Source organism: Chryseobacterium panacisoli, from assembly GCF_008274625.1.
Lineage (GTDB): Bacteria > Bacteroidota > Bacteroidia > Flavobacteriales > Weeksellaceae > Chryseobacterium > Chryseobacterium panacisoli.
The window spans coordinates 403,698-461,368 of record NZ_VTRU01000002.1; the positions used below are offsets into that span (position 1 = coordinate 403,698).

General features: G+C 36.6%; 45 protein-coding genes, 4 tRNA genes and 2 riboswitches (2 of these 51 cut by a window edge). Of the genes, 27 read left to right on the top strand and 22 right to left on the bottom strand.

From position 1 onward, the window contains the following. A protein-coding gene (locus FW781_RS12295) for a type II 3-dehydroquinate dehydratase (protein WP_149387703.1) crosses the window boundary here: on the bottom strand, positions 1–188 show its 5' portion. Its footprint begins 220 nt before the window's first position; the window shows 188 of its 408 coding nt (coding positions 1–188); it begins with the start codon at positions 186–188; its stop codon lies off the left edge, out of view. A gap of 245 nt (positions 189–433) precedes the next feature. Then, positions 434–532: riboswitch (SAM riboswitch) on the top strand. Between the two features lie 83 nt (positions 533–615). Here FW781_RS12295 and FW781_RS12300 point away from each other — a divergent pair. Beyond that, on the top strand, positions 616–3,549 hold the full coding sequence (locus FW781_RS12300) for a SusC/RagA family TonB-linked outer membrane protein (protein WP_149387704.1): 2,934 nt from the start codon (positions 616–618) through the stop codon (positions 3,547–3,549). 17 nt (positions 3,550–3,566) lie between these two features. Then, positions 3,567–5,060, top strand: coding sequence for a RagB/SusD family nutrient uptake outer membrane protein (locus FW781_RS12305; protein ID WP_149387705.1), 1,494 nt, complete (start codon positions 3,567–3,569; stop codon positions 5,058–5,060). 958 nt (positions 5,061–6,018) lie between these two features. Here the strand turns inward: FW781_RS12305 and FW781_RS12310 are convergent. From FW781_RS12310 to FW781_RS12330, 5 genes are read right to left on the bottom strand one after another with little or no spacing between them, the layout of a single operon-like run. Continuing rightward, entirely contained in the window at positions 6,019–6,339 is a 321-nt protein-coding gene (locus FW781_RS12310; RefSeq protein ID WP_149387706.1) for a hypothetical protein, read from the bottom strand. Between the two features lie 13 nt (positions 6,340–6,352). Further along, on the bottom strand, positions 6,353–6,691 hold the full coding sequence (locus FW781_RS12315) for a DUF1493 family protein (protein ID WP_149387707.1): 339 nt from the start codon (positions 6,689–6,691) through the stop codon (positions 6,353–6,355). Next, positions 6,691–13,386 carry an RHS repeat-associated core domain-containing protein gene (locus FW781_RS12320; RefSeq protein WP_149387708.1) on the bottom strand — a complete coding sequence of 2,232 codons (6,696 nt, stop codon included), beginning with the start codon at positions 13,384–13,386 and terminating at the stop codon, positions 6,691–6,693. Before FW781_RS12320 ends, FW781_RS12315 begins: the two co-directional genes overlap by 1 nt. A gap of 5 nt (positions 13,387–13,391) precedes the next feature. Then, positions 13,392–13,859, bottom strand: a complete 468-nt coding sequence (locus FW781_RS12325) for a hypothetical protein (RefSeq protein ID WP_172625717.1) — start codon at positions 13,857–13,859, stop codon at positions 13,392–13,394. 6 nt (positions 13,860–13,865) lie between these two features. Next, on the bottom strand, positions 13,866–14,720 hold the full coding sequence (locus tag FW781_RS12330; protein ID WP_149387709.1) for a cell wall anchor protein: 855 nt from the start codon (positions 14,718–14,720) through the stop codon (positions 13,866–13,868). A gap of 336 nt (positions 14,721–15,056) precedes the next feature. On the opposite strand from FW781_RS12330, the gene FW781_RS12335 reads away from it, so the two are divergent. From FW781_RS12335 to FW781_RS12425, 19 genes are all read left to right on the top strand, one after another. After that, a complete protein-coding gene (locus tag FW781_RS12335) occupies positions 15,057–15,380 on the top strand; it encodes a DUF6660 family protein (protein WP_149387710.1) in 324 nt (107 codons plus the stop codon). Between the two features lie 145 nt (positions 15,381–15,525). After that, positions 15,526–19,887, top strand: a complete 4,362-nt coding sequence (locus FW781_RS12340) for a CusA/CzcA family heavy metal efflux RND transporter (protein WP_149387711.1) — start codon at positions 15,526–15,528, stop codon at positions 19,885–19,887. Between the two features lie 82 nt (positions 19,888–19,969). Further along, positions 19,970–21,199, top strand: a complete 1,230-nt coding sequence (locus tag FW781_RS12345; protein ID WP_149387826.1) for an efflux RND transporter periplasmic adaptor subunit — start codon at positions 19,970–19,972, stop codon at positions 21,197–21,199. A gap of 135 nt (positions 21,200–21,334) precedes the next feature. Further along, positions 21,335–22,216: a bestrophin family protein gene (locus FW781_RS12350; RefSeq protein WP_149387712.1), complete on the top strand. Its 882-nt coding sequence runs from the start codon at positions 21,335–21,337 to the stop codon at positions 22,214–22,216. A gap of 16 nt (positions 22,217–22,232) precedes the next feature. Continuing rightward, a complete protein-coding gene (locus FW781_RS12355; protein WP_149387713.1) occupies positions 22,233–23,129 on the top strand; it encodes a cation diffusion facilitator family transporter in 897 nt (298 codons plus the stop codon). 17 nt (positions 23,130–23,146) lie between these two features. Next, complete coding sequence (locus FW781_RS12360; RefSeq protein ID WP_077413546.1) at positions 23,147–23,566, top strand: Fur family transcriptional regulator; 420 nt, start codon at positions 23,147–23,149, stop codon at positions 23,564–23,566. Between the two features lie 378 nt (positions 23,567–23,944). Beyond that, positions 23,945–25,594, top strand: coding sequence for a heavy metal translocating P-type ATPase (locus tag FW781_RS12365; protein ID WP_394349728.1), 1,650 nt, complete (start codon positions 23,945–23,947; stop codon positions 25,592–25,594). A 592-nt stretch (positions 25,595–26,186) separates the two neighbouring features. After that, positions 26,187–26,549: a hypothetical protein gene (locus FW781_RS12370; RefSeq protein WP_149387715.1), complete on the top strand. Its 363-nt coding sequence runs from the start codon at positions 26,187–26,189 to the stop codon at positions 26,547–26,549. A gap of 175 nt (positions 26,550–26,724) precedes the next feature. Next, complete coding sequence (locus FW781_RS22440; RefSeq protein WP_172625718.1) at positions 26,725–27,000, top strand: YHS domain-containing protein; 276 nt, start codon at positions 26,725–26,727, stop codon at positions 26,998–27,000. Continuing rightward, positions 26,987–27,664 (top strand): SCO family protein, encoded by a 678-nt coding sequence (locus tag FW781_RS12380; protein ID WP_149387716.1) that lies wholly within the window; start codon positions 26,987–26,989, stop codon positions 27,662–27,664. Before FW781_RS22440 ends, FW781_RS12380 begins: the two co-directional genes overlap by 14 nt. Positions 27,665–27,845: 181 nt before the next feature. After that, positions 27,846–28,520 carry a superoxide dismutase gene (locus FW781_RS12385; protein ID WP_149387717.1) on the top strand — a complete coding sequence of 225 codons (675 nt, stop codon included), beginning with the start codon at positions 27,846–27,848 and terminating at the stop codon, positions 28,518–28,520. A 4-nt stretch (positions 28,521–28,524) separates the two neighbouring features. Further along, entirely contained in the window at positions 28,525–28,893 is a 369-nt protein-coding gene (locus FW781_RS12390) for a hypothetical protein (RefSeq protein WP_228720193.1), read from the top strand. A gap of 200 nt (positions 28,894–29,093) precedes the next feature. Next, entirely contained in the window at positions 29,094–29,924 is an 831-nt protein-coding gene (locus tag FW781_RS12395) for an MbnP family protein (RefSeq protein WP_149387718.1), read from the top strand. Continuing rightward, on the top strand, positions 29,917–30,966 hold the full coding sequence (locus tag FW781_RS12400; protein WP_149387719.1) for a cytochrome-c peroxidase: 1,050 nt from the start codon (positions 29,917–29,919) through the stop codon (positions 30,964–30,966). The genes FW781_RS12395 and FW781_RS12400 overlap by 8 nt, the downstream gene beginning before the upstream one ends. 12 nt (positions 30,967–30,978) lie before the next feature. Beyond that, positions 30,979–31,926, top strand: a complete 948-nt coding sequence (locus FW781_RS12405) for a transporter (RefSeq protein WP_149387720.1) — start codon at positions 30,979–30,981, stop codon at positions 31,924–31,926. A gap of 91 nt (positions 31,927–32,017) precedes the next feature. After that, positions 32,018–32,203, top strand: a riboswitch (cobalamin riboswitch). Positions 32,204–32,312: 109 nt separating this feature from the next. Beyond that, positions 32,313–34,346 (top strand): TonB-dependent receptor plug domain-containing protein, encoded by a 2,034-nt coding sequence (locus FW781_RS12410; protein WP_149387721.1) that lies wholly within the window; start codon positions 32,313–32,315, stop codon positions 34,344–34,346. Further along, the gene (locus FW781_RS12415; protein ID WP_149387722.1) at positions 34,343–35,476 is read left to right on the top strand and encodes a YncE family protein; all 1,134 of its coding nucleotides are present in this window, start codon (positions 34,343–34,345) and stop codon (positions 35,474–35,476) included. The genes FW781_RS12410 and FW781_RS12415 overlap by 4 nt, the downstream gene beginning before the upstream one ends. Positions 35,477–35,490: 14 nt before the next feature. Continuing rightward, positions 35,491–36,684 carry a cell surface protein gene (locus tag FW781_RS12420; protein ID WP_149387723.1) on the top strand — a complete coding sequence of 398 codons (1,194 nt, stop codon included), beginning with the start codon at positions 35,491–35,493 and terminating at the stop codon, positions 36,682–36,684. A gap of 28 nt (positions 36,685–36,712) precedes the next feature. Then, on the top strand, positions 36,713–38,971 hold the full coding sequence (locus tag FW781_RS12425; RefSeq protein WP_149387724.1) for a DUF5074 domain-containing protein: 2,259 nt from the start codon (positions 36,713–36,715) through the stop codon (positions 38,969–38,971). Between the two features lie 165 nt (positions 38,972–39,136). Here the strand turns inward: FW781_RS12425 and FW781_RS12430 are convergent, their stop codons facing one another. The 9 genes from FW781_RS12430 to FW781_RS12470 form a co-directional block, all read right to left on the bottom strand. Further along, the gene (locus FW781_RS12430) at positions 39,137–39,925 is read right to left on the bottom strand and encodes a T9SS type A sorting domain-containing protein (RefSeq protein WP_149387725.1); all 789 of its coding nucleotides are present in this window, start codon (positions 39,923–39,925) and stop codon (positions 39,137–39,139) included. Positions 39,926–40,139: 214 nt separating this feature from the next. Next, a complete protein-coding gene (locus tag FW781_RS12435; protein ID WP_149387726.1) occupies positions 40,140–40,913 on the bottom strand; it encodes a T9SS type A sorting domain-containing protein in 774 nt (257 codons plus the stop codon). Between the two features lie 345 nt (positions 40,914–41,258). Beyond that, positions 41,259–41,330: transfer RNA gene (locus FW781_RS12440), tRNA-Glu, on the bottom strand. A gap of 65 nt (positions 41,331–41,395) precedes the next feature. Continuing rightward, positions 41,396–41,467 (bottom strand) — tRNA-Glu (locus FW781_RS12445). Between the two features lie 81 nt (positions 41,468–41,548). Next, positions 41,549–41,620: transfer RNA gene (locus FW781_RS12450), tRNA-Glu, on the bottom strand. Positions 41,621–41,630: 10 nt separating this feature from the next. Further along, positions 41,631–41,885, bottom strand: a complete 255-nt coding sequence (gene rpsT, locus FW781_RS12455) for a 30S ribosomal protein S20 (RefSeq protein ID WP_002983073.1) — start codon at positions 41,883–41,885, stop codon at positions 41,631–41,633. A 66-nt stretch (positions 41,886–41,951) separates the two neighbouring features. Beyond that, positions 41,952–42,272 carry a hypothetical protein gene (locus tag FW781_RS12460; RefSeq protein WP_047380487.1) on the bottom strand — a complete coding sequence of 107 codons (321 nt, stop codon included), beginning with the start codon at positions 42,270–42,272 and terminating at the stop codon, positions 41,952–41,954. Positions 42,273–42,633: 361 nt separating this feature from the next. After that, a tRNA-Glu gene (locus tag FW781_RS12465) sits at positions 42,634–42,705 on the bottom strand. A 59-nt stretch (positions 42,706–42,764) separates the two neighbouring features. Then, entirely contained in the window at positions 42,765–44,051 is a 1,287-nt protein-coding gene (locus tag FW781_RS12470; protein ID WP_149387727.1) for an N-acetylmuramoyl-L-alanine amidase family protein, read from the bottom strand. A gap of 53 nt (positions 44,052–44,104) precedes the next feature. Between FW781_RS12470 and FW781_RS12475 the strand changes: the two genes are divergently transcribed. From FW781_RS12475 to FW781_RS12485, 3 genes are all read left to right on the top strand, one after another. Next, on the top strand, positions 44,105–46,690 hold the full coding sequence (locus FW781_RS12475) for a putative LPS assembly protein LptD (protein WP_149387728.1): 2,586 nt from the start codon (positions 44,105–44,107) through the stop codon (positions 46,688–46,690). Between the two features lie 130 nt (positions 46,691–46,820). Beyond that, the gene (locus tag FW781_RS12480) at positions 46,821–47,201 is read left to right on the top strand and encodes a RidA family protein (protein WP_027380362.1); all 381 of its coding nucleotides are present in this window, start codon (positions 46,821–46,823) and stop codon (positions 47,199–47,201) included. After that, positions 47,201–47,656 carry a hypothetical protein gene (locus tag FW781_RS12485; protein WP_149387729.1) on the top strand — a complete coding sequence of 152 codons (456 nt, stop codon included), beginning with the start codon at positions 47,201–47,203 and terminating at the stop codon, positions 47,654–47,656. Before FW781_RS12480 ends, FW781_RS12485 begins: the two co-directional genes overlap by 1 nt. 68 nt (positions 47,657–47,724) lie before the next feature. On the opposite strand, the gene FW781_RS12490 is transcribed toward FW781_RS12485, so the two are convergent. Continuing rightward, on the bottom strand, positions 47,725–49,260 hold the full coding sequence (locus FW781_RS12490; protein ID WP_149387730.1) for a trypsin-like peptidase domain-containing protein: 1,536 nt from the start codon (positions 49,258–49,260) through the stop codon (positions 47,725–47,727). Between the two features lie 362 nt (positions 49,261–49,622). On the opposite strand from FW781_RS12490, the gene trhO reads away from it, so the two are divergent. Together trhO and FW781_RS12500 are read left to right on the top strand one after the other, a co-directional pair. Beyond that, complete coding sequence (trhO, locus tag FW781_RS12495; RefSeq protein ID WP_149387731.1) at positions 49,623–50,984, top strand: oxygen-dependent tRNA uridine(34) hydroxylase TrhO; 1,362 nt, start codon at positions 49,623–49,625, stop codon at positions 50,982–50,984. A gap of 71 nt (positions 50,985–51,055) precedes the next feature. After that, the gene (locus FW781_RS12500; RefSeq protein ID WP_149387732.1) at positions 51,056–51,631 is read left to right on the top strand and encodes a 5-formyltetrahydrofolate cyclo-ligase; all 576 of its coding nucleotides are present in this window, start codon (positions 51,056–51,058) and stop codon (positions 51,629–51,631) included. Here the strand turns inward: FW781_RS12500 and FW781_RS12505 are convergent. Then, complete coding sequence (locus FW781_RS12505) at positions 51,580–52,161, bottom strand: hypothetical protein (protein ID WP_149387733.1); 582 nt, start codon at positions 52,159–52,161, stop codon at positions 51,580–51,582. The genes FW781_RS12500 and FW781_RS12505 overlap by 52 nt on opposite strands. Further along, the gene (locus tag FW781_RS12510) at positions 52,145–53,326 is read right to left on the bottom strand and encodes a hypothetical protein (protein WP_149387734.1); all 1,182 of its coding nucleotides are present in this window, start codon (positions 53,324–53,326) and stop codon (positions 52,145–52,147) included. The genes FW781_RS12505 and FW781_RS12510 overlap by 17 nt, the downstream gene beginning before the upstream one ends. Before the next feature lie 183 nt (positions 53,327–53,509). On the opposite strand from FW781_RS12510, the gene FW781_RS12515 reads away from it, so the two are divergent. Then, positions 53,510–53,851 carry a hypothetical protein gene (locus FW781_RS12515; RefSeq protein WP_047380511.1) on the top strand — a complete coding sequence of 114 codons (342 nt, stop codon included), beginning with the start codon at positions 53,510–53,512 and terminating at the stop codon, positions 53,849–53,851. A 128-nt stretch (positions 53,852–53,979) separates the two neighbouring features. On the opposite strand, the gene FW781_RS12520 is transcribed toward FW781_RS12515, so the two are convergent. From FW781_RS12520 to rmuC, 4 genes are all read right to left on the bottom strand, one after another. Continuing rightward, the gene (locus tag FW781_RS12520) at positions 53,980–54,747 is read right to left on the bottom strand and encodes a TrmH family RNA methyltransferase (protein WP_149387735.1); all 768 of its coding nucleotides are present in this window, start codon (positions 54,745–54,747) and stop codon (positions 53,980–53,982) included. A 20-nt stretch (positions 54,748–54,767) separates the two neighbouring features. Continuing rightward, entirely contained in the window at positions 54,768–55,559 is a 792-nt protein-coding gene (locus FW781_RS12525; RefSeq protein ID WP_149387736.1) for a CPBP family intramembrane glutamic endopeptidase, read from the bottom strand. 91 nt (positions 55,560–55,650) lie between these two features. Further along, positions 55,651–56,490, bottom strand: a complete 840-nt coding sequence (locus tag FW781_RS12530; protein WP_149387737.1) for a LytTR family DNA-binding domain-containing protein — start codon at positions 56,488–56,490, stop codon at positions 55,651–55,653. A 5-nt stretch (positions 56,491–56,495) separates the two neighbouring features. Then, on the bottom strand, positions 56,496–57,671 hold the 3' portion of the coding sequence (gene rmuC, locus FW781_RS12535) for a DNA recombination protein RmuC (RefSeq protein ID WP_149387738.1). It continues 330 nt past the right edge of the window; 1,176 of the gene's 1,506 nt are visible here — the last part of the coding sequence; the start codon falls outside the window, past its right edge; its stop codon occupies positions 56,496–56,498.

The following is a 57,671-nucleotide window of genomic DNA, read 5'->3' on the forward strand; positions in this document are numbered from 1 at the left end:
AAATCATCTTCCTGAAGCCTGTTGATAAGTTCTCCCTCAATATTTGACTGATAATATTTTAATTCATGAGACTCAAACTCGGATTTTAAAATTTCCAAGTAGCTTTCCATAGAAACATTTCCATAGATTTCCGGTTCTCTGGTGCCTAACAGGTTGAGGTTAGGGCCGTTTATTATCAAAACTTTCATACTATAAAATTAAAAACTTTTTTTAATTAAATGATCAAAAATTCACGCACAAATTATCATCTGCTCAAATTGTATTATTATTAATGATATTTATCATGTTTGATAAAATGGTAATGATTATAATCCCTTGCAGTAATGGGTTTTATTAAAATCTTATGTTAATTTTTGAAAATTTATCATGAAAAACAACAAGTCTACTTGTTTTGTAGACTAAAAGTTTTTAGCTTTGCATCCATATTTCGATCGGCTTATAAAGAAAGATGGAGGGAACTGACCCTATGAAATCTTAACAACCTACCTGACGGGCAAGGTGTTACGTTCAGCCTTTTAAGGAAAAATAAGCATTGGGTTTATCGTATTTATCGATGCCCTTTGCTGACTTTTCTGCAAAGGGCAAAATTTTAATATATGATAAATGAAATTGATTATGATTAGTAAAAATTTATTTACTTCTAAGGCTTGGATACCTCCGGTTGCAGCATTTTTTCTAGGCGTGACCAGTGTGAGTGCACAGAATTCCAAGCCGAAAAAAGACAGCCTTCATGAAAAAGAGATTGATGAAGTTGTAGTCGTAGCCTATGGAAAAGCTAAAAGAAACAGTTATACAGGTTCCGTTGCTACAATTTCCAGCGATAAGATTAATAACAGGCCTGTAACGAATATTACAAAGGCATTGGAAGGACAGGTTGCAGGGATTCAAACGACGAGTGCATCAGGACAGCCAGGAGCGGTTTCTACCATTCGGATCAGAGGGATTGGTTCTATAAGTGCTTCCAGTGATCCTTTATACGTAGTAGACGGAATCCCTTTTGACGGAAACCTAAATTCTATCAGTCCAAGTGATATTGAATCTATCAGTGTTTTGAAAGATGCTACGGCCAGTGCGTTGTATGGATCAAGAGGAGCAAACGGGATTATCATCATTACTACAAAATCAGGTAAGAAAGGAGAAGCAAAAGTTAACTTTAATATCAGTCAGGGATTCTCCGGAAGAGCCGTAAAAGATTACGAACAGGTCAATACAGACCAATATTTTCAATTATATTGGGAAGCATTAAGAAACGGATATCAGTCCGGGAAAGTGTCTTCTCAGCAGGCTGCGCAGATGGCAACAGATAATCTTGTTTCTACACTTGGAATCAATCCCTATGGAACAGCTTATCCAAAACCGGTAGGAACCGATGGAAAACTATTACCCGGAGCATCGCCACTTTGGAATGACGACTGGAGAGATATTTTGCAGAGAGTTGCTTCAAGAAATCAAGTAGATCTTGATATCAGCGGCGGAAGCGAAAAAAGTAATTATTTCTTCTCATTGGGTTATCTGGATGATAAGGGAATGGCTATTGAATCAGGATATAAAAGATACAATACCAGATTAAAGATCAATTCTGAAGTAAAAAAGTGGCTGAATGTCGGGGTAAACTTAAGCTATACAAACAGTATTCAGCAGGCACCCACTTCTTCAGATTCCAATTCAAGTAATATCATCAATGCGGCAAGATTCATTCCTTCATTCTATCCTTATTATGAAAGAAATGATGACGGAACTTACATTTTGGGTGCTGATGGAAATCCGATTTATGATTTTGGAAAATACAGACCAACAAGTGCGCTTCAGAATCAGAATGCCGCAGCGACACTGCCATTAGACAAAAACGAAAATAAAGAAGATAACTTTTCAGGGAAAGGATTTATGGAATTTACTTTCTTACCGGAGTTGAAATTCAAGACAAGTTTTTCTGTTGATTTGGTGAATTATAATGGACATTATTACTCAAATCCACTACTTGGACAAGGCGCTGAGATTGGAGGTTCAGTAACGAAAACCAATACCAGAACACTTTCTTATACTACCAGTAATATTTTGACATACGATAAGAAGTTTGGGAAGCACCATGTAAATGCCCTGGCGGGACATGAATTCTATAAATACGATTATCAAACTATTTCAGGAACAAGAAGCCAGTTTTCTCTACCTTATTACTATGAGCCGGATGCGGCTTCTCTACTGGGAAGTTTCAGTGGGAACAGTAATAAATTAAGCTTATTGAGTTTCCTTGGAAAAGTAGAGTATGACTACAATAATACCTACTTCTTGTCTGCATCAGGAAGAGCAGACAGTTCTTCAAGATTTGCAAAGGATAACAGATGGGGAAGATTCTGGTCAGTTGGAGGTTCGTGGAAAATTTCCAATGAAGAATTTGTAAAAAGCCTGAATGTCTTTAATCAGTTGACATTGCGTGCCAGCTATGGAGGACAAGGAAATGATAAACTGCTTAGGCCTAACGGGCAGCCACTTTATTATGCGTATCAGGAGTTGTACAGGTTTATCAGTCTTGGTGGGGAACCGGGGACAACACTTGAAAAAACATCTACCAATAATGTGAAGTGGGAAACGAACCTTAATTTAAATGTAGGATTGGAATTCGCGATTCTGAATAACAGAGTTAAAGGAAATATTGAATACTTCAAAAGAAAAAGCCAGGATCTTCTGTTTAATATGCCGGTTGCACCGTCGTTGGGAATCAGTGATTATCCAGCGAATATCGGAACGATTCAGAATACAGGATTTGAATTTTCATTATTCACAACCCCCATTAAAAATGATAATTTCCAATGGAATGTAGATGTGAATCTGAGTACTTTAAACAATAAAGTTACCAAGTTACCTGGTGGTTCCCTTGTGGTAGGAAGTAAGTTATTAACGGTAGGAGGTTCCGTATATGACTTCTTTATTCCGGAATGGGCTGGGGTAGATCCAAGCAATGGAAAGCCTTTGTGGAAAACGGTTTCTACAGATGCCAGCGGAAATTCAGTAGAAGGAACTACGTCAGAATATTCAAAAGCCACAAAATTGCTGCAAGGTTCTGCATTACCTAAACTGACTGGAGGAATCAGCACGAGCATCAGTTATAAGAATTTTGATTTTTCAGGATTGCTGACATTTAAAATTGGTGGAAAAATTCTGGATACCGACTATACTTCCATCATGCATAACGGCAGTGCCGGCGGACGCGCATGGAGTGCTGAGATGTTGAACAGATGGACTCCGGATAATCCTAATACTGATGTTCCGGGCTTGAGTACTACAACGAATAACTGGACCTCAACGTCTTCCAGATTCTTATACTCCGGAACATATGCGAGGCTTAAAAATGTAAGTTTAGGATATACACTTCCTGAAGATTATTTTGAGAAAATAGGACTTAAAAAATTCAGAATTTATATTCAGGCAGAAAACCTTTTAACCTTCTATAAACATAAAGGAATGGATCCTGAACAGGCTTTGGATGGAACAACCTATTACAGATATCCGGCAATGAGAACGATCACTTTTGGTCTTCAGGCAACACTTTAACCTTTAAAATTGAAACAATGAAAAAATTAAAATATATATCGTTTGCTCTTATCGGATTTTTGTCGCTGACAAGCTGTGAAAGTGAGCTGGACACTGCTCCGACTGATCAGGCTAACAGCGTGGAGGTTTTCAAAACAGCTGAAAGTGCCGAAACGGTGGTGAACGGTACCTGGGCAAAATTTAACAATGACGGAACAACCTATGCTAATATTGGGTATTCCACTGTTTTACGAGCCAGTGATGCAATGGGAAGTGATGTGGCGGTACTAACTAATAAATACGGTTTTGCTTCTACCTATGCTTTTACAGAAATGGTGAACAGTACGGCAAGCAGGCCTTTATTTATCTGGACCATGTTATATTCTACCATCAATAATATGAATAATGTTATTACAAGAATTGACGGGACAGAAGGAAGTCAGGAGAAAAAGAATCAGGTGAAAGGGCAGGCAAAAGCATTACGTGCTTTCTGTTATCTGAATCTTGCCAGCTTTTATCAGTTCAGCTATCTGAAAGATAAGTCAGCATTGACAGCTCCAATTTATACTGAACCTTCTACAACAAGTACAGTAGGGAAGAAGAGAGCAAGTCTTGAAGAGATTTATACTTTAATTAAGAGTGATCTTACCGATGCAGATAACCTGTTGAAAAATTATACAAGAAATAATAAAGATAAGATCAATCGTGCCGTAGTGAATGGGCTTTTGGCCAGAACCTACTTAAATACCGGTGAATGGAGTAAAGCCGCTGCTTCTGCAAAAATAGCAAGAGAAGGTTTTTCTCTGATGGCTCCGGAAAAATATAAGGATGGCTTCAATGACATCAACAATGCAGAATGGATCTGGGGACATGGGCAGACGCAGGAACAATCTGATGCAAGTTATGCATTCCATTATCTGGATGTATCTTCATCGGGAAGCTATTATTACAGCTTTATGGCGGACCCTTATTTTAAAGATCTTTTTGACGCCAATGACATCAGATCCCAGTTGTTTTCATGGGATGGGCAGAAAGGAAGGGAAGGATTGCTGAGATATGCTAAGTTTAAATTTAAACCAACCCTTATTGCAGATATTGTCTACATGAGAGCTGCAGAAATGTATCTGATTGAAGCTGAATCTGAAGCCAGAAACGGAAATGTGCCTCAGGCAGTAGCTGTTTTGAACCAGTTGAAATCTGCCAGAAATGCCAATATTTATAGTGGTTCATTATCACAGAATGATGTGGTAGCAGCAGTTTTAATTGAAAGAAGAAAAGAATTATTTGGAGAAGGTTTCTCCCTTTCAGATATTATCAGAACGCAGGGAACGGTAGTAAGGAAACCGTTTGTAGATGCTGATGGTAAACCGATAAAAGTTCAGATTACTACACCAGAAGGAACCGTGAAAACAGTAGATGGTAGGGGACATTCTGTTCTCGATTTTCCGGATAAATCTGCTTTCACTCCAAATAGCAATTATTATTTATTCAGTATTCCACAAAGGGAATCTGAAAATAACCCAAACTTATAAGAGGACATACTTATAATTAGATTTGATTTTTAGCCACTGCTTTTGCGGTGGCTTTTTTATTAAAAAAACTGTAAGAATGACATTATTCACAATATCTAGAATAGGAATCTAAAAACTTTAATCCATCAAATTTATTGGTAATACTAATTTAAGGTATCATTTCTTTCTTTGATGATATTACAGTATAACTGCATATGAAAAACAAAATCAGAATAGGAATTTTCCTATTCTGATTTAAATATATTAAACTAATCAACCTTTTTCGGGACTAGATAATAAGCTATAACTCGTAGATTACAAATTTATAGTACATTCTATTCAACCAGTAAAAGCTTGATAAGTAAAAAAATAAACAAAGCTACAGGAAACCAGAGGATAAAACCTGTGAGCACGTAAGCTATTTTATATTCAAAGTCATTAAATTTTATGGTATCCAATCTTTTTTTTCTGATAAAGGCAAAAAAGGGTATTGTTAATATAATGAAAAAGGCATATTTCACCAACTTATTATTCATTGAAAATCCCAAAACAGTAGAAATTTTATTGATTATAATAAATACAAAATCTACACTTTGAGGGATTAAAAAAAAAGTATAGAGGGATGTATATATACAAAAAATGAGAATGCTATTCATATAAGCATCGCTATCAGTTTTATTTCGCTTTTTTAAAAACTGATAGATCATAAAAGGTATAAATAAAAAGTATTTCATTTAGTGTGCAAAATTAAACTTTTGGTTATTAATTAATGCCCTTCCCGGATAAATCTGCTTTCACGCCCAATAGCAATTATTATTTATTCAGTATTCCACAAAGAGAATCTGAAAATAACCCGAACTTATAAGAGGACATACTTATAATTAGATTTGATTTTTAGCCACTGCTTTTGCGGTGGTTTTTTAATAAAAACCCGTTGCTAAAAAAGCAACGGGTTTATTTTGAATTATTTAAGGATTACTTATATTCTGGACTTTGTAATAATCGTACTTTTCCCTAGAAATCTTAAAAGAGATGCGATTTTATATAAATCATAATCTATTATCTCTCGCTTTCCATCTAAAACTTTTTGCAAAAATTCCCAATCTTCAATTAAGCTTCCCATTGTTAATTCTTTGGGATTCTTATATGGGTCATATAATTCTTCATCAGTAATATTCCAATACAAGTCACTGTCAAACGCAAAAGAAGTTGAATCATTTAATTTATCTAACTGATTAATTAAAGCCTCAATAAGTTTTTTAATATCTGCTTTTTTTAATTCGGATTTATTATTTTCCATTGGAGCTATTATATTATTCTGGATTAAACCACTCTTTTCTCTTTGCAACTTCTATCATATGAGAAATAGTAATTGGTGGGAGCTTTTTATATTCGGGCTTAATAAATCCAATATTGTGTAAAAAAGCTTTCCATAATGATCCATTTATATATGTAGGGTGAAAGTATGAATCAATGTCTAAAAATCCTTTATTAATATCAAATTTTTTTATAAAATCTTCTAATATAAAAAATGCATCTTCTGATGTAAAATTCTCAGTATTAATAATAGTATTTTTATCAATTTGTTTTAACATTAGATTTTTTTTAAAAAATATTATTACCTCTTTACTGATAGTTTCGTTTGCTTCCATTATTTAATTTTATTATAAACTGAATGGCCTCCATGTCCAATCATTCCTGTTCCTATAATAGGAGAATTTCTTCCCAAGAAAGTACCTAATGTTTTTGCTGGTTTATATAATGTAGGCCAGCTTTTTACACTGTAATTTAACCCCGCATTTCTAAGGTGTTTAGTGAAGAAAACAGAAGATTGAAGTGTAGTGCTAGAGGCATTTCCTACTTTCATCATTCTAAACCCTGTAGTTGATAATTTAGGTACAGAAGAAATCCCCATTTTTATTAAACTATATCCTGCCTTTATCTCACCTATCGAAACTGCTGTACTAACTATGTCAAAACTTGGATCATACAAAGTTGGACTTTGCAACTGGTTGTGTGCTCTATATCCATAGCCTTCATGGTTTCCATATGGACCATAAGTGTGTTTTACTTCTGTGCTTGCTAGTATAGCATAAACATCTTCTCCTCCAAGTTGAGTTTTTCGTAGAATGTAGTCTGTCTTATCACCACCAACATTATTTATTTTCTTTCCATTTTCGTCGTAACCATTGTCAGGACTTTCTTCAATAACTGTACTTTCCTTATGCGCAAGAAAATTAAAAGCTGTAACCATAAGTCCTTGTCCGGCCCCTACCCAGAAGTTACCACCTCCTAATACAGAACCAACACCTCCACTAACAGCGCCGTTAAGTAAGGCAAAACCATCACTTTTTAAAATGCTGTTATCTCCTACATGATTTGAAGCAAAATTAAGTAAATCATTAGAAACACTTGCAAAAGCTCCGCTTAATAATCCACTCCAGAAATTTCCTCCTTGTACAAGAGATAATGTGCCCTGTGCTATTGCATGGGCCCCAGCTCTGGCGATAATAGTTCCTGTTTTTCCGAGGGCATTTGCGACTTCACCTCCCGCTTTGAAAATATCTCCAATACCATTGCTGATACCCATGGACATCATAGACATTGCGACAGATTGGAACATGCTGCCAATATTAATTGGCCTGTTTAAATAATAATCTGTAGCTACAGAAGTAAATATAGCAATTCCTATAGCAATAAGGGCATCATCCCATCCCATGATCTCTCCGGTAAAGTCATTAAACATCAATGGGTTGTTCATTACATACCCGTATTTGTTGTAGTTTTGGGTATTATAAGGATCCTGAATAAATTCATCGGCATTTAAGAATCTTCTCAATAACGGGTCGTAAAGTCTTCCATTCATGTGAATGATTCCTACTTCCATAAAATGCTCATGAGAAGTATACCCTCTTTCCAATAGCAGACCTCCATTGTTTACAATTTCTTTTATTTTGTTAATGTTAGTTTCTACTGCTCCGCTTCCTATTTGAAGATGGGTGAAATTCCCCCATGCATCAAAATGTCTTTGTTCTAATTTATTTCCGCCTTCATCACTTATTGCTAAGATGCTGCCTAAATAATCTTTGTGAAGGAACTTATAGGATCCGTTTTCCTCCGTATAGTTCTTTACGTAAATAATGTTGCTTTCATAAGGAGAACCGTCAATATAAAGGATGTGTTTCTCTTTACCTGTGGTATTATCTCTTACGATTTCATAGCTGCCATCTTCATTGTAATATTTTGTAAACTTTCCATCTTTATCCGTATCAAAATTTCCACCATAAGTTACTCTTTGTCTCATCGAGGCCAAACCATACTGGAAGGCTACATCTCCTTTCTCTCCATCAATAAAAACAGGATCATTATTTTCATTATAAGAAATGCTTTGGATAAGGTCATTCTGATAATTTTGTTCTCCGGCAGGATTCAGGGTCATCCCGGTTGCCTGATAAATTTTGTTAGAATTTTCAAATTTAATTTTTCCAATCTGATTATTTTCCAGGATTCTCCCTTTGCTGTCATAGACGTTAGAGTTTTCCTGTCCGTTTGTAGGATTTGTCCATGAGATTAATCTATTGTTGTCATCATATTTGAAAAGCTCATTGATATTGAAATCTCCTCCTGTAATTCTACTGTCAAGTTGGTTTTTTAATGCATCAAACTGATATTTGATATGTAAAAGATTAGACTTAACAGGTGACCCATGTTTGATTTCCTTTAGGACATTAGTGGTAAGATCATAATCATTAATAATTTCTGTTGTTCCCAGTTTGGATTTTAATACCTGGCCTTTTGCATTGATTTCGTTCAGCTGCCAAAGTATTTTACCGGAATTTTTATCCTTTATCTGATAAAGTTCACCACTCCAGTCGCTGTAAATATTTTCAATGTTTACTTTTGTCAGAATACCTGAAGAATACAGTTGTTTTTCATAAGAAACAACTCTTGCCTTGTCGTCATAAACAATTCCTTTCTGTATAAAATATTTACCGTTACTGCTTTCTGATGATGAAAGTAGTCTTCCTTGTGGATCATATACAATACTGGAACTGTAATTTTTCCCGTTTGAGGTACCGGACTTTGAAATAAGTCTTCCCTTGTTGTCATAACTATAAGAAATAACTTTATTAGTAGCCTGGCCGCCATCTGTAGTTGAAATTTCCTTTTGAGAGGTTAGCTGTCTTTGATTGTTATAGGTATATTCTTTTGTTCCCTTTGGACTTGTAACTTTTTTAAGTTGGCCCATCCCATGATACTCATATTTGTATAATCCGTTGGAAGGATCATTAAATTCTGATTTTCTACCCCATGTGTCATACTTGGTAGTAACAATATTCTCATTATATTTAGCTTGAATCTGTTCTCCAGCGGCATTATATGAAAATTGGATTGTTCCTCCTTTATCGGTGGTGGATATAACATTTCCTAAGGCATCGATGGTTTTGGTGGTTATCCTTTTATTTCCGTTAATTTCTTCTTCTGTTGTTGTGTTGCCGGAAACTGAAACTTTTACCTGTTTCCCATTAAATGCTGTTGTTGTTATCCTGGCTGGGAATACTGAGTCATCGAAAGAAATGGTGTTCCATTTATTAGAGCTTTGTCCTTCAAAATAAGGTTCGCTTTCAGCTGTTTTTCTTCCCAGTACATCATATACAATGTCATGAGAAATATATTGTCCCTGCTTAAACGCTTTAGAAGATTCTTTATAATCCTGTCCCCATTTGTTGGTGTATTTTTTTGAAATATTTCCACTAGGGTCATATTCTATAACAGCCGAATTATATAAGTTATCTTTTACATATTCATAGGTGGTAACTCCGGAGATATTTGTTTTGGATTTCATTAATTTACCCCATGCGTCATACTCATTTTCTAAAGTGTTCCCCAGAGGATCTGTCTTTTTAGTCACTAATCCCCAGTCATTGTAAAGGGTATTGGTTTCTAATCCCAGGTCATCTGTAGATTTAATAACAAATCTACCTTTATCATCATATTGATAATTGGTAATTTGCTTCTGAGAGTCAACACTATTTAAATTTACTTTCTGAATTACATTTCCAAAATTATCATAATTGTATATTTCAGTTAAAGCCCCTGTATTATCCCTATTACTTATTTTATAGATTTTGAGAAGATTATTGGTGTAAATGTATTCCTCTTTTGTTGATTTGGTGTCACCATAAGCCTTAACAGTTGTTGTTTTGGTCTTAGGCTTTCCTATACTATAAGTGGTTCCTGATGTTGTGTCATGAGGGAAATATTCTAATTCTGACGTAGAAACAGAAAATCCATCATTAATATTTACGGTAGATTTTTTAGGAAGATATAAATTATCATACTCTTCTACAGTATGTACCGTTTTGATGTTCTTTAAAAAGTCTTTTGATGTAGTGATGTACGGATTGATTGCAAGAACAGCCTTAGATTTTTCCGTATCGGGAATTACCGGAACTACAGCTCCGTTCAAAAGTTTATCTATTTTGTAGTCATACTGTTTAAACGATAATAATTGAGTATTGTTCAATGAAATATCTGCAGGGAATATTTTTGATTCATCCGCTGTACGTATACTCCAGTCTTTATAAGGTAATCCTTCGTTGACAGGATTGATTTCAAAGCCGTTCCAAACTTTGGTATTGACTAATGCATCACTGAAAAACGTTGATCTGGCCGTTTGTCTGAAACCAATCATTCCTTTTCCATGAAGGTTTCCAATTAAGTCCCTGTATCTGAATTCCTGTTTACGATCCCCTTGAATCAATCTTGAAACAACAAAATAACTATAGTTTTCGGTGATGTTGATGTAAGGGTATGCAATCGGATTCGTAGTATAGAATGACTGATAGATGTTTCCTGAATTTGTTAAAGAAGAATATTCTACAACGGTTTTTATTCCGGCCTGACGTATTGACTTAATTTTGGAAATTACATTAAGTTTGCTTCCCAAATCCCAGGTAATCATTTTCGTTCTATGGATAATGGCAAAATCAGTATTGAGCTGGGCTATACGAAACGACCCGAATAGAGGTCTGAATTGCTCGCCATACATAGAATAATTGCCTATTTCTCCATCCCAGTTTAATTCTACTGGAGCAAGACTGTGAGCATTATTAAATATAGGTTTACCATTACTGTCAACACCATCATTTCTCAGGAAATTAAAGCCATAACTGGAATCAGGATTGTTCCAATCGGTCCAGCCGTCTCGGTTCCACCTTTGGGATTCAAAAATTAAGAGATCACTTTTTCCATCTTTATTTAAGTCAGAGGTAGTATATGTTCTTTGAATCTGTCTGTTCTTTCTTAAACTTCCCTCCCACCAAGGTTCATATAGGAAAAGATTAGAATAATAGTGTTTTACAAACCCTGCACCTGTAGACAGATACATTCTCCAGTCTGAGGAACCATCAGCGATAGGAGCCATGATATCTGTTTTTCCGTCTCCGTTAAAATCACCCAGATAAATAACATCATTGAAGGATTCTTTTGTAGTGGAAAAGGCCTGTACAAATTTGTTCTGTGTGTTTAATTCATAGATGTAAATATTATTATCCTGAATTTTAAGCAGATTCGATTTACCTTCGCCTTTAAAGTCGGCTATTTTAAATTTTTCAAACTCATCACTGTCTTGTTTTTGCAGAACTCCGGTTCTGGTATTGTAATAGAACGTTTCTGAAAGATACAGTGAATCAAAATATTCAGACCATTCTCCAGGGCCATTTGGATACCCATATGCTACATTTTCAATGCTTAACAGAAAATCTGAAACTCCATCCCCGTCAAAATCAGCCTCTTTGATTTTGCATTTAAGATCATTGTATTCGATGATGAGGTTGTTATACAGTGTTCCTCTGATTTCTGTGAATAGCTGAGGATAGCTGCTTAGATCAATTTTTTTTGAGGATATCAACTCAGCCTTACCATCAATTACTTCATAGGTTCTTATCAAAACATTTTTTTCTTCAAATGAAGTCTGAGAAGTAAAAAATACACTTTTGTTGAGCAGGATATTGTTTTTAATTCCTGTTCCAACACCTAAAAACTTGCCTTGATAGGTTAAATTATAAAACAGCCCCGAATTCTCCAATCGGTTAATCATTAAGGTCTTGTCCTTTATGAAGTCCAGTTTTCCGTCCCCGTTAAAATCTCCGGAAATAACCTCCTGATAACGGTCATAAAGGTCATCATATCTGCTGTCTTGCCAAAGAGTATTGGTAGCAGAAGGGTCCTGCTGATACTGAATGTTTATTGGGTTAGCATTTGCCCCGGCAGAATTAGATTCAGTAATTTTACTTAAAAACTGATAGTTTGTTTTATTTTGAATGTACTCAAGTGAATATTTCTTAAACAGATTTCCGTTTGAATTTACTTTGATCTCAGATAAGATCATACTTTGAGTATATGTTAACCCTTTTATGTAGGTTTGTTCTTTTAAAATTCTGTCCGCATAGGTAAACTCAATGGAGTTAAAATGGCTTTTATTCTGCTGTTCATTACCACCCCATGCTATATTATGTATGGTAGTAACTCCTTTTCCCTGTACATAGTTGTAAGAAATATAATTTCCTTGTACATCTTTCCATTTGCTGATATTATATTCAGCTGAAGTTCTTGCATCGGCATTAAGACCATACCATGCTTTTGAACCGTCTTCAAATGTAATTTCAAAATAAAGCGGTCCATTCTGTTCAGGATTTACCCCTACAGATTTTATTTTAATATTAGAATATTTTGCAGGAACATATTCTGCTCCGTCTTTGCCGTATTCACCTGATTTCAAAACTAATCTCTCTCCATTGAAAGAATAATAATCAGTATAATCCCATTGGATTCCCTGAGGTTTCCCATCTTTTTCAATAGTTTTTCCGACTCTGGAAATTGATGTTAATCCGGATAAATTCCAACCATATCCGGCAATTCCATTTCCGGAACTGCTGGTATACACCAGATTTGTTTGGGGGGCTACGGTTTTTATCCCGGGAGGCAGCGCGATAGGTAAGGTGAATTGTAGTTGGCCGCCTCCATTTACCTCTATGTTTCCTTTCGTATCATGGAATTTGATACTATCTATTTCTACGGTTCTGGAAGGATTATTAATACCTGCCTGTGAATTTGTTGGTCCGCCACCCGGATTATCTTTGGAAGGACCTATTTTGGCTATAAATGGATTAGATGAGCTGGAAGACGCGCGAAACCCGGGTGCTAACACCACTGTTTGAGGATCTTGCACCGTTCTTGAGATACTTTCCGCCTGATATAATATGGTCTGTGAAAAGCCCAATACTGAATATAATGACAGTATAAATGATGAAAATAGTTGCATTTTCTTATCGTAAAGTTTCATGATTCTTATCGTTTGGTGATGTTTTTACTAAAAATTCTGCCGTCTTTTAGCGTAAAACGAACAACATACACGCCCCAGTCATAACCTGTCATATTGATTTTAACCTGACGGTTTAAGCCTGGAATATTCTGCTGTTGAAATTTCCAGTGAACTGTACTGTGTTGATACAATGAAACAGATTCTATTAATCCATCTATTTCCTCTGTCCAGTCTATGGTAAGGTAATCATTAACAGGAACCGGATACAGACGTATTTGTTTCAGGAATGCTTTTTCATCAATAACAGGAACTTGTCTAGTAATGGCTGCTACTTTTGATTCTTTTGAAACAATTTCTTCAGCTTTTTTACCGGCAGCATCAATTCCTCTGTATCTTTGGTTTCCGGCCTCATCATATTTGAAATAAACTTCGGTCTGGGAAAAGCCGAAGAACCCTATCATCAGAGATGATAGCGATAATAATTTTCTTTTCATTTGTGTTTATTTTTGTGTTGATAAGAGTAGTTGAACCTGTTGTTCTAACTTTTCAATTTTTACAGATTGAGTCTTTAAAATACTATTTTCATCCTTAAGATTTTTAAGCTGTTCTGCCTGTTGCTTTATTTGTTTATTTTGTTCAATCGAATAAAGAGTTAATTCTTCAATTTTCTCAAGAAGTTTGGAGTTCATTTCAGCAACGTTAATCCCATTTTTGATTACCTCCTCAGCAGTTGGGATATTAGGTAAATGTCCTTTTTCGATAATATGTTTTTCAACATCCTCTAAAGATCTCAATGTGTATTCTTTTTTAAACACATAATCAGCCCATACATTAGCTTTTACCTCAACTTCTTTAGCCTTAATTTTACCATCAAATCTGGCAATGGCATTGTTGAAAAATTTCACCCATGTCCCGTTATGAGCGTCCTGAATACCAAAATATGTGGAGCCATCATTGCCATCATTAGGCTGAGCGACAATGATGTTGTGAGAAACGTCAAGATTCCTTAATACCGTATCTCCTACGCCGCCGCCATAGCAGCCATTGCATGAAGATTTTCCAATTTGAAACCTTCCCAATGAATTAGCAATTTCAAGAAGAGTATTTTCATTACTATAAACTCTCATGGTAGTATACGGATTGATATCTGTATCATTCAATCCAACTCTTAATACTCCGGTTGGAAGTATACGAAATGAAGGGTTATTGTTAGCCTTAAGGATTAACGGTTGATTATCTGTAGTCCCAATAAAATTGTTTGATGAATTGGTACCTGAATTTCCAATGATATTCCAACTTTGTGCGAATGTAAATGATGACACTAACAGTGCAATCGAAAATAATTGTGTTTTCATAATTATTAATTAATTTTTTTTTGTAAAACTATAAATGGAATGCGACAAACGATGTCGTATTAAATATTTTTTTTGCAAATTTATTAAAAATTATGACTTAATATTGTTTTGTTTGGATTGTATTAGTATTTTTTAATAGATAATGTTTTATTTTATGCTGTTTTTAATGAATAGTTTGTTTTATTGTTGTTTTTGTTGTAATAATTGTTCAAATGGTGAATTTTATTAATATAAAGTCAATAAATCAAAAAAGATAAGACAAGAAAATATATTTTTTCCGAGTAAGTTCTAGAGTAGTAGATTTCCATTTTAGAAAAAATCTCTACCTTTGTCACAATGAACCTCTTAAGATGGATACTTGCATTTTATTTCATGGCGCTATCATTAATGCCATGTGAAGACACGTCCCATCCGCTGAATTCAGGAAATAATAAGATCTCATTAAGCATTCATGGAGTTCATTCCACAGAAAAAGGAGATATCTGTTCTCCGCTGTGTGCCTGCAGCTGCTGTCAGATGACGGTTTCAGCATTTAAAATGGATCCTTTATTGGAAATTCCTGAGCAGATTCCTGCCTACTTTTCTAAGAAGATCTTATTTCACAAAAACGACTTTGCTTACCAGATTTACGATCCTATCTGGCAGCCTCCTAAAATTTAATTTTTATTGACTTTTAGAAAGTTATGCTTTCTAATACTTAACTGTGCTTGAAACTTTGCAATACCATTGCAGAGGTTTTCAGGATATTTTTGCTGCAGTATTTTATGCGATATGCATTCATTTCAATAAAAATTAAATATAAATCGTGTTAGATAAAATAATAAAATTCAGTATTAAAAATAAAGTGATCATTGGCTTGATGACCCTGGTACTGATTATCTGGGGAACGTGGAGTGCCACCAGGTTGCCGATAGATGCTGTACCGGATATCACCAACAATCAGGTGCAGATCATTACCGTATGTCCTACATTGGCGGGACAGGAAGTGGAACAGCTGGTTACCTTTCCCATTGAACAGAGTATTGCCAATGTTCCCGATATTCAGGAAACAAGAAGTATTTCAAGATTCGGGCTCTCTGTGATTACAGTGGTGTTCAAGGAAAATGTTGATGTTTACTTTGCGAGACAGCTCATTAATGAACAGCTGAAAAATGCTGTGGAAGAAATTCCAAAAGGAGTAGGAACTCCCGAGCTGGCTCCCGTAAGTACAGGTCTTGGAGAAGTATATCAGTATATTCTTCACCCTAAAAAAGGAAGCGAAAAGAAATACAATGCCAAAGAACTCCAAACCATGCAGGACTGGATCGTCCGAAGACAACTGAACGGAACTCCCGGAGTTGCTGAGATCAACAGTTTCGGAGGTGAATTAAAACAATATGAAGTGGCTATTGATCCCAATCGTTTAAAAGCAATGGGAACAAGCATCACTGAAATATTTACAGCGCTTGAAAAAAACAACCAAAATACAGGAGGAGCTTATATTGATAAAAAACCCAATGCCTATTTCATCCGTGGAATCGGATTGGTGACCTCTCTTGAAGATATTAAAAACATAGCAGTTAAAAATGAAACAGGAAGCGTTCCAATCTTTATAAAAGATGTTGCTGATGTTCGTTTGGGAAGTGCTGTCCGTTACGGAGCATTAACATATGATGGAAAAGTTGATGCGGTAGGTGGAGTAGTCATGATGTTAAAAGGGGCCAACAGTAATGAAGTGGTCAGCAATATCAAGGCAAAAATTCCGACCATACAGAAATCTCTTCCCAATGATGTTATTATAGAACCATTCCTGGACAGAACAGACCTTGTGGACAGAGCGATTAATACCGTACAGAAAAACCTTATTGAAGGAGCGCTAATCGTTATTTTCGTGCTTGTAGTTTTCTTGGGGAATTTAAGAGCCGGACTTATCGTAGCTTCAGCCATTCCGCTTTCCTTACTGTTTGCATTGGGAATGATGAATGTTTTCGGGGTAAGTGCCAACCTGATGAGTCTTGGAGCGATAGATTTCGGATTGATTGTAGATGGTGCCGTAATTATTGTAGAAGCCACGTTACATCATTTGGGAGTAAGGAAATCTGTCCGCGCATTAACGCAGTCTGAGATGGATGAAGAGGTATTCCTTTCAGCATCAAAGATCAGAAGCAGTGCTGCTTTTGGGGAAATCATCATTCTTATTGTATACATTCCGATTCTTACACTGGCCGGAGTAGAAGGAAAAATGTTTACTCCAATGGCAAAAACAGTAGGATTTGCCATTCTGGGTGCCCTGATCTTATCTCTAACGTATATTCCAATGATGAGCGCCTTATTTTTATCTAAGAAAATATCGCATAAAGAAACGTTCTCCGATAAAATGATGAACCGTCTGCAAAAGATATATCAACCATTATTAAAAAAAGCCATTAAAATAAAATATATAATCGTTTCAGCCACGGCTGTGGTTTTTCTTATTTCTGCTTTTATTTTTAAAAATATGGGGGGCGAATTTATCCCGCAGCTGCAGGAAGGAGATTATGCATTTCATTGCATTTTACCACAGGGAAGTTCGCTCAGTCAGAGTATAGAAACATCTATGCAGGCATCAAGAATTATTAAACAGTTTGATGAGGTGAAAATGGTTGTCGGGAAAACAGGTTCCGCTGAGGTCCCTACAGATCCAATGCCGCCTGAAGCAACCGATATGATTGTGGTATTGAAACCACAAAGCGAATGGAAAACCAAAAAATCCTATGACGAACTTGCTGATGAGATCAGTGAAAAACTGGAAACAATTCCCGGAGTGTTCTTTGAGAAAAACCAGCCTATCCAGATGCGTTTCAATGAGTTGATGACAGGGATCAGACAGGATGTAGCAGTAAAGATATTTGGGGAAAATCTGGATTCTTTAGCGGTATATGCAGATAAAGTAGGGAAAATCATCCAGACAGTAGACGGAGCTACAGCCCCTCAGATTGAAAGAGTGAGTGGTCTTCCGCAGATTAATGTTCAATATGACAGAACAAGAATCGCTAATTATGGGTTGAATATCGAAGATGTCAACAACGCAGTAAGTACAGCCTTTGCAGGAAAAGCTGCCGGACAGGTTTTTGAAAATGAAAGACGTTTCGATCTCGTAGTCCGTCTGGACAGTCTTCACAGAACCGATATTTCAGATGTGAATAATCTGATGATCACTTCCGGTACCGGAGCACAGATTCCATTGTCACAGGTGGCTAATATAAGTTATAAACTTGGGCCTGCACAGATCAGCCGCGAGCAGGGAAAACGTAGGATTGTTATCGGATTTAATGTAAAAGACCGTGATGTGGAAAGCGTGGTAAAAGATATTCAGGCAAAGCTGGATAAAGTGAAACTGCCTTCCGGATATTACTTTACGTATGGCGGACAGTTTGAAAACCTGCAGGAAGCAAGCAAACGTCTGATGATCGCTGTTCCGGTATCGTTACTTCTGATTTTTATGCTGTTGTATTTTACTTTCCGCTCATTCAAACAGGCTGCATTGATTTTTACAGCGATTCCAATGAGTGCTATTGGAGGTGTATTTGCACTTTTAATAAGAGATATGCCATTCAGTATCAGTGCCGGGATCGGATTTATTGCACTTTTTGGAGTGGCAGTACTGAACGGAATTGTTTTGATCGGAACATTCAACCAGTTAGAAAAAGAGGGTGAAACAGATATTCTGAAAAGAGTATTTGAAGGAACAAAAACCAGATTGAGACCAGTATTAATGACGGCAACAGTGGCTTCATTAGGGTTTTTACCAATGGCCATTTCAACCGGAGCAGGAGCCGAAGTACAGAAACCTCTTGCCACAGTTGTGATTGGTGGTCTGGTAACGGCTACATTCCTTACGCTGTTCGTTTTACCAATGCTGTATATCATTTTTAACACAAAGATTTTGAAAAGAAAAAATAATAACATGGGAATAATAACGACTGTTCTTGTTTTAGGATTCATGATGCTGGGACAAACTTTTAAAGCACAGTCCAGACCCATTTCGGTAGAACAGGCGGTAGAACAGGCAGTCAATAATAACTTAACCTTGCAGTCAAAAGATTTAAGCATTAAATCTGCTGAAGCATTAAGGGCAACAGCGAAAGAACTTCCTAAATTAAGCTTTGAAGCCCAGCTCGGACAATACAACAGTCCAAAGTTTGACCAGTCGTTTGCTATTTCACAAAGTATTCCTTTTCCAACACTTTTTAAAGCAAGAAAAGATTTAATCAACGAGAATATTAAAAGTAAACAGATTGATAAAGAAATCACAGCGAATGAGTTGATAAAACAGGTGCGGACTTATTATTATCAGATTGAATATTTGCAGTATAATAAAGCTCAGCTGACCAGTCTGGATAAATATTATGAGGAATTCATCAGAATTGCAACCGTAAGATTCAAAGCGGGAGATATCAAAAAGATTGAAATCAGTACTGCAGAAACCCAGAAAGGAGAAATTGATCTGCTGCTCAGACAAAATGAAGTATTTCTGAATAATGCCTATAAGAATTTAAAGACCCTGATGAATACGTCAGAAGATCTTGAAGTTCCGTTTAATAAAGATTATGCGCCTTTAAAAGCAGAAAATGTACTCGATAGTGCAGTAGTTGCCAATAATCCTACTGTAAAAGCTTTTTATCAGGAAATGGAGATTGCTGAAAAAAATAAGAAAGTAGAAAAATCCCTTGGGCTGCCTGATTTCAGTTTAGGATATACCAATCAGTCTTTAATAGGTCTTCATACCATCAACGGACAGGAAAATTTTTATAATTCAGGAAAACGTTTTCAGTCGGCAACAGTCGGCGTGGCAATTCCATTGACATTTGGTGCTACGAAAGCAAGAATCCAGGCTTTGGAATACGAAAAACAGGTCGCTGAAACCAATGCTAAAATGCAGCAGAAACAGCTTTCAGCCCAGTTGGAAAATGCTTTCAGCCAGTACCAGCAGGATATTCAGCAGTATGATTATTACACAAGTCAGGCCCTGCCTAATGCTGAGAAAATTGTAAAAGCTGCTCAGCTGGGATATAAAACAGGGGAAATTTCCTATGTAGAATATCTTTTTGCCCTGCAGACTGCTACCAATATTCAGTTGAAATATCTGGAATCTATCCAGCAGGTGAACCAATCTGTAGTTACTATTAATTCAATTATAAATAAATAATATGAAAGCGCTGTTAATAAAATTTTCTACCGGACCAATGACAACAATGGTATACAGCATCAGACAAAATACATTTTTACTTATGAAACTCAACTATAATATCATTCCTCTTATCCTGACTTGCCTCTTACTCACAAGCTGTGGAAAAAAAGAAGCTGCGGAAGAAAAAGCTCCTGAAAAAACTGAACAGAAAGAGGCGGCACATGAAGAAGCCCCACAAACGATTGCTTCACTTACAGAAGAGCAGATGAAATCTGTAGGAGTAGCTTTGGGAGCCATAGAAATGAAAGAGTTAACATCCACCATCAAAGCAAATGGGTTGTTGAGCGTTCCCAACAGCAATAAAGCAACCATCACTTCCCTGTATGGAGGAATCATCAAAACCATCAATATTCAGGTAGGAAGTATTGTGAAAAAAGGGCAGATCATTGCTACCATTGCCAATCCGGAATATATCCAGCTTCAGGAAGATTATCTGACCACAAATAGCAGAATAACCTATGCAGAGCAGGAGTACAGAAGACAAAGGGAACTTTTTGATAATGATGCCGGAGCGAAGAAGAATCTTCAGAGTGCCGATGCTGAGCTTAAAACATTAAGAACAAAAAGAGCTTCCCTGTTAAAACAACTTCAGATGATGGGAATAAGTCCGGGAAAAGTAAGCAACGGAAATATGAAATCCGGTCTGGTTATCACAGCACCTATCAGCGGAACGATCAGCAGCATCACCGCACAGATCGGAAGCTATGTAGATATTTCTTCTCCTGTTGCAACTGTGATTGATAACGGTTCCATTCATCTTGATCTTCAAGTGTTTGAAAAAGATCTTCCGAAAATGAGAGTAGGGCAGATTGTTCACTTTAAACTGACCAACAATCCGGAAACAGAATATGATGCTAGAATCTACAGCATAGGATCTTCTTTTGAAAATGAAAGTAAAACGATTTCCATGCACTGCGAAGTGATAGGAAATAAATCTGGTCTGATTGATGGAATGAACATCACCGGAATTGTAAGTCTTGATAAAAGTACAACGCCTGCAGTTCCTACTGAAGCTATTGTAGAAGCAGATGGGAAATATTACGTGTTTATTCAGACCGATAAAAAAATGGAAGAAGAACACGAAGACAAAGGAAAGCCACATGCGAAAACCTTAAACTTTGAAAAAATAGAAGTGGTAAAAGGAACTTCCGATATGGGCTATACCGCGATAACTCCGGTGGGAAATATTTCAGACAATGCAAAAATTGTTGTGAAAGGAGCTTTTTTTGTAAATGCTAAACTGGTGAATTCAGGAGAGCACGAACATTAATGAAAGCAGCCGGAACCCGTAGAATGTCGATTTTTATCCTTAAATTAGAGCTGTTTACAGAATTTGTTATTGAATAAAAAACGGCAGGAAAAAAGTAAAGATTATCTCACCGAATTTTTAATAAATGACTTGATTATGTTACTAAACAAAAAAATATCAGTCTGGTATTTCATCCGTGAAATAAAAACCCAAATTCTGTTCATCGGAATATTTGCCATTGCTATTGGTCTTCTGGACGAGCTGCCATGGTTTCGCAAGATCTCGCTGCCTTTGAATATTCCAGCATTGCTGGGAACAGCAGTATCATTGCTCTTAGCATTCCGTACCTCCCAGTCCTATGAAAGATGGTGGGAAGCCAGAACAGTCTGGGGAGCTGTTGTAAACGATTCCAGGACTTTTGTGAGACTGGTTATTCAGTTTATGCCTGCCGGAGATGATAAAATAATAAAAGATTTTGCCGAAAGACAGATCATCTGGACCTATGCACTTGGAGAATCTCTGAGAAAACTTCCTTTTTCTGAAAAAGTTCAGCAGTATCTTGATAAGCATCAGATCAAAGGAGCAAATATTCCCAACGCTATTCTGGGCGAACATTCCAGACAGCTGAAAGAAACTGCAGGCTCCAAAGGACTTACAGATTTCCAACAGATGCAGCTCAATGATATCATCACAAGGCTCTGCGACAGTATGGGAAAATGTGAAAGACTGAAAAATACAGTTTTCCCCCGTTCTTACAGCGTTTTAGTTCATATTTTGATCTATGTTTTTGCTGCCATACTTCCATTTGGGCTTGATGACTCACAGTTACTGGTAGAAATTGCGATTACTTTCCTGGTTCCGGTGACATTCATTGCGATTGAAAAAACATCCATCATCATGCAGGATCCGTTTGAAAATGGTCCCGTAGATACTCCAATGACTTCGCTGGCGCAGACCATAGAGATCAATATCAGACAAATGATCGGTGAGCAGAATGTTCCCGCTAAAAAAGAAAATACATCCTATTATGAAATGTAATTAAACCATACACCATATGGAAAGTACACCAAAACAAACCGTTTCTGCGGGAAGCAGACATAAAAAGAACCTCCTTATCGTACTCTGCCTTAGCGGAACCTATCTCATTGCTGAGGTAATAGGAGGAATAGTGACCAACAGTCTTGCGCTGTTAGCTGATGCAGCCCATATGCTGACAGACGTTGTAGGATTGTTATTGGCATTTATTGCCATTAAAATAGGAGAAAGAAAAGCAGATCCTTCCAGAACATATGGTTATTACCGAACAGAAATATTAGCAGCCGTAATCAATGCGGTAGTTTTATTGGCTATTTCGATCTATGTTTTGTTTGAAGCCTACCAGCGCTTTCAAAATCCACCCGAAGTACAAAGTAAATCAATGCTGATTGTAGCCGGAATCGGATTGATTGTCAACATTGTCGGAATGATGATCCTGAGAAAAGACTCAGAAGGCAGTCTGAATATGAAAGGCGCTTATTTTGAAGTACTTTCAGATATGCTTACTTCAGTTGGAGTAATGATTGCCGGAGTAATTATGCTTACAACAGGCTGGTACTATGCCGATCCGTTGATTTCAGCAGCAATTGGATTATTGATCTTTCCAAGAACATGGAGACTGCTGAAAGAAGCAATCAATGTTTTACTCGAAGGAACCCCTAAAGATGTAGATATCCATGAACTTCGTCAATCATTGGAGAAAACTCCCGGAGTGAAAGATGTTCATGATCTGCATGTGTGGTCGCTTACATCAAGTGTCAACGCGATGAGTGCTCATGTCGTAAAAGATACCGGATATTCTCAGAATCAATTATTAAAAACATTGACAGATACTACTATGAATAATTTTAAAATCAGTCATACAACTTTTCAGATAGAAGAGGAAGGCTATGAAGAAAATGAAGTACATCTGTAAAACTTTAAAATCGTACAATGAAAAAAGATATAGAACACAAGCTCATTGATAAAAATACCAAACCCACAAGTATGAGGATTCTGGTATATGATTTCCTAAGCTCTCAGGAAGCCGCTTTATCCCTTTCGGAAATAGAAAATTATTTTGACAATGCTGACAGAATTACCATCTACAGAACATTGAAAACCTTTGAAGAAAAAGGAATTGTTCACAGCATTCAGGAAAATACAACCACGAAATACAAGCTATGTGAAGACGATTGTGATGAAAAAACACACAAAGACTGGCATCTGCATTTCTACTGTAAAATATGCAAACAAACCACCTGTAAAGAAGATATTTCCTTTCCGGAAAACATTCAGACCAATTTCAGGATTGACGAAATACGATTGTTTGCCAAAGGAATTTGCGAAAACTGTCTTGAAAGTTTGCAATAGCATTGCATCAGTCTCACCTTTACATTTGTATAAAAATATTCAGTTATGGAAAAATGCTGTAGTACAAACCCGGAAAAGCCAGATACAAAAGGGCACAAACATCATCACGAAGAAGGAGACGGACATGACCATGATGGCCATGATCACTCTCACGACTCGGGAAATCAGACGGTCTTTCAGATGTTTCTTCCGGCCATTATATCCTTTATCATCTTATTATTGGGAATTGCCTTTGATAACTATATAAAACCTGCATGGTTTACAGGCTGGGTACGGTTAATATGGTTTTTGGCAGCTTATATTCCTGTAGGATTTCCTGTATTGAAAGATGCTTACAAGAGTATCATCAAGGGAGATGTGTTTTCAGAATTCTTTTTGATGAGCATCGCAACTATTGGAGCTTTCGCCATTGGAGAATACCCTGAAGGAGTAGCGGTGATGTTGTTTTATGCCGTAGGAGAAGTATTTCAGTCTATGGCGGTGACCAGAGCCAAAGGAAACATAAAAGCATTATTGGATCAGCGTCCTGATGAGGTAACGATTATGGAAAATAATCAGCCCAAAACGATAAAAGCAAAAGAAGCCAAGATCGGTGATGTTATTCAGTTGAAACCCGGTGAAAAACTGGCTTTGGATGGAGAACTGCTTTCTGATTCAGCTTCCTTCAACACAGCAGCTTTAACAGGAGAAAGTAAACCTGATACCAAAAATAAAGGTGAAGTTGTTCTTGCCGGAATGATCAACATGAACAGTATTGCTCTGGTAAAAGTAAATACCGCCTATGAAGACAGTAAATTGAGTAAAATTCTGGAACTCGTTCAGAATGCCACGGCTCAAAAAGCCCCTACAGAATTATTCATCAGAAAATTTGCCAAAGTATATACCCCTATCGTTGTATTTCTGGCCATTGGAATCTGTTTACTGCCCTATTTCTTTGTGAGCGACTATCAGTTCAGAGACTGGCTGTACAGAGCATTGATATTCCTGGTGATTTCTTGTCCATGTGCCTTGGTGATTTCAATCCCGCTAGGGTATTTCGGAGGAATCGGAGCCTCAAGCCGAAACGGGATTTTATTCAAAGGAAGTAATTTCCTGGACAGCATTGCAGAGATTCAGAATGTCGTGATGGATAAAACCGGAACCATGACGGAAGGAGTATTCAAAGTACAGGAGGTAAGTATGACTTCGGAATTTAACAAGGAGGAAATCCTTCAGATGGTCAATGTTCTCGAAAGCAAAAGCACCCACCCGGTAGCAACAGCCATTCACAATTATGTAGGAGATATCAATCACGCCATTCCATTAGAAAATGTAGAAGAAATTGCAGGACACGGGTTGAAAGCAGTCATTAACGGAAAAGAACTTCTGGTAGGGAACTTTAAATTGATGGATAAATTTAATATCAATTATGATCTTAACCATGCCAATATTGTCTACACGGTCATCGCAGTAGCTTATGATAAAAAATTTGCAGGCTATATCACCATTGCAGACAGCATAAAAGAAGATGCCAAAGAAACAGTAGATAATCTGCATAAAATGAATGTAAAAGCTACGATGCTGAGCGGTGATAAAAGTACCGTGGTAAAATATGTAGCGGATCAGCTGGGAATAGACAATGCATTCGGAGACCTCCTGCCTGAGGATAAAGTAAATAAGGTTAAAGAAATCAAAGCTAAAAAACAAACCGTAGCTTTTGTGGGAGACGGAGTGAATGATGCACCTGTAGTTGCTCTAAGTGATGTAGGAATCGCAATGGGAGGATTGGGAAGTGATGCAACCATTGAAACAGCTGATGTGGTAATTCAGGATGACAAGCCAAGTAAAATTCCAATGGCAATCAATATAGGTAAACAAACGAAAAAGATAGTTTGGCAAAATATTATCCTTGCTTTTGCCGTAAAAGCTGTGGTTTTAGTTCTGGGTGCCGGAGGGCTGGCAACGATGTGGGAAGCTGTTTTTGCCGATGTAGGAGTAGCATTGCTGGCCATTTTAAATGCAGTGAGAATTCAGAGAATGAAATTTTAAAAAGCAAATAATAAACAAAACTAAATTATATTCAATAAAAGCTCTGCTGAACTTCAGTGGAGCTTTTGTTTTACATTATACATCATGCCAACAATTCCATTGAAATCCATATTATGCTATTGAAACTCCTGCGGAGCGACAAAGAGACTGCCTTTACTTTTCGTATAAACTATGATTGATAATTACAATTAGTATAAAAATGATACACTCAGTTTGTCATTCCGCAGGAATCTAATGACCAGTCTCATTATTATTAGTTTTAAATTTTATCAGAGATAAAATCTTCGCGCCTTAAAACAGGAAGCATTTTAAAAAACCTTGAGTCTTTGCGATTTCCAACAAAACAAAAAATATAAAAAAGCTCTGCCAAAAACATCAGCAAAGCTTTTATCAACAAGATTAAATTTTATATGAAGAACTAAATTTTTGTTTAGATCTCAAGTTTAAATCAAAGTTCGGGATAAAATTATTCCGGTAACAGGCACAGTTTTGTGTTTTTTGTGGGTAACAGTAAACAACCATAATGACATTCATCATAAATCATCTAGAAAACAGTTTTGAAATAGTATATTTGTAACACAGAACAAAATCGTTGAGGTTATTCATTTCCATATTCATCATTTTTACCATTGCATTACGTCCCGTTTTGCCATTGGTAAACTATGCAGTGAACTATGATTATATTGTGAAAAACCTGTGTGAGAACAGAAGTGTACCGCAATCAACATGTAAAGGGAAATGCTACGTGGAAAAAGAACTGGCAAAAACAGAAAAGCAATCCAATAACTCCCAAACCATAAAGATTGCCGGACTTGATGTTTTTGTTTCTCACGATATTCTTTCATTTTCATCTCAGCTAAACTCAGAATTACGCACTGAAGTGCTGGATTCGAGTTATTTTAATTCTCATTCTTCAGAATATTTTTCCAGGATATTCCATCCTCCGTTGGCTTAACTTTATTTTAAACTATATTCTTAGTTTAAGAATTGAAGATCCTTCAATTTTCAATTCAAAAATCATAAAAGATACGCTGTACAATTAAATCTGGTCTTAATTTCCTTCAATTTATAAGCTTGTGCTTTGTATCTTAAAATTTATTTAACATTATTAATTTCAATTTAACATTAAAATGAAATCTTTTATTATTTTGACCGCTGCGCTGTCAATATCATTACTGTCGTGTGCCAAGGAAACACCTCAGGTAAAGCATGCAAGCCATATGGATTCTTCCGGAAAGAAAATAGAAAATGTTCAGGTTGTGAATGAAGAAGATCCAATATGTCATATGAAAACTGCCGGATCTCTTAAAGATACAGCTGTATATAAAAATAAAACGTATGGTTTTTGCAGCATTTACTGCAAAGACGAATTCAAAAAAAGCCCTGAGAAATATGCCCAAAAATAATAAGACCAATAATAAAAGTAAGGTGATCATACCGATCGCGTTATTTGCGTTGCTTTTTCTGGGAATAGGGATAGGAATGGGGTATTTTAAAAAGAACCTTTATACCGTGATGAAAGTTCCGGATTTTGAACTGACAGATCAGAACAGCAAAAAAATCACCAATAAAGATATGTTGGGGAAGGTTTATTTGGTAGAATTTTTCTTCAGCAAATGCCCTACAATATGCCCCGTGATGAATTCCAATATGAAGGCTATTCAGAACCAGATCAATGATCCCAACTTCGGTATTGTCTCCATTAGCATTGATCCTGAAAATGATACTCCTGAAGCTTTGAAAGAACATGCCCAAAGAATAGGAGCAAAATCTCCCAACTGGCATTTCCTGACCGGAGACCGAACATACATCGGTGATCTTGCGGATAAATTTAATATCTACGTAGGTGACAAGGAAGATGAAGGAGAAAGTCTGAATCACAGCGGAATGATTGCGCTGGTAGATCAGGATGGAAATATCCGATGCAGATACAACAAAGAAAATATGCCGATTCTGTATTATTCAGGATTAAATTACGGAGATCCGGAAGGTAAAACACCTATGCTGACTGGGAAATATCACCCTGACAGAGAAATCCTGATTGAGGATATTAAGAAATTATTGAAGTAAAGATGGGAGAGTAAAGCAGGAAGATGGAAGTACTTTCTGCCAATGAAACTCTGATGATTTTTGATGTAAAGGTAAATAGAAATTGAGGAATTTATACTTTGGTGCCTATTACTTCCAGCCTTCCATCTCCCCACTTCCAGCTTTAGAAGAAAAACATTGTTCAACCATAAACAAAAACGTTATGAAGATTTTGAAAATAGCTGCTGTAACTGCAGTTTTCGCGGCTCAGTTTACACTGGCCCAGTTTAAGCAGACACCTCTGCCATATGCTTATAATGCTTTGGAAGGAAATATTGATGCCCAGACTATGGAAATTCATTATTCAAAACATGGTGCAGCGTATGCAGCCAATTTGAATAAAGCCATTGCAGGAACTCCACAGGAAAAAGAAACGTTGTTTCAGATTCTTTCCAATGCTTCAAAACTGCCTGCTGCAGTAAGAAATAATGCCGGAGGACACTACAATCACGAATTGTTCTGGACGGTTCTTACTCCTCAGAAAAATACGCAGCCTTCTGCAAAACTAGCAAAAGCCATCACTGAAACTTTCGGAAGTATGGATGCTTTTAAAGAAAAAATGAGCAAAGCAGGAGCTGACCGCTTCGGATCAGGATGGGCATGGCTTTCTGTGGATAAAAACGGAAAACTATTTGTTTCTTCAACACCCAATCAGGACAATCCTTTGATGGATGTTGTAGAGGAAAAAGGAACTCCCATCTTCGGAATTGATGTCTGGGAACATGCTTATTATTTAAAATATCAGAATAAAAGAGCAGATTATCTTAGTGCTATCTGGAACGTTACCAACTGGAAAGAAATCAGCAGAAGATATGATGAAGCTTTAAGCAAGAAATAATCTGATGAAGTTACTTTACAGCATACTTTTTACTTTTTATATGGTGCTAAGACCTTTGGTCCCATTGGTAGAGTATGCTGTAAATTATGATTATATCGTTAAAGTTCTCTGTATTAATAAAAACAGGCCGGAGATTCACTGTAACGGAAAGTGTTATCTGAGTAAAGAACTGGCTAAAACCAATGACTCAGAATCTTCACCTTTTCAGAAACTCAAAAACTCAGGACAGAAAATCCTTGATACCTATATACTGCCTGAAACAGCAGAGATTATAACTACTGAAAAACGCCTGTTTTTCAATTTCAACTTTTTCTACGAAACAGCCTATTCTTTTCTGTTTCTTACCCATATTTTCAAACCACCGGTTTTTTAGGTTATTCATATCACTATTCAACCACAAAAGTCACAAAAGCTTACATGCACTAAAAATCAAAGATTTTTAAAAAGCTTAAATGTTCTTATTATTCATAAGGTTTATCACTTAATTCAACTTAGGTGTAAAATTTTTGTGCCTTTTGTGGTAAAAAAATGCTGTTACAGCAATTCAAATTAATTCAACTTAAAAAATCAACAATGAAAATTTATAAATTTTTATCACTATTCTTTATTGCCTTTACTCTATTCTCTTTTGTAGCCTGCCAAAGCAGCAGAGATGATGATAATCCACAGGATGCCACACCCGGAAAACTTCAGATCAAATTTGAAAACGGATTTAATAATGTAGGAGATATCGTTTTGAATCAGACAGTTCAGACTTCTTCTAACGGACAGAAACATAATTTTTCCGCTTTGAAATATATAATCAGCAACATCGCACTGATAGACGAAAACGGAAATGAATTTAAATACAATGAAAACAATCCTGATAAAGGCGCTTTCATTGTAGATCAGGCAGATGCTGTTGCCGGAATTATATATCTTAATCTGGATGGTGTTCCGAAAAATAACTATAAAAAAATAAAATTCGGATTAGGTGTCAGCCAAAAAGCGTACTTGTTAGGACAGGACGGGCAGGCTGAATTCTGGACAAAAGCAAAACAGAAAGGAATGACATGGTCATGGGCTGCCGGTTATGTTTTTGTAAAACTGGAAGGAAAATACGGAACAGATTCCGCATCTAAGGAATTCATGAACCATACCGGAAATATGGGAAATGTAACGGCTAATGAGCAACCCGATCTATACCGAGAAATCACATTAAATCTTCCGACAACAGCAAGAGTGACAGGACAGATTCGTCCTTCCGTTCATATTCTGGCAGACCTGAACCAGTTTCTGAGCGGGGAAAAAGCACTTACTCTTGCCACAGCCAATGACATGTTGATGGGCTCAAACCAACACCTGATAGATGTTACCAATAATCTCACAAAAATGTTTAAAGTAGACCACGTTCACAATGATTAACTTTTCTGTTAAAAGGATACTGGTTCTGTTTGTATTGATTGTGAGCTGTATTTCCTGTTCTGATGAGGTGATTCAGCCATTGGAAAAAGATGAAGCGTATAATCTGCAGTTTCCATCTTATTTTCCGGAAATGACATTTGACAAATCAACCAATCCGGTAACTAAAAATGGAGTAGAGTTGGGAAGGAAATTATTCTATGAAGGACGACTTTCCCGAAACAATACTATTTCATGCGGGTTCTGTCATATTCAGGAAAATGCTTTTACCCATCACGGTCATACAGTAAGTCATGGAGTTGACGATAGAATCGGAATCAGGAATGCACCACCTATTCAGAATATGGCATTCTTGAAAAGGTATATGTGGGATGGTGTAATTCATAATCTGAATGAACAGCCTATCAGCCCGATTACCGATGTTAATGAAATGGACAGCTCAATACCGGAAGCTATTTCGAAGATAAAAGATGATCAGAAATATAAAAAGCTGTTCCGAGAAGCTTATGGTGATGAAACCATTACCGGAGAAAGAATTCTGAAAGCATTGTCTCAGTTTATGACTTCTTTAATTTCTGCAGATTCAAAATATGATAGATTTAAGCAGGGAAAAGAGCAGCTTACTTCAGCAGAATCTCAGGGAATGGCTTTGTTTGGACAGAAATGTGCCTCCTGCCATAGCGGAGAACTGTTTACCGATGAGAGTTTCAGAAACACGGGATTGTATTACAATACAGAATTTAAGGATGCGGGACGTTACAGGGTTACCCTTAATCAGGTAGACTGGATGAAATTTCGTGTTCCAAGTTTGAGAAATGTAGAATATACAGCACCTTATATGCATGACGGGAGGTTTTACACTTTAGAGGCTGTGCTCAATTTTTATTCAGATCAGGTGGAGGATAATACCAATCTTGATCCTCAGCTGAAGCAGAATGGTCATGTGGGAATTGCCATGAACAGCCAGGAAAAACAATCGGTTATTGCATTCCTGAAAACATTATCGGATAAAAGTTTTATATCCAATCCAAAATTTGCAGAATAATTTATAGAAAACATGAAGAAGATTATAGTGATAGTAAGTTTGATTCTGTTTAATCAGTATCAGGCGAAAATGATTGAAGACAGTGCTTATATTGCTCATGAAGCTTTTGACAGATTCGATTTTGATGATGACTGTGATGCCTGCGGCTGTGCGGCAGGAAACGGATCTTCCGGCTTTGAATCTTTATTGAATCCACAGTTTGTCGGAATCAAATATTTTGCCCAGCATTATAAAGCCAAAGAAAACTTATTTGTAAAAGACCTTACGCAGGATCAGTATTTCAATACCTTTCAGCTTTGGGGGAAGATTCCATTGACTCAAAAACTGAGTGTATATGCAAGTCTGCCCTTCCATTTTCATGAAAAGCAAACGCTGCAGGGAAATATCAGAATCAATGGAATAGGGGATATGAATCTGATGGGAATTTACCAGCTGATGAGCTCTAAAGATAATTTCCATCATCTGAGCGGAGGTTTGGGAGTGAAAATTCCTTTGGGAAAATTTGATGAAAAAGGAGTATCCGGTGTGAATCCTAGTTTTCAGTTGGGAACCGGAAGCTGGGATTATCAGGCGGCTTTGAATTATAAATTTCAGAAAAATAAAGTGGCCGTATTGGTCAATACAGATTACACCGTCAAAACGGAGAATAAGAAAAATTATCGTTTCGGAAACCAATGGAACTATGCGGCGGCGGGGTTCTATCAGGTTGCAGGAAACGGAAAATCTATTTTTTCTGTAAAGACAGGTGTTCAGGGAGAAGTCTATGCACAGAATAAACAGTTTGATGAAGCGCTGCCCAATACTGCCGGAAGTGCATTGTATGGGAAGTTAGGGTTTGAAGCCTCTTATAAAAAACTGAGTCTGGGAAGTGAAGTGATGCTTCCGATGTATACCCATTTGGCAGGAGGAGATATTGAAGCAAAATCAAGGTTCAGTATTTTCCTGAATATTGGAATTTAAACAAAACCCTTTTAAAAATCAAGTTAAAGCTCCTTTGGGAGCTTTAATTGTTTATGAATCATGTTTTTAATTGGGGGTTAGGAATAATTCTTTATCTTTGCCGAAATTTGGTGAGCCCTAAAAAGCTCTTAAAAGGGAATCCGGTGAAAATCCGGAACAGACCCGCTGCTGTAAGCTCCACACCAAGATTTTTGAAGAATATATCCACTGTTTTTTTAATGGGAAGGATTTCAAAAATGGAGTAAGTCAGAAGACCTGCCAGACAATAATCGTTTGACGCTTTCGTGGAATAAAGCTTAGGACATCAATGATTCTGTGCAGTAACAGCTGTACTTTGTCGTTGTATTCTTATATCCATTAGCGTCTTCATTATCCTAAATGAGCTAATGGCAGCAAAATTAACTACTTCTGCAATTCATAAAGCTGTTTTCACAATACTGGTGATTACATCTCAATTTTTGTCTTCTCAAACCAAGAAAAAAGACAGTGTTCAGGAAGAATCCATTAAAGGGATTAACCTTTACAAGAAAAACTTCAAAGAAATTCTTCCGGCACAAACCCTACAGGGCGAGCAGCTGGAAAGACTGAACAGCCATTCTGTAGCAGATGCTCTGAGATACTTTTCCGGGGTTCAGATTAAAGACTATGGAGGGATAGGCGGATTGAAAACCATTAACGTCCGAAGTCTCGGAAGTCAGCATGTAGGTGTTTTCTATGATGGAATTCAACTGGGAAATGCGCAAAACGGACTGGTAGATCTGGGAAGATATTCTTTGGATGATCTGGAAGAAATATCATTGTATAACGGACAGAAAAGTGAAATCTTCCAGCCGGCAAAAGACTTCGGATCTTCGGGATCTATCTATTTACAGCCTAAAACTCCTGTATTTAAAGGAACAAGAAAAACCAATCTTGTGATAAGAGCAAAAAGTGCTTCCATTGATCTCTTCAATCCTTCATTGCGACTGGAGCAGAAAATTTCAGACAGGGTTTCTGCAAGTGTCAGTGCAGAATTTATGCAAAGTGATGGGATTTACAGGTTTAGGTATGCCAAGAAATATCCTGATGGAAAACAGGCTTATGATACCATTGCAAAGAGACAGGATTCAGATATTAAAGCAAAACGTTTTGAAACTTCTTTAAATGGAACTTTAAACAACGGAAGCTGGAATATCAGAGGTTATGGCTATATTTCAGACCGCGGAATGCCGGCGCCTATTGTAAACGGACGTTTTGGAGGAAGAGGAGCGAGACTTTCTGATGAAAATTATTTCGTGCAGGCCAATCTTCGGAAAAAATTGTTCCCGAAATTTGAAACACAGCTGAAAGCAAAATTTGCCTACGATTACACTCATTTTATGGATACGGTCCGCTCGCAGCTTATTATCCGTACTGATAACACTTATATCCAACGGGAGCTTTATCTTTCCTCATCCAATATCTATTCTATCACACCCAATTGGGATGTCAGTCTGAGCGGGGATTTTCAGTACAATAATCTGGATGCCGATCTGGATAACTTTTCTTATCCTACACGTTATACAACACTGGTAGCATTGGCAACAACGTACCAGTGGAACAGATTCAAAATCCTGGGCAGCCTTTTAGGAACTTTTACTTTTGAAGAAGTAAGAAAAAATAAAAGACCCGGGGACAGCAGAGAATGGACACCCGCTGTATTTATGAGCTACCAGCCTGAAATCATTCCTGAACTTACCTTAAGAGCTTTCTATAAAAGAATTTTCCGACTGCCAACCTTCAATGATTTGTATTATACCAATATCGGAAATACCTACCTGAAGCCGGAATTTACCAATCAGTATGATGTAGGGTTTACGTACCAGAAAAATTATAAAAACCGATTCTTTACATCTTTTTATGCTAAAGTAGACGGTTATTACAACAAAGTACAGGATAAAATTATTGCAGCTCCTAACGGAAGTATGTTCCGCTGGCTGATGATGAACCTTGGATTGGTTGAAATCATAGGTGCTGACGTGAATGTTCAGGCAGAAATGCAGTTAGGGAAAGTAAAACTTAGACCATTGCTTTCCTACACTTATCAAAGTGCAAGGGATATGACTGATCCGGAGGATACATTCTATAAGAATCAGATTCCTTATACACCTTGGCATAGCGGATCATTCAGCCTGATGACAGACTATAAAGACTGGAGTTTCAATTACAGTGCAATGTATGTAGGAAAACGCTATGATGTGAACCAGGACAATATTCAATACAATTATGTACAGCCATGGTATACTCATGATCTGTCTGTTCAGAAAAAATTCAACTGGGTGAATCATCAATTTAAAGTAAGCCTTGAGATGAATAATATCTTCAACCAATATTATGATGTAGTGATCAATTATCCGATGCCGGGAAGAAATTTTAAACTTATTCTAAACTTCACCTTATGAGAAAACTAAACTTTTATTTTTTATTTCTTGTCTTAGCTTTTCTTAGTTCATGCCGTACAGATGATATTATCGTCCGTCAGGAAGTGGTAGAAGGGCTTCCTTCAGAAAATACCGCAATAAAAGGCTTCTACATGCTGAATGAAGGGAATATGGGAAGCAATAAATGTACCCTTGATTTTTTTGATTATACCAAAGGAACCTATTACAGGAACATCTATGCGGAAATAAACCCTAACGTTGTGAAAGAGCTGGGAGATGTAGGAAATGATATTAAGATCTACGGAAGTAAGCTGTATATCGTTGTCAATGTTTCCAATAAAATCGAAGTATTGGATGCAAAAACAGCTAAGCGTATTACTTCTATTCCGTTACAGAACTGCCGCTATTTAACCTTCAAAGACGGGAAGGCTTACGCCAGCAGCTATGCAGGTCCGGTAGATATTAATCCAAAAGCGCCGAAAGGAAAAGTTGTAGAAATTGATACCACTTCTCTTTCCATCCAGCGTGAAGTGGTAGTGGGATATCAGCCGGAAGAAATGGAAATTGTAGGGAATAAATTGTTTGTGGCCAATTCCGGAGGATATAAAGCCCCCGATTATGACAATACCGTTTCCGTAATAGACCTGAATACTTTTACTGAAATCCAAAAACTAAATGTTGCAATCAATCTTCACCATATTAAAAAAGATAATTACGGGGATTTGTATGTAAGCTCAAGGGGAGATTACTATAACGTTCCTTCCAGCTTATACCTTATAGATGCGGCAACGGGAATCGTTAAAAAAGATTTCCACCTTGCAGTAAGTGAAATGACGATAGTCAATGATAAACTTTATTTCTACGGAAACGAATTCAATTACAATACCCACAGTTATAAAAAGAGCTTTGGGATCATTGATGTAAAAACAGAACAGATCATCGCCAACAGAATTTTTGACAAAGAATACGAAACGGCGATTAAAACACCTTACGGAATTGCTGTAAATCCAATCACAGAAGATATCTACATGACAGACGCCAGAAATTATGTTTCCCTGGGATTTGTCTATTGCTTTGATAAAAACGGACACTTTAAATGGAAAACTGAAGGCGGAAATATCCCGGCTCACTTCACCTTTTTATACAAATAATCAAACTTTAAGAAATGAACATAAATACCTTTACTTATTTAAAAATCGGATTTTTATCTTGTTTCCTGGTAGGAGTTATCGCCTGTAAGCACGATGGTGAAGATGAATTTACCTTTAACGGGCTTGATGATTCCTATTCCATTGAGCGTTTTAAGGTTTTGAGTATTCCTACCAGTGCTTCGGGATCAGTTACGTGGAGTATCAATGATTCTATTATATCTCAAAATTCAGAACTTGAATTTATCAGCCCAACAGCAGATGCTTATCCGTTGACTTTGAAAATTAATAACAAAGGAAACGAGCAGGTTTATCATTCTAAAATCATTGTTACCAAAGAGAAAACACCTTACAGTAAATATATTGCTAAAGTATTGGAATTCCGTCCCGCCGTAGGACAGTTTATGAATGAAATTCCTGAATATTTACCTGGAAACACTACTGCAAATATGCTTCAGAAAGCAAACGAGTCTTTGGTGGGGGGTAATTCTACCATGATCAGTCTGGGAGGCTACGGTGGATATGTTGTTTTCGGTTTTGATCATACCATTCCGAATCTGAACGGAAGAGATTTTAAAGTGCTTGGAAATGCATTCTTTGGAAATGATGCCAGTGATCAGCGTTCAGGATCATGTGAGCCGGGAATTATTATGGTGGCCTATGACAGAAACAAAAACGGAAAACCTGATAATGATGAGTGGTACGAAATAGCAGGAAGCGAATATTTTAAAAATGCAACGGTAAAAGATTACAGTATAACGTATCATAAGCCTGATGAAAATAAAATACCTGTAGCCGGAACCGAATTCTGGCAGACCGATGTGGAATATATCAAATGGAATGACAATCTTGGGAATCAGGGTTTTAAAACAAAAAATACGTTCCATGCGCAAAGCTATTATCCTTTATGGTTTACCGATAGTTCTTATGGCTTTTCGGGTACAAGACTGGCGAACAATTTTTACGATCAGAATGGTGATGGATCCTATTGGGTAGGAAAATCATATGATTTCGGATATGCTGATAATGCTCCGAATAATGATGAAGCCTCAAACATAGATATTTCCTGGGCTGTAGACAGAAACGGAAAATATGTAAAACTTCCGGGGGTAGATTTTATGAAAATATATACAGGAGTCAATCAGGAAGCTGGATGGCTGGGTGAAGTTTCCACAGAAGTGGCGGGAGCCTATGATTTACATTTCAAATAATAATTCAATCTATTTAAATTAATAAAAAATGAAAAAGTTTTATCTTTTTATGATGCTTTTTCTGTTTGCATGTCTATCAAATGCACAGATAAAAGTTCAGGGCGTACCCAGAAATGATATTTCGGGGATCAGCAAGCTTAATACCACTACGATCAGTTTTTCTGATATTCAGTATTGGGTAGGGTCGGGAGCCAATCAGGCTGCTTTTGTAGTACAGTGGAACGACAGTAAAAATCCTGATGCAATGGTTTGGGGATTCAAGTGGGACGGAAATGCTACAGGTGAAGATATGCTTAAAGCTATTGCTAAAGCAGATCACAGACTATACACATTGCTGTACCAGGGAACACAATTTGGATCAGCGGTCGGAGGAATAGGCTTTGACATAAACGGTCAAGGTACCAATGCACTGATCAAAAGTGGAAACACCACTTATCCGTTATATCCGGTAAATGGTTTTGTCAATACAACAGCTTATGATTTTGACAGTTATACCATTGTAGACGCTGCCAATGATCACTGGCAGTCCGGATGGACAGTTAACGGGTATTGGTCTTACTGGGTAAAGAACCCGGCAGATGCTGATTTTGGGTATTCTAGTGTCGGAGCTTCTTCACGTGTATTGGAAAACGGTTCATGGGACGTCTGGAATTTTAATGTAGGCTTTAATAGTACTCCAATTTCATCTACACTTACTCCTGTTTCTCCCTATGTAGCTTCCAACAACTTTACCAGCGGATATTTCATGGTGAACGAAGAATGGTTTGGCCATACTAACGGTTCTGTGAATTTTATTGATAACAACGGTCAGATCAATTACCGTGTGTACAGTAACGCAAACAATAACCATGCTTTCGGTGCAACTACACAATACGGAACCATCTATGGTGATAAATTCTATTTTGTATCAAAACAGGCTGCCGATGGAGGAGATACTCAATATACTCCGGGAGGAAGACTTGTGGTAGCCAATGCGCAGACTATGCAGAAAATTGCCGGATTTAATAACATCGGAGGCGGCGATGGAAGGTCATTTGTAGGAGTAAATGAACATAAAGGATATATCGGTACTTCTACCGGAATTGTTCTTTTCAACATTGATAATTTACAGGTAGGTTCTTTAATTGCCGGAACTGGTGGTAACGGACAGATTGGAAATATGATCCGTACTTCACAATATGTATTCGCAGTGAAGCAGGGAGTAGGAATTTTAGTAATTAATCCTAATACAGATACGGTAGTGAGTACCATTGCCGGAGGTTTCTATTCTGTTGCTCAGGCGAAAGACGGAAGCGTATGGGGAATTCAGGATCAAAAGCTGATCAGCATCAATCCTACTACTTTTGCTACACAGGTTTACAATATCCCTACTACTAAGTATATCGGAGACTGGGGAGCATGGAATGCCGGTAAATTTTCAGCAAGTAATAAAGAAAATGCTTTATACTGGATCAATTCAATCAGCAGCTGGAGTTCAGGAACGCAGATTGTAAGATTTGATGTTACCACGAAAACATTTAATGAAAACTTTGCCGCAATTCCGGGGCAGACAGGACAGTTTAAGCAGATTCCTTACGGTGCGGCTCTTCGTGTAAATCCTATTACCGGAGAACTTGTTCTGAATACAACAGAAAGCGGATACGGTGCGCACTATCAGAAAAACTGGATCCATACTTATAATATGGCCGGAGCTCTTATCAGTACAAAAACTTTGAATGATTACTATTGGTTTCCGGCATTAACGGTATTTACCAATAACTCAGCTCCTGTTGTGAGTAACGTTTTACCTTCACAGGTTACAGTAGGAAATACTACTACGATTGATTTGAAATCAATAGTTTCTGATGCAGACAATATGGCTGTTTCAGTTGTGAAGTCTATCAAATCAAACAGTAATCCTACAGCAGTTTCTGCAGTAATTAATGATAATGATGAGCTGGTTCTGACACCACTTGTTGCAGGTACATCTGATATCGTGATCAAGTTTAACTCAAATGGTAAGCTAGTAGAAAAAACGCTTACAGTAAACAGTACTACTTCAACTTTGGCAACTGCTGAGGTTAAGAGACTTGAATTTGGTATTTATCCGAATCCGGTTACTGATATTCTTATCATTAAAACACAGGAGAAAATCCTGAATGTTTCTATGTATGATGCTTCAGGAAGAGTAGTGAATACACAGCTGAACAACGGACAAATCAATGTAAGTGCACTTCCAAAAGGTATTTATATTTTGAAAGCAATTACAGATAAAGCGGTATACCAGCAAAAAGTAATTAAAAACTAATACTATTTTAGATAGCAAATCTTGTTAATATAACCCTGGCCAAAACTGGTCAGGGTTTTTTTATGAGATGCCAGAAACACTTTGTCATGAAGAATAAGACATTATTCCTATAAAAAACCCGGCAAGCTTGAAAAGCTTGCCGGGTTTGATCTGTTATGGATCTTCTTATTTGATGATCACCTTTTTAGAATAAGTTTTGCCTTCTTTCGTAGTAAGGTTCATGATATATACTCCTTGTGGCTGCTTTGTTTCAAATGTATTTGATGTCAGCTTGGAACGGAATACTTCTTTTCCTGAAGTATTGGTCAGACTAACCTCCGAACCTTGTGCAGAAATATTTTTGTCAAGAGTAAACTGTCCATTCTGACTGTGCGCCATGAAATTGATGAACGGATCTTTGTACTGATAACTATAGTATACTCTAAGTTCTCCGCCAACACTCAGTAATCCTGAATTCACATTGATCTTGACACGGTCAAAAGGAATATTCATGGTAAGTTCAATGTCACCTTTGCTAGGATCTCCGGCTCCAAGGTTGAGGATATCATTGTTAAGACTTTGAGAGTCATTGTTAGATACATTACCATTAAATGTTTCAATTGATATACTTCCCAATACCTGAGCGGATAGTGGAGTGCCGTTTGAACCAATTCCAATAACAAGCTTATTGGTGTTGTTGGCGATATTGGTCGTTGGGAAGATTAACGTCTGTTCCGTTCTCGCCAAAAGACCTACTGAAACCTGAATAGTAGAAAAGTCAGTTTCGTTACTGCCTACCGCATTTTGAGGATTCAATACTCCGCAGCCTAAGCATACTCCCAATACCTGATTGGTTTGGCTGCTGGCATAGGTTTTTACAATCTGTGCAAAAGACATTGTGCTCGTTAAAAATAGAGATGATGCCAAAACTGCAGCTTTCATTGTGCGTTGGCCAAGTAATAAATAAGTTTTCATATGTTGAAAAATTTTGGGTTTTAGCTTTTTTGTAAATTTATAAATAAAATGATTATGTTGATTATTTTATTTCATTTTTATGTGATTTGTTAATAATTAATTTATATTTATGTTTTATGAATTTATTTTGATTAATGATTTTTTTTCATATTTCGTTGAAAATGAAAACAAAAAAATACGGCAGCTTCAAGGTCTGCCGCATTTATTGTATTGCTTATTTAATTATAATTTTTCTGGAATATGTTTTTCCTTCTTTAGTGCGTACATTCATAATATAAACACCTTCAGATTGTCTGGGTTCAAAAGTGTTTGACTGTAATGTGGAATGATACACTTCTTTACCAGAAGTATTGAACAGTGTGACCTCTGAACCTTCTGCCGGAATATTTCCTCCGAGAGTAACCTGACCGTTTTGACTGTGAGCTATAATACTGATCAATGGATCCTGGTAAGCATAATAAATCCTGAATCCGCCGCCAAGACTTAATACACCTCCCGTTAAACCTATTCTTATTCCGTCATAAGGTTTTGTCGGCTTAAACTCTACTGTTCCTCTGTTGGGTATTGCTCCTAACTTAAGAAGACTTACATCTATCGTTCTGCGGTCCTCATTAGAGGTGCCTCCATTCATGGTTTCAAGAGTGACTCCGCTTAATAACTGTACCGATAATGGAATATTGTCTGTTCCGATTCCTACAACCAATCTGGTGTCTGATCTTAAGTCGGGGAAAAGCAGTGTCTGTTGAATCCCGCCTAATAAAGCTGTTCCCAATACCATTGTTGAATAATCATCTTCGTTATACCCAACTGCATTCAAAGGATTCTCTATATGGCATCCCAGGCACGCCACTCCAAATACACCTGAGCTTTGAGCGTGTGCATAAATTCTGTTTTGTGCAAAAGATAATGTGCTGGCTGAAAATAGAAATAAAGCCATTAATCCGGCCTTAAAAGAAAGTCGGTTTCCCAAAGGTAAATTAGTTTTCATGTTATTTATTTTAGTGTGAATAGTTTTAACCAAATTTAAGGATTAATAGGCCAAGTAAAAAATAATATTTCCATTATTGGTGATATTTTAAATAAAATTTAATATCCCCTGTTGTTCGATGATAAAGACGATTGATTGTTTGGATTGTATAAGAAACAGATGCAAAAATTGAAAAGCATCTTTTGCTGATAATATTGAGTGTAATCTAATGGAGAATTCCCAAAATGATAGGGTAGGGTGGTAATTCTGGATATCTGATGATCAAATAGATAAGATATTGCCCGGTAAAGATGGTCTGAATGTATGAGTAAAAACGAAAAAAGGACTTCCGAAAAAGTCCTTTTGTAGCCCGTAGGGGAATCGAACCCCTCTTACCAGAATGAAAATCTGAGGTCCTAACCGATAGACGAACGGGCCCTCTATCTTCCATTACCGAAATAATGTGTTAGTTTTGTTTTTATAAGTGTCAACTCTTAATCTTGTAGCCCGTAGGGGAATCGAACCCCTCTTACCAGAATGAAAATCTGAGGTCCTAACCGATAGACGAACGGGCCGGTTAGATTTATTGTATATAGCTTTTTCTACTGCGATCTTTATAAAACCACCGTTGTTACAGTGGTCTTATAAGATGTAAGTAGCCCGTAGGGGAATCGAACCCCTCTTACCAGAATGAAAATCTGAGGTCCTAACCGATAGACGAACGGGCCAGCTATATTTTTACGCTAATTTATTAACGTGCTTTGTCAATTTGCTTTTCAAGTTAGCCGCTTTGTTCTTGTGGATAATATTTTTCTTAGCTAATTTATCCAATAAAGCGATAACTTTTGGCAGTTGTTCTGTAGCAGCAGCTTTGTTCTCTTCATTTCTTAAAGCTTTTAAAGCTGTTCTAGCAGTCTTGTGGTAATATCTGTTACGAAGTCTTCTAGTTTCGTTTTGTCTGATTCTCTTTAGTGCTGATTTATGATTTGCCATATCGTTTAAATGTGAGTGCAAAACTATAAACTTTTTTTAAAACTACCAAATTTATTTTCAAAAATTTTAATTTTCTTCTGACAGGTACTTTCTTAGTTTATTTATTGCTTGTTCTATTTTTAAATTTTCTTGTTCTTTTTCTAATTTTTTGATCGTATTTCCCAGCATGATCAATGCATTGTTCCATTCTCCAGTGGTGTTGGTGAAAGTGAGTCCGTCAATTGTTACTTCAAAAGCAACCCTCTCTCCAGTCCTGTAAAGTCTGAAACTGATTTTATCATCTCTGCCTGTAATCCCGTCTTCATTGATTTGTAAATCGTAACTTTTTGGGTTAGAGTGGATTTTCTTAAAAAGCAATTTCGCTTCTTGTATTTTTAAATCCGGCATGATATAAAATTTGGTAGCCTGTAGAATACTACAAACAATGATTTATCAATATTATTTTTCATCAGTGCTGCCATATTTGGGTAACCAACCATGGCTGAAATTTTTGCAAATATAATGCTTTTGTCACATATAACATAAATGGAATGAATTTTTACAATAAAAGTAAAGGTTCTATATTATAATGACAGTAATTTTCAGGTTGTTAGAATATAGCTGTTTCTGATAATTTTGCCAGGATACTATAAAAATCCGGAGAATAGTAATCTTAAAGAGCTCTCAGAAAATCCCCAAGTTGGAAATACGATAGAAAATAATCCATAAAAAAACCTTTAACGGATCCGTTAAAGGTTTGTAAGTTAAGTAGCCTATAGGGGAATCGAACCCCTGTTGCAAGAATGAAAATCTTGAGTCCTGACCACTAGACGAATAGGCCAAATTTTGAGGTTGCAAAAGTAATCATTAACTTTTTAACTTCAAAATTATTTTTTTTAATTATTTATAGACTTTCTGTATCACCGTGTTTTTGACACCTTTAGCTTCAAGCTCCTTTTGAAGTTTTGCTGCATCTTCCAACGTATATACTTTTCCATAAGTGTAATAAAAAACGCCATTGTCTTTCTCTCTTTCTACATCTTTCAGGTTCTGAAGGATGTAAGAATTTCCATTCAGTTTATCACCGGAATATACTTCTATGGTGTAGTATCCCATATTAATCCTTTGATTAGGCATAAATCCTACGGCGAAAGCATTTCTGAAGCCTGCATCCTTAGCTGTTTTAAGATTAATATCTTTTACAGAAGCCATATTGGTTACAGCATAGTAATACTTATACTGTCCGTTTTCTTTAAGAGTAAGAATATAGTTCAGGCCTTTCAGGGCAGGATCATTTTCATTGTATTTCGTAGGAGAACTCATGAGTAGAATTCTGAAATCATTTTTCAAAGGAACTTCTGCAGGTTTTTCAGGCTCAGGTTTTCTGACTGAAATAGAGCCTCCGGATTTTCTGTCAACTGCTTTTTTATAATCAATAATAGCATTGTAGATACTTTCTGCAATTTCAGTCTGCCCCTTATCCGAAGCAATATAATGACTTTCCTCAGGGTGGTTGATGAAACCTGTTTCTATCAGCACAGAGGGCATGGCATTCATACGGAGAACGTGAAGGTTCTTCTGGAAAACACCTCTTGAGGAACGTTTATCTTTATTTACAAAGTTATCCTCCACCAATCCTCCCAGTAGAAGGCTAGACTCCAGATATTTGTTCTGCTGAAGTTTTAAGGCAATTAATGATTCCGGAGAATCAGGATTATAAGATCCGAAGGTCTGCTTATCTTTTTCATCCAGAAAGATCACGTCATTTTCCCTTTTGGCTACCTCAAGATTTTCGTTGTTCTGGTTAGGTCCCTGTACGTAAGTTTCTGTACCATAAGCTGTAGGTCTTTGGGAAGAATTACAGTGAATTGATACGAAAAGATCTGCTTTGCTCCTGTTGGCCAGATTGGTTCTGTCAGATAGGGAAGGGTACTCGTCAATCTTACGGGTATATATAACTTTGAAATCTCTGTTTTTCTCTAACATTGCGCCTACTTTTAACGTAATGGCGAGTGTAATGTCTTTTTCAGCGACTCTTCCAATATCGGAATAGGTCCTGTTGGCCCCATGATCACTTCCTCCGTGTCCCGCATCCAGAACGATAGTAAACTTCTTCTGAGAGAAAATAAAGTTGCTGGTAAGGAGAAGGAGAAATGATAAAATTATTTTAAAATTTTGTTTGTGCATCTTACAGTTATAAAAATTATATTAATTTTGGGCCTTAATTATATATAATAAAATTGGCCAAAACCGTCCTCAAAAATATATTACAAATTTTAATTATCCTAATTTTTAACAATTTTTTAGCACAGAAAACTCCTGAAAAATTGCCTAAAAATGCGGTTAATGATACTATTTCCAAAAAGGATACCATAGTTGTAAAAAAAGAAACTCTGGATGATGTTCTTCGCACAAAAGCTGATGATCAGAGAAGAGACATCCCAAAAAAGATGACTTTTCTGAACAAAAATGCGCAGGTGAAGTATCAGGATATGCAGATTGATGCAGATTATATTTCCATAGATGATAATAAAAATCTGATCTACGCCAGAGGTAAACAGGATTCTTTAGGAAAAATCATTGAACCCGTAATTACGACCCAGGCCGGAAAAAAATATGAAACCAACGAATTCAGCTATAACACAAAAACCAAACAGGCGATTGCTTTCAATGCAAGAACAGAAGAAAGTGAAGGGGTAATTATAGCTCAGAAGACCAAAAAATATAATGACTCCGTATTCGCGATGAGAAAAGCGGATTATACCACGGATGATTATTTCATTAAGAAAAAAGATACAGCTGCGGATTATTTTATGAGAGCTTATAATATCAAGCTGATTAAAACTAAAACAAAATCCCAGATCGTTACAGGACCTATCCAGATGTTTATTGAGCAGGTTCCTACCCCTCTTTATCTTCCGTTTGCTATTTTACCGTTTTCAGATAAAAGAGCAGCGGGTATCCTGATTCCAAGTTTCGGGGAAAGGGAAGATGTAGGGTTTTTCCTTAACGGAATAGGGTATTACCAGCCCATTGGTGAACACTTTGATCTTAAAGTTTTGGCCGATATTTATACAAAAGGAAGCTGGAATTTACGTCCTCAGGTGAATTATCAGAAGAAGTACCGTTACTCCGGAAACTTTACAGCGGATATCGGAACGATGGTAAGAGGAATCAAAGGTTTGGATGATTATACTAAAAACAGTACCTATAGAATCAACTGGACGCATTCTCAGGATTCTAAAGCCAACCCTTTCCTTACATTCAGTGCTTCTGTGGATATTGTAAGTACGAAGTTTTATAATAATCCGCTTAATAACAACTATATTTTCAACCAGAATGTATTGAATACCCAGCAGAATTCTACGGTAACCCTTACCAAAAGATTTCTGAAACTGCCGGCAACAATTACAGGAACGGCTTCTTATTCACAGAACTTTGCAACGGGATTGGCAGATCTTCGTCTTCCACAGATGAACGTAGCGATTAACCAGTTTTATCTGTTTAAATCAAGAACTGGAATAAGACAGGGACTTCTTGAAAATATTACAGTGAATACAGGTTTCAACCTTACCAATTTTGTTAATACTCAGGAGAACGAACTGTTTAAAAAAGAAATGTGGGACAAGATGCAGACGGGGCTTAAAAACAATATTGCATTGGCTACCAATACTACTGTGGCAAAATATTTCACATTCAGTTTAAGCGCGAATATTGACAATGCATTGACTACAAAAACACTGAACAGATTCTATGATCCGGTAAAGAATGTAACAGTGGATGAGATTAATAAGAACTTCACAGGATATTCTACATTCTCTACTTCTGCCAGCCTTCAGACTACACTTTTCGGAATGATGAAATTCAAAAAAGGGTCTGCAGTAGAAGCGGTAAGACATATGATGACCCCAAGTGTAAGCTTCACCTATTCTCCGGATTTTTCAAGTCCTAATTTCGGATATTACAAGAATTATTATAATGCAACCGGAGCATTGACTCCTTATTCTATTTTCGAAAAAGGAATTATCGGAAGCCCGTCAAGTGGAATGCAGGGCGCTTTAGGTTTTAATATCGGTAACAATATCGAGATGAAAGTAAAGTCTAAGAGCGATTCTACGGGAGTAAAAAAAATCAAGATATTTGAATCTTTAAACCTTTCAGGAAGCTACAATTTTGCTGCTAATGATCACCCTTGGTCTGTTTTTTCAATCAACGGGCAGTCTTCATTCTTTAATAATAAACTTACGGTAAATACCAGTCTTGCGCTGGAGCCTTATAAAATAGATTTCTCTTCCGGTCAGGATACTGGGGTAAGAACAGAACAATTCGGACATTTCAGTGTACAGGGATTCAATGTTCAGTTATCTTATCCTTTAAGCAGTGAAATTTTTGGAGAGAAAACAGATTATGCTAAAAAGTATTCCTCAAAAGGAGAGATCCGAAATGAAAATTATTATTTTGATGATGATCATTACGCCCGTTTTGATCAGGCATGGACTTTAAACATCAGTGCCAACTATGCCTATTCAAAAGGATTGAGCAAATTTGCCAATAAAATTGCCTCCATAGGATTAGATGGGAGCCTCAAGCTGACTCCTTTCTGGAATATTACGGGAAGTACGCATTATGATATGGTGACTAAGGAATTGGCGTATACAAGAATTGGTTTCTCAAGAGATCAGCGAAGTTTTACGATCAATTTCAACTGGGTTCCTTTCGGGCAATATAAAGTGTATGACTTCTTTATTGGTATAAAAGCCAATATCTTAAGTGATGCACTGAAGTACAAAGACAGAAGCTTTACCCAGCCTAATGCACCTTTCTAATATCAGATTGGCATTTGAGAATATAAATTTTATATTTGCAATCAAAATAAACTCTAATGAAATCACTGCTGACAGGATTTTCTTACTGGCAAAAGTGACGCATATGACCCTAAAAAAATAAATATCCGCTATGAAACAAATAATCAACACAGTTAATGCACCTGCAGCTATCGGTCCTTATTCACAAGCTAATATGGCAAACGGAGTTTTGTATATCTCCGGACAGATTCCTGTAGATCCTGCAACTGGTAAATTGGTAGAAGGAATTGAAAAAGAAACGCACCAGGTAATGAAAAACCTTGAGGCAATTCTTACTGAAGCCGGAATGACTTTCAAAAACGTTGTAAAAGCGACAATCTTCCTTAAGAACATGGATGATTTTGCTGTAATGAATGATATCTATGCTTCTTACTTAGATTCAGAAAGCTATCCTGCCCGTGAAACAGTACAGGTTTCTTGCCTGCCTAAAAATGTGGATATCGAAATTTCTATGATCGCACATCAGGATTAATGAATTTTATAAGAAATACAATTGCGGTTCTGGTAGGTCTTGGCATTGCAGGACTTATTATTACTCTTGGTATAAGGGCTTTTCCGCAATGGGTTACTTTTGAGGCTTTTGCTCCGTTTGAGCATTGGCAGAGGTTTCTTTTCAGTATGAAAGATGATCAGGCATTTTTTGGCTTCCTGTTGTTTATTTCCGGGTTGGGAACAACTATTGGAGGTGTTGCAACGGCTATCATCGTTAAATATGCTAAAGTAGCTTATGCTATTCTGATTGGTTTTATTATGCTTTTTATCGCGATGCTGGATGTGATTATATTTCCTTATCATCCTACATTTTATAAGATTTCTATTTTCCTTACGTTTTTTCCGTTTTCCTGGATTGGGGGTAAGATTGTAGAAGTTATTTATGAGCGGAACAAGCAGAAAAGAATTGCTGAAAAAATGAATAAGCCTAAATAAATAATAAAAAAACGCTGCAGATGTCTGCAGCGTTTTTTGTTGATATGAAAACTGATTTTGTTTTCTGATTAAGGCATTTTAAATCCTTTTGTGTAAATTCTTCCGTAGTCATCTACAAATTTCACCTGTACATTTCCCTGGTATTTATCCAGGATCTTTTCTACATCTTTCTGAGAATTCACAGGCTTGCCGTTTACTTCAATGATGATATAATTGTCTACGATTCCGATTTTAGCCATTTCGCTGCCTTCAGATACGCTTTTGGCAACAACACCACTATTGAGTCCATATTCCGTTTTGAAACGCTCCGTAAGAGGGTCAAATTCAGCTCCGATTTTTTCAGTTACGCTCAGATCAGCTTTAGTTCTCGTAGAAGTGCCTCCTTTCTGGTCTCTAAGCGTTACCGTAGCAGTACCGTCTTTACCATTTCTGGAATACGTTACCTGAACTTTATCACCAGGACGCTTGCTTCCGATTGACATGGAAAGGTCAGCAAAGTCTGTAATATCGTAGTTATCTACTTTAGTAATAATATCTCCTTTCTTCAATCCTGCGTCTTCAGCCCCGCTGTTGTCACCAAATCCTGTAATATAAATTCCGGAACCTACTTTCAGACTCGTCTTGAACTGTTTGTTGTATGAAGTTACCAGCTGGTCATTGGAAAGGTCCAGCGACTGAACACCTAGGAATCCTCTCTGTACAATTCCGAATTTCTTGATATCCTCAACAATTTTTCTGGCTAAGTTAGAAGGAACAGCAAATCCGTATCCCTGATAATATCCTGTAGTAGACTGGATCGCAGAGTTGATTCCGATAAGCTCTCCGTTAGTATTCACCAAAGCTCCTCCTGAGTTACCCGGGTTGATCGCAGCATCCGTTTGAATGAAACTTTCAATAGGATTAGTTGCTTTTCCCTGACCTCCTAAAATTCCGATACCTCTTCCTTTAGCGGAAACAATACCTGCTGTTACTGTAGAGTTTAATCCAAGCGGATTCCCTACTGCAAGTACCCATTGTCCTACATCTATATTGTCAGAATTTGCAAAATTTAGATAAGGAAGGCCTTTTTCTTCAATCTTTAGTAGAGAGATATCCGTATTTGGGTCTGTTCCTACCAAAGTTGCAATATATGATTTTTTGTTGCTTAATACTACTTCCAGCTTGTTGGCACCTGCTACCACGTGGTTATTGGAAATGATGTACCCATCCGGAGAGATGATGACACCAGAACCCATTCCTGATGGCATATTATCAGGAGCCTGTTGTTGCTTCTGTCTCTGCTGTCCCTGGCCTCTTCCCCCGAAAGGATCTCCGAAGAAAAAGTCAAACAAGTCCTGCTCTGAGGCTCTGCTTGCTGTTCTGCTCTGGTAATTTTTGATGGTAACTACAGCCGGAACAGTTGTTTTGGCTGCTTTCACAAAATCGTCACCTACAGCTCCTGTATTCATTCCTGCGAATGAGGTATTAGGTGCTGACGTTGTGAAGTAAGATTGATCACCATTGTTGGAGTTGTGTCCTAAATATTGTATGGCTCCAACGGTAGTAGCTCCGGAAATGACTCCTACTACTGCAAATGGTAATAGTTTTTTTAAAGTACTCTTCATTGTATATCTTTCTTGTTTATTAATTAATTTCTTTTTTATGTTTTTGAGTAAACAAATTTAATGTTAAATAAGTAAGCAATTAGTATGCTATGTTTCAATTTTAACTAAAATTTAACGGCTATTATGTCATTTTATACCTTATGTCATAATTGTTAATGTCAAGGTTAACAAAACTTAAAAAAATATTAAAGAAAATTTGTCACATTATAAAGCATTTTTATGCTCTGTTTTCCATTATTTATTGCCAATTATTCAGTGTTGACCGCTCATTACCTATGAACTGTGATTTGTGTCATAAAGATACTTAATTCAAAAATGATTATCTTTGCAAAAATTTTATTCTCACTTAAAACGTTTATAGCATGCAACTGTATAACACCTTAAGCGCAGAAGAAAGAGCTCAGCTTATTGATGAAGCCGGTAAAGACCGTCTTACTTTGTCTTTCTATGCGTATGCCAAAATTGAAGACCCCAAAAAATTTCGCGACGAATTATTTATAGCCTGGAATGCACTGGATGCACTGGGTCGTATTTATGTAGCAAAAGAAGGAATTAATGCTCAGATGAGTGTTCCTGCGGATCAGTTTGAGGCTTTTCGAAATACGCTGGAAGTGTATGACTTTATGAAAGGAATACGTTTAAATGTCGCTGTTGATCAGGATAACTATTCTTTTTTAAAATTGACAATTAAGGTTAGAAATAAAATTGTTGCTGACGGGTTGAACGACGAAACTTTTGATGTTACCAATAAAGGAATTCACTTAAAAGCTCAGGAGTTCAACAATCTACTTGAAGATCCGAATACAATCGTTGTAGACTTCAGAAACCACTATGAAAGTGAAGTAGGACACTTTGAAGGGGCAATTACTCCGGATGTGGAAAATTTCAGAGAAAGCTTACCGATTATCAATGAACAGTTACAGGATTTTAAAGAAGATAAAAACCTTTTGATGTACTGCACCGGAGGTATCCGTTGTGAAAAAGCCAGTGCTTACTTCAAACATCAGGGTTTTAAAAATGTCTATCAATTGGAAGGAGGAATCATTGAGTATACCCGCCAGATTAAAGAAGAAGGAATAGAGAGTAAATTTATCGGTAAAAACTTTGTATTTGACCACCGTTTAGGGGAAAGAATTACTGATGATATTATTTCACAATGCCACCAGTGTGGAAAACCTTGTGATAACCATACCAACTGCGCTAATGATGCATGTCATCTTCTGTTTATCCAGTGTGATGAATGTAAAGCAGCAATGGAAAACTGCTGTTCTACAGAATGTCTGGATACGATACATCTGCCTTGGGATGAACAGGTGAAGTTAAGAAAAGGACTGCAGGTTGGAAATAAAGTATTCAGAAAAGGAAAGTCTGATGCCTTGAAATTTAAAAATTCAGGAGATCTATCAGATAAGCCTTTAGCAAAAGCAGAAACAAAGAATATCCGCCAAAAGATTGCTGTTAAAAAAGAATTGATTGGAAAGGCAGAACATTATTTCTCAAAATCAAAAATTGCACAGTTCTTAATTGAACATAAAGATTTGTCAGTTGGAGATAAAGTATTAATTTCCGGTCCAACTACCGGAGAACAGGAAGTAGCCATTACTGAAATCTATGCCAATGGTGGCCCTTGTGAAACTGCAAACATAGGAGATCAGATTACTTTTGAGCTTCCATTCAGAGTTCGTTTATCTGATAAACTGTACAGAGTTGTGCAAAACGCATAATCAAAAATAAGCGATAAAGCTGCAAAAGCTTGTCCGGTAAAAATTATTTCAGTTCTGAAAACTTAATAATTATGCTAAAAGCTGAGCTTAGAAAAAAATACACCCAAAAAAGAAAAGCCTTGTCTCCTGATGAGGCTTTCTTGTTATCTGAAAAGATTTTTGAAAATTTTATTCATTATTTTAATCTCAGGGAGGGGGAAAAGGTCCATGTTTTCATCCCGATTCCTGTAAGAAAAGAAATTGATACCCACATTTTTATTCAGTATTTTTTAGCGAAGAATATCCGTGTTTACGTTCCTAAAATTGTAGGCGATAGGCTTATTAATATTGAAATCTTTGAGGATACTGTTTTTGAAACCAGCAGCTGGGGAATTTCGGAGCCTGTTTCCAATGAAGATTCGGGGGAAAATAATTTTCAATATGTCATTACACCATTGCTGTATTGTGACAGAAAAGGAAATAGGGTAGGATATGGGAAAGGTTTTTATGATGGTTTGTTCCAAAGTATATCCGCAGAGACCCAAAAAATCGGAGTCAATTACTTTGACCCCGATGAATATGTGGACGATGTCTGGGAAAATGATATTCCTGTGGACTATTTAGTTACTCCTACTGAAGTACTGTCTTTCTTAAGCGGTTGGGAATAGAAATCTAAAAAGTAGAATTTAAATTCTTTTTTGAGCTTGGAAGTAGACAGCAGTATATATTGTGCGTTCTTTTCAAAGCTTCCCAGGGATCTATTTTTATTATCAAAATATTCCACATTAAACTTGGCATAGTCCAATGTATCTTTTTTATAGAACTCTTTGTAGACATTCAGATTGCTCACCTTTGCTGTTTTTACTTTCATGCTGTCCAGTTCTTTCAGTAATCTTTTAAATGTCAGAGAATCCGGTTTATGGAAGTAGCTTTCCATTTGTGAGTAAATAACGGTATCTATTTCTGTATTTCTGTTTCCGGACAGGTAAAGAGTAGAAAGGTCAAACAGTTCCTGAACTTTCTGTTTGGTAATGGAATTGATGGCCTGCATGCTGTCCATCTGTACTGCAGGATAACTCTTTTCATTGGTGCTGTTTCGCAGCTTATCGAGGTCGCTTACCTCTGAGGTTTTATTATTACAGGCAATAAATAATGTCAGAAGCACGGTGAAAATTAAAAAATTACTTATTCTTTTCATCTGTGGTAGCAATTTTAAATTTGATGGATACAATCTTACCTTTGTTATCCTTTTTCATTTCTATTACATTCAGGTTTTTCAATGAGGTGGTTGGAGTGGTTACCAAAGTGATATATTTCTGCTTATTCAGGCTTTCTATACCATAAGTATCATTGTCATAAACCTGATAGATTACAGCATTATTACTGATCAGGTTTTCCAGCTGATTTCTTTTCTGCTTAATAAGGGCAACCTGTTCATCCGGATTTCCTCCTTTGATGTCTTTTATCGAGAAATAGTACACAGCCATCTTATAATCATCCGGCTTTAATTCTATTTTTTCCTCTTCAGGTGCATTCTCAAGGCTTCTGTTGACTTCCAGGGGCTCGTAGAAAGGAGCGCTGATACGCATTTTTAAATTTTTATCCTTAGTAGAATAATAAAAACACTCACCAGGTTTTATTTTATACATCAATGGAGATTCGTTTTCCTTTACCACCATTATTTCTAAAGTGTTGATTACAGAAACTCCTCTGTCTTTATCGATAAAACAATATTTATAAGTTTTCGAAAAAAGAACGTCTTTAAATCCCAAAAGTCCAGTGATCGTAATTAAAACGGAAGTAACCAATGCCCAGGCGTTCTTTTTGAAGAAATTTTTCTTAGGTGGAACGGATGAAATTTCAATTTGCTGAGTGGTATTGTTATTTTGATTAACTGATTGATTTTCAGTGTTTGATTTTTGTAAATTAGTGTTTTCTTGCGGTGTGTTTTCGACTTTTTTAGGTTGAAATTCATTTTTTTGAATTTCTGGAGCGGCAGAAACAGTTTTTTCTAATTCACTGAGTTCTTCTTCTTCTAAATTTTCATTTTCCTGTAGAAGTTCACCCGCAAAAAGATGCAGTTTCTTGAACTCATACCAAGAGTCGTAACCTGCATAAATACTCAGTAAATTGAGCATGTCTATCCTTGGTAATTTTGTAACCGGTGAACTTTTGAAATAGGTATAAAATGACTTTTCACTGATGTTTCCTTTCGCTTTTTTGCGCAGGTCTTCCTGAAAATATATGATATCAATACCCTTCCACTTGGATATATCATCCTGCGAAGGGGTATGTTCTTTTAAGTATTGACCCTGAACATCCTTTTTTAGCTGTTCAAAGTGTAATAGATCTAAATCTGTCAATTTTTCAAAAAATAATTAAATTGTTGATTATCAGCTATGTTTTTTTGTAAAACTATTTTACAAAGGTATTACAATTATTTTTCATAAACAAATTTTCTAACTGCTATACCTTTGTCTTGTTCAAATAACAGAACAGAAGAAAATTTTATAAAACAATATTAACAAAATTAAATTTAATTTATTATGAAAAAGTCATTATTCGTAGCTGCTATCGCTGCAATCTCTCTAGTTGCTTGTAAAAAAACTGAAGCTACTTCTACTGAAGGAACAACTGATTCTGCTGCTGCTACTGTAGCTGATTCTGCTGCTGTAGTTTCTGACTCTGCTGCTAAAGTTGTTGATTCTGCTGCAACTACTGCTGTAGAAGCTACTAAAGATGCTGCTGCTGCTACTACTGCTGCTGGTGCTGAAGTTGCTAAAGATGCTGCTAAAGGAGCTGGAGAAGCTGCTAAAGGAGCTGCTGATGCTGCTAAAGGAGCTGCTGACGCTGCTAAAGATGCTGCAAAAGACGCTGCTAAGAAATAATTCTAGCATACGCTTAACAATAAAAGAACCGTTTCACTCAGTGAGACGGTTTTTTTATGTTCAGTCATTGCAAGCCAAAAAGCGAAGCAGTCTTATTGGAAATAAAGTCCAGCTTTACTGTACTGTATTTATCCTTTCTTTTGTTTTAAAGATTCATAGCAGGTAATAGCCACTGCATTACTCAGATTTAAAGAATCAATGCTTCCGGCCATAGGAATCAACGTGTTTTTTCCTTTCCCTATCCAGAAATCACTCAATCCCGAATGTTCTGTACCGAATAATACAGCTGAGCGCTGTCTGAAATCTCTCTTATAAAGATCTTCAGCACTTTCATCCATGAGTGTAGTATAGATATTGAAGCCGTTCTTTTGAAGAAATTCCAGTGTTTCTTCATTTTCAGCCTGGTATACCTCCATACCAAAAAGGCATCCTACACTGGATCTGATCACATTAGGGTTGTAGAAATCGGTTTTACCGTCAGCAACAATCAGTGCATCTACTCCAAATGCTTCACAACTTCTTAAAATAGCGCCAAGATTTCCCGGTTTTTCTACGCCTTCAACAATAATTACTGTAGAATTTTCTTTAGGAACAAATGATGAAAGAGGAGTTTCTTTTGCATGGTAGATTCCGATAATTCCTTCGGAACTTCCTCTGTAAGCGATTTTTTCATATACTTTTTCGCTTACATAATGAATTTTTCCGCCAGGAAGAGTTCCTTTAAAGATATTTTCACAGATAAAGAACTCCAGTGGCTCAAAATCATAGTGCATTGCTCTTTCATTTTCCTGCTGGCCTTCTACTACAAAAACTTTTGATTTTTTACGAAACCTGTTGTCAGTAAGGAGCTTAGTGACATTTTTTATTTTTTCGTTTTGAAAACTTTCTATCAACATTCTGCAAAATTATGCAAAATTTATGATTGAACTTCTCTGGTTTTGATAAAAAGGTTTTTCCATGTGATCTCAAAGCGGACTTTATTTTGCCTTTTAAAATAAATGATAAGAGCTGTCACAACGATAATAGAGAATAATTTATAGAGATTTCCATAGAGATTACCGGAAACATTTTCCGAGACATTAAAGATTTCCCAGTACAGATTCATCAGGAAATGCAGAAATATGGGTGTCCACAGATTATATTCAGATTCAAAATACACCCAGGCGAAGAATAAAGATCCAAGAAATGTAATGGCGAATATTTCCATAAGCTCTGTTATATTCTGGCTTTGGTATAAATGTACCTGCGCAAACAGTAAAGATCCGAATAAGGCGGAAGATAAAAACCCAATTCTGGTAAACCGGTATAATGTACCTATAAGAAAAGCTCTGAAGATGATTTCTTCAAAAAAGGCTGAAGATAATGTGTTGATAAACAGGCTTTCAAAAGATATTTTATTAATTACTTTAAAATGAATAAGATATCCGATAAGCATGGGAAGAGTTCCTGTAAACGCTAATGTAAATCCTTTGGGAATCGGTTTGTTTAAAGAAAAAAGATCCAAAATATTTCTTTTGGGTAACAAAATTTTTAAAGTGATAATCAAAGGAATTAAAGTTATCAGATAAGCAGTTACATGTGCTACAGCTTTGCTATGACTTATGTTTTTTGAAAATGCCTGAATGCTTTTAAAAAAGAAAGCATCAAAGAAGTAGTAGGCTGTAAACCCCAAAATAAAGATTAAAAAAAAGCGGATACTGTTACTCATAGTTGTTAAATTTTGAGCAAAAGTGTGGTTTTAAATCTATGCTTTCAGGATAATGTGATGAATGGCAAAGAATAGTGACGAATGACAAAATTTATGAATTCTGCTGCTGTAATTGAGGAATAATTGATGGAATAAAACTTCTTGAAACAGGAATTTCAAAATCAATTTCCGGGAGAATTAATTTATATCCCTGAGCATTTCCTTTAAGATTTTTGACCTTTGTAAGGTTGACAATATAGGAACGGTGGCATTTTTTGACAGCACCGTTTCCGATTTGTTGCAAAGCACCAGATAAACTTATTCTGACCAACATCTTTTTTAAAAGGTTATTCTCTAAGAAATAAAATGTACAATAGTTTTCCATTGACTGAACACATAGAAAATCGTTTTCACTGATGATAAGTTCTGTATTCTGTGCTGCTATTTTCAATAGATTCTGCTGTAATTCCGGAACAGAATCCGGAAGGTGTTGAGAAATATTCCGGGCTGTATTTTCGTGAATATTCTTTAAATAGATATACCGCGATAAAATATATATGATAGAAACTGGAATGCCAACAGCCAGAGAATAGAGGAACATATAAAAATAATTGCCTAAATCAAGTTCTACATGGCTTAGAAATAATGAGTTGTAAAAGTAGGATAGAATGGATCCAACGAACAGGATGAAAATTATTTTTAAAAGCTCCGCACCCATATTCCAGCTGCTGAAACGGGATGTCATAAGATTGGCAATAAAAAAAGCTATTCCGAAAATAATGCAATAGGGGAAAAGCAGTAAAAACTTGTAAGGATGCTGAAAGTTTTCCGTACCAAAAGGCTGAAAAATAATCAGAAACAAATACACCGAAATGCCTGCTCCCAAAGAAGAAACGATAATTTCCTTGAAGGATTCAGACTTCGGATATGGATATGAAGCAAATGAAAACATATCATTTAGGTTTCTGATGGCTCAATAAAACTACTATTGTCTATAAGACTTTGGGGCAGATCTTTTTTATTTTTAATTCCTAATGACTTCAGTTTTTGAGTCTGAATCACAAGGTTGTCATTTCCGGTATGAAGCTGTTTGTAAGCATCGTTGTATACGTTTTTAGCCTGATCAAGGTTTCGGCCTACTTTTTCCAGATTATCCACGAAACCTACAAACTTGTCATAGAGTCTGGCTCCACGTTCTGCAATTTCTATGGAATTTCGGTTTTGATATTCACGTTTCCAAAGATCAGCAATCAGTTTAAGGGAAGTAATCAGGTTACTTGGATTAAGCAAAAGAATTCTTCTTTCATAGGCATAATTCCAAAGATTCTGATCTGCCTGCATCGCTGCAATATAAGCGGGTTCACTAGGAATAAACATCATCACGAAATCCAGTGATTTTCCGTAATCATCGTATGCTTTCTGGCTTAGCTGTGTGATATGGTTTTTGATAGAACCAAGGTGCTGGCTTAGTTTTATAGCGTAAACATCAGCATCGGTTTCATCTACCAGTTCTGTGAAAGCAGTAAGTGAGACTTTAGAATCAATGATGACATTTCTTTCATCCGGATATTTTACAACGGCATCAGGGCGCATTTTCTTTCCGGAGAATTCTGAGAATAAAGCTTTATTGTCCTCATCCCGCAATTCATGTTCCAGAAAATATTCTCTTCCTTTTACCAATCCTGATTTTTCAAGAATACTTTCAAGGATCATCTCACCCCAATTTCCCTGGGTTTTACTTTCTCCTTTCAGCGCACGGGTTAGTTTTTTGGCATCTTCGGAAATCTGCTGGTTCAGCTCTGCAAGTTCTTTCACTTTTTCGGCAAGAGAGAAGCGTTCTTTATTTTCCTTTTCATAGGCTTCGTTGACTTTATTTTTTAAATCAGCAATTTTTTCCTGAAAAGGTTCCAGAATGTTTTTTAAGTTATTTTGATTTAAAGTGGTAAACTTTTCTGTTTTTTCCTCCAAAATCTTATTCGCCAGATTTTCAAACTGAAGTTTAGAGTCTTCCTGTATCTTGACAATTTCTTCTTTCTGGGTATCAAGTGATTGTTGGAGACCTTCATTTTTTGCAGAAAGTTCAGAGTTTTTAGCAAAAAGAGCCTGTTTTTCAAGAATGTGGGTTTCTATCTG

Coding starts and splice junctions, on each gene's coding strand:
- FW781_RS12300 (WP_149387704.1), top strand. CDS start 616: ATGATTAGTAAAAATTTATTTACTTCTAAGGCTTGGATACCTCCGGTT.
- FW781_RS12305 (WP_149387705.1), top strand. CDS start 3,567: ATGAAAAAATTAAAATATATATCGTTTGCTCTTATCGGATTTTTGTCG.
- FW781_RS12310 (WP_149387706.1), bottom strand. CDS start 6,339: ATGGAAAATAATAAATCCGAATTAAAAAAAGCAGATATTAAAAAACTT.
- FW781_RS12315 (WP_149387707.1), bottom strand. CDS start 6,691: ATGGAAGCAAACGAAACTATCAGTAAAGAGGTAATAATATTTTTTAAA.
- FW781_RS12320 (WP_149387708.1), bottom strand. CDS start 13,386: ATGAAACTTTACGATAAGAAAATGCAACTATTTTCATCATTTATACTG.
- FW781_RS12325 (WP_172625717.1), bottom strand. CDS start 13,859: ATGAAAAGAAAATTATTATCGCTATCATCTCTGATGATAGGGTTCTTC.
- FW781_RS12330 (WP_149387709.1), bottom strand. CDS start 14,720: ATGAAAACACAATTATTTTCGATTGCACTGTTAGTGTCATCATTTACA.
- FW781_RS12335 (WP_149387710.1), top strand. CDS start 15,057: ATGAACCTCTTAAGATGGATACTTGCATTTTATTTCATGGCGCTATCA.
- FW781_RS12345 (WP_149387826.1), top strand. CDS start 19,970: ATGAAACTCAACTATAATATCATTCCTCTTATCCTGACTTGCCTCTTA.
- FW781_RS12350 (WP_149387712.1), top strand. CDS start 21,335: ATGTTACTAAACAAAAAAATATCAGTCTGGTATTTCATCCGTGAAATA.
- FW781_RS12355 (WP_149387713.1), top strand. CDS start 22,233: ATGGAAAGTACACCAAAACAAACCGTTTCTGCGGGAAGCAGACATAAA.
- FW781_RS12360 (WP_077413546.1), top strand. CDS start 23,147: ATGAAAAAAGATATAGAACACAAGCTCATTGATAAAAATACCAAACCC.
- FW781_RS12365 (WP_394349728.1), top strand. CDS start 23,945: ATGAGCATCGCAACTATTGGAGCTTTCGCCATTGGAGAATACCCTGAA.
- FW781_RS22440 (WP_172625718.1), top strand. CDS start 26,725: ATGAAATCTTTTATTATTTTGACCGCTGCGCTGTCAATATCATTACTG.
- FW781_RS12380 (WP_149387716.1), top strand. CDS start 26,987: ATGCCCAAAAATAATAAGACCAATAATAAAAGTAAGGTGATCATACCG.
- FW781_RS12385 (WP_149387717.1), top strand. CDS start 27,846: ATGAAGATTTTGAAAATAGCTGCTGTAACTGCAGTTTTCGCGGCTCAG.
- FW781_RS12390 (WP_228720193.1), top strand. CDS start 28,525: ATGAAGTTACTTTACAGCATACTTTTTACTTTTTATATGGTGCTAAGA.
- FW781_RS12395 (WP_149387718.1), top strand. CDS start 29,094: ATGAAAATTTATAAATTTTTATCACTATTCTTTATTGCCTTTACTCTA.
- FW781_RS12400 (WP_149387719.1), top strand. CDS start 29,917: ATGATTAACTTTTCTGTTAAAAGGATACTGGTTCTGTTTGTATTGATT.
- FW781_RS12405 (WP_149387720.1), top strand. CDS start 30,979: ATGAAGAAGATTATAGTGATAGTAAGTTTGATTCTGTTTAATCAGTAT.
- FW781_RS12410 (WP_149387721.1), top strand. CDS start 32,313: ATGGCAGCAAAATTAACTACTTCTGCAATTCATAAAGCTGTTTTCACA.
- FW781_RS12415 (WP_149387722.1), top strand. CDS start 34,343: ATGAGAAAACTAAACTTTTATTTTTTATTTCTTGTCTTAGCTTTTCTT.
- FW781_RS12420 (WP_149387723.1), top strand. CDS start 35,491: ATGAACATAAATACCTTTACTTATTTAAAAATCGGATTTTTATCTTGT.
- FW781_RS12425 (WP_149387724.1), top strand. CDS start 36,713: ATGAAAAAGTTTTATCTTTTTATGATGCTTTTTCTGTTTGCATGTCTA.
- FW781_RS12430 (WP_149387725.1), bottom strand. CDS start 39,925: ATGAAAACTTATTTATTACTTGGCCAACGCACAATGAAAGCTGCAGTT.
- FW781_RS12435 (WP_149387726.1), bottom strand. CDS start 40,913: ATGAAAACTAATTTACCTTTGGGAAACCGACTTTCTTTTAAGGCCGGA.
- rpsT (WP_002983073.1), bottom strand. CDS start 41,885: ATGGCAAATCATAAATCAGCACTAAAGAGAATCAGACAAAACGAAACT.
- FW781_RS12460 (WP_047380487.1), bottom strand. CDS start 42,272: ATGCCGGATTTAAAAATACAAGAAGCGAAATTGCTTTTTAAGAAAATC.
- FW781_RS12470 (WP_149387727.1), bottom strand. CDS start 44,051: ATGCACAAACAAAATTTTAAAATAATTTTATCATTTCTCCTTCTCCTT.
- FW781_RS12480 (WP_027380362.1), top strand. CDS start 46,821: ATGAAACAAATAATCAACACAGTTAATGCACCTGCAGCTATCGGTCCT.
- FW781_RS12485 (WP_149387729.1), top strand. CDS start 47,201: ATGAATTTTATAAGAAATACAATTGCGGTTCTGGTAGGTCTTGGCATT.
- FW781_RS12490 (WP_149387730.1), bottom strand. CDS start 49,260: ATGAAGAGTACTTTAAAAAAACTATTACCATTTGCAGTAGTAGGAGTC.
- trhO (WP_149387731.1), top strand. CDS start 49,623: ATGCAACTGTATAACACCTTAAGCGCAGAAGAAAGAGCTCAGCTTATT.
- FW781_RS12500 (WP_149387732.1), top strand. CDS start 51,056: ATGCTAAAAGCTGAGCTTAGAAAAAAATACACCCAAAAAAGAAAAGCC.
- FW781_RS12505 (WP_149387733.1), bottom strand. CDS start 52,161: ATGAAAAGAATAAGTAATTTTTTAATTTTCACCGTGCTTCTGACATTA.
- FW781_RS12515 (WP_047380511.1), top strand. CDS start 53,510: ATGAAAAAGTCATTATTCGTAGCTGCTATCGCTGCAATCTCTCTAGTT.
- FW781_RS12520 (WP_149387735.1), bottom strand. CDS start 54,747: ATGTTGATAGAAAGTTTTCAAAACGAAAAAATAAAAAATGTCACTAAG.
- FW781_RS12525 (WP_149387736.1), bottom strand. CDS start 55,559: ATGAGTAACAGTATCCGCTTTTTTTTAATCTTTATTTTGGGGTTTACA.
- FW781_RS12530 (WP_149387737.1), bottom strand. CDS start 56,490: ATGTTTTCATTTGCTTCATATCCATATCCGAAGTCTGAATCCTTCAAG.